Here is a 57,671-nt window from a genome sequence, read left to right as displayed (position 1 = left end):
CTTCGCCCTGGCTTACGCTATAGCTCACGCGATCTACGGCACGGAACTCGGAGCCCACGTCGCCGAAGTGCACCGATAATTTATCTACATTTAATAACGCCATCTCGAACCTCTTACTGCTTCAGTTTGGGATCGAGCGCATCGCGCAGGCCGTCACCCATCAGGTTAAATGCCAGCACCGTCAGCAAGATCGCGACGCCCGGGAAGGTCACGACCCACCAGGCACTTTGTGCGAACTGCAACACGTCGGAGAGCATGGTGCCCCACTCCGGTGTTGGCGGCTGCGCACCCATGCCAAGGAAGCCAAGGGCGGCCATATCGAGAATGGCGTTAGAGAAACCGAGCGACGCCTGAACAATCAGCGGCGCAAGGCAGTTCGGGAAAATGTTAACGAACATCTGGCGCATCGCACCGGCACCGGCGACGCGGGAAGCCGTCACGTAGTCGCGATTCACCTCCACCAGCACGGCGGCGCGGGTGAGTCGGACATAGTGCGGCAACGCCACAAAGGTGAGCGCCAGCGAGGCATTGACTATCGACGGACCAAAAATGGCCACCAGAACCAGTGCCAGCAGCAAGCTCGGCAGAGCCAGCATAATGTCGACAACACGCATGATGATGTTGTCGATCAGACCGCCGAAGTAGCCTGCGACCAGGCCCAGCACGATACCGGCAATCAGCGACAGCACCACCACCAGACAACCGACCAGCAGCGACAGACGCGCGCCAAACATCAGACGCGACAGCGTATCGCGGCCCACATCGTCCGTCCCCAGGATATGCGTCCAGGTGCCGCCATCCTGCCAGACCGGCGGCGCGAGCAGCGCATCACGGAATTGATCTGCCGGGTTGTGCGGTGCCAGGAAATTGGCGAACACGGCGATAATCAGCATGATAAGCACGTAAGCCAGCCCCACAACGGCGCCTTTGTTACGTTTGAAATAGTGCCAGAACTCCTGCAACGGGGTCATCGGCACCGGTGCAGCTACAACTTTATTTTCAGTGACTTGTGACATGATGGCCCCTTACTTCTTATGCCGGATACGCGGGTTCACCACGCCGTAGAGCAGGTCGACCAGCAGGTTGACGAGAATGATCATCGTCGCGACCAGTAATACCCCGCCCTGCACAACCGGATAGTCGCGGCGTTGCAGCGCATCAATCAGCCAGCGGCCAAGGCCCGGCCAGGAAAAGATGGTTTCGGTCAGAATAGCGCCCGCCAGCAATGTGCCGACTTGCAGACCGATAACCGTCACCACCGGCAACATCGCGTTACGCAGGGCATGAACGATGATCACGCGCATACGGGTCAGCCCTTTTGCGCGGGCGGTACGAATGTAATCTTCACCCAGCACTTCCAGCATCGAGGAGCGCGTCATACGCACAATCACCGCCAGTGGGATCGTACCGAGCACAATTGCCGGCAGGATCATATGCGCGAGCGCGTCGATAAAGTTCCCCTGCTCGCCCCAGATAGCGGTATCTATCAGCATAAACCCGGTGAGTGGGTTACTGTCGTCGAGGAACACCATATCGCTGACACGCCCGGAGACCGGCGTCAGGTTGAGTTGCACCGATACCAGCATGATAAGCATCATGCCCCACCAGAAGATAGGCATCGAATAACCGGTCAGCGCGAGGCTCACTGCGGTGTGATCGAAAATGGAACCGCGCTTCACGGCAGCCATAACGCCGACCGGAATGCCCACGGCAACGGCAAAAATCATGGCGCAGATACCGAGTTCAAGCGTCGCTTTAAAACGCGGCACGAACTCGTCCCACACCGGAAGACGGCTCTTAAGAGAGATACCTAAATCACCGTGCAACACGCCCCATACATAATGGACGTACTGTTCCCAGAGCGGCTTGTCGAGCCCAAGCTCGGCCAGCAACTGGGCGTGACGCTCAGGAGAGATACCACGCTCACCCGCCATGATCATCACCGGATCGCCGGGGATCATATGGACAAAGGCAAAGGTGAGAAGGGTGATACCGATAAACGTGGGGATAACCAGCCCCAAACGTCGGAGAATGAACTGCAACATAACCCGGATTCTCAGTAGTGACGCAGCGCCTGGCGACGGTGCATCTGTATTGCTCACAAATGTAAATTCCCTGCACGCAGGGAATACGCTTTACCCCTCTCCCCAGTGGGAAGAGGGGATAAAGCTTCGTGCTTTTTATTCGACAGACACGTTTTCGAAGTGGTGTTTGCCTAATGGGTCAACCACGTAGCCTTTGACTTCTTTACGCACGGGCTCGTAAACGGTGGAGTGCGCCACGATCAGCGCCGGAGCCTGGTCATGCATCACTACCTGAGCCTGTTTGTAGAGTTCAACACGCTTGTTGTGGTCATCGGTGGCGCGCGCCGGTTGAATCAGATCTTCAAACGGTTTGTAGCACCAGCGGGAGTAGTTGGAGCCATCTTTTGCCGCAGCGCAGCTAAACAGGGTAGCGAAGAAGTTATCCGGATCCCCGTTGTCGCCGGTCCAGCCCATCATCACCGCCTGGTGTTCGCCTGCTTTCGCACGCTTCAGGTATTCACCCCACTCGTAAGTGACGATCTTGGCCTGCACGCCGACTTTCGCCCAGTCAGCCTGAATCATCTCCGCCATACGGCGAGCGTTCGGGTTGTACGGACGTTGTACCGGCATTGCCCACAGCTCAACGGTAAAGCCTTTATCCTGACCGGCTTCTTTCAGCAGTTGTTTCGCCTTCTCAGGATCGTAGGTGTAATCTTTAACGTCGTCGTTATAGCCCCACATGGTCGGCGGGATCAGGTTTTTCGCCGCTACGCCCGCGCCCTGGTACACCGCTTTGATGATCGCTTCTTTATTTACCGCGTAAGTCAGCGCCTGACGCACTTTCACGTCATCAAACGGTTTCTTCTCGGTGTTGAAGGACATGTAGCCGACGTTCAGACCCGCCTGCTCCAGCAGGTTGATATTTTTGTCTTCCTTCATGCGCGCGATGTCAGCCGGGTTCGGGTACGGCATAACCTGGCATTCGTTTTTCTGCAGTTTGGCATAACGTACAGAGGCGTCAGGCGTGATGGAGAAGACCAGACGATCGATTTTCGGCTTGGTGCCCCAGAAGCCTTCAAACGCTTTGTACAGAATGCGGGAGTCTTTCTGGTACTGCAGCAGCTGGAACGGACCGGTACCGATCGGATCAAGGTCAACTTTCTCCGGGGTGCCCGCTTTCAGCATGTTGTCTGCGTACTCTTTGGACAGGATGGAAGCGAAGTCCATTGCCAGGTCAGCCAGGAACGGCGACTCCGGACGGGTCAGCACGAACTGCACCGTGTGGTCGTCGACTTTCTTCACTTCGCTAATCAGGTCCGGCAGACCCATGCCTTCGAAGTATTCGTAGCTGCCGCCAGAGACTTTGTGGTACGGGTTTTGCGCGTTTTTCTGACGATCAAAAGAGAACACGACGTCGTCAGCGTTGAATTCACGCGTCGGTTTGAAATCTTTGTTGTTCTGCCACTTCACGCCTTTACGCAGGTGGAAAGTGTAGGTTTTGCCATCGGCGCTGACTTCCCACTTTTCAGACAGACCCGGAATGACTTCAGTGGTGCCGGTTTTAAATTCTACCAGACGATTATAGATCGGCACTGAGCTGGCATCGTAAGTGGTACCAGAGGTGAAAAGCTGTGGGTTGAAGCCTTCAGGCGAACCTTCAGAACAATAAACCAGGGTTTTTGCTTGCACGCTGGCTGCGACGGTCATTGCCACCAGGCTAAGACCGAGCTTCAGCATCCCTGACTTCTTCAAGGAAATACTCATTGATTCTGCTCCAATGTGATATGTGTTGTTACCCATGCATTGGGTATGTCCGACAGGCCTTTATTAGTTTTTTACCCGGTCTGGTCGGTAGTGCCCGAGGGCGTTATGAGAGATGGGGATTCCTTTCACAAGGTTGACTGAGTTGCAGTACAGATTCTCCTTGAAATGCCCCTCATGCCCTACAATCTGTCAACAGAATGTCAAAACGTCAATACAGGTAACCGGGATTTACAACGGCGGTGAGAATCCGCAGACAAAGTTAAAAAAAACTTCAAGCCTCTATTTTCAGCAGAGAAAATTGTGCTACCGCCATGATGGCAGAATAATCACCTTGCTATCAGAAAGTATTCAGTGATTAACATTCATCCAGATTATGAAAAAATTCTTACGGAATGCTGAATATATGAGCGATTAATACCGCGAACGTTAAAACGCACAGCGTAATATGCTGACTCTATCTATAAGCAACGCGAAAAAAGATTCATCTATATATAAAAAAATACAATGGAATATCTCACAAAACAGCGAGCTGGCAGTGAGAAGTGAGGATAAGGGCGATTTCAGGCGGCATTGCCCGGTTTCGTTTGTGTCGGGTCGGTCAGGTTCCCCGGGTTGCGGGATTGTGCGGAGCGGACAGGTAAGACAGAGGCAGAACGCAAAAAACCCAACCTTGCGGTTGGGTTTTTCTGAATTTGGTCGGTGATAGAGGATGACTCGCCACTGCGTGGCTCGCCCTGCGGGCCGTTGCTGAAGCAACGTTCTCTCGCTGCGCTCGGGTCGAACCTCCACCCCCGGAGGTTCTCATCCTCTTTCGGATGCAGAAAGCAAAAAACCCAACCTTGCGGTTGGGTTTTTCTGAATTTGGTCGGTGATAGAGGATTCGAACCTCCGACCCCTTCGTCCCGAACGAAGTGCGCTACCAGGCTGCGCCAATCACCGAATGCGGGGCGCATCTTACTGCCCCCAACATGCTCCGTCAATCCCTTAATGTAAAAAAGCGTACTGACTGGTGATAAAGCCAGCAGAGCGCTTACTTCGCGGGTTGCGCCGGCAGATGACACCAGTTGTTGTTCTCGTTTATCCCGCCGTTTGGCGAGGTGTAACCGAGACATCCCATAATGGTGTCGTACAGTTCAACGTGGCGGCGCGCAGTCTTGTACTCCGCCTGTTGCTTCAGTTGAGCAAACATCTTCGCCTTGTCCGGGTCCTGTAAGTACTTATCCGACATCCACACCATCATCGGCACGCGGAACTGCTCTGGCGGCGCCATTTTACGCGGCGTACCGTGCAGGTGCTCTTTATCGTTAATAGACTCACCGTGATCCGCTGCATAGAAGATAATCGCTTTGCGGTCACGCAGCTTATCGATCACCTTATCGATAAAGTAATCCACATAGGTCACCGAGTTATCATACGAGTTAATCAACTCTTCCTTGCTGCATTTGCCAGAGGCCTGACACTCCGGCGTCCACTGCGCGAAACTGCGCGGATAACGCTGGGTGTAGTTAAAGTGCGACCCTTTGGTATGCAAGATAATCATGTGCTTACCGCTGTTCTTATTGTCCAGCGAGCGTTGCATCTCATCGATGAGCAGCATGTCATCCACGCTTTTGCCGCGGTTGCGCGGCTCCGCGCCAATCTGTTCACGGTAGGCGATGTTATCCGCCATCGTGTTGCTGTAGAACCACATCTCGCTTTGCATCGCGTACAAATCGGTGGTGAAACCCAGTTGCTTGAGCACGGAAAAGACATTTTGCTCTTTCAGCGTACGTTGCGGGTTATCATCCGCGCCGCCTTCACGCACAAACATGCAGCGCAGAGAGAGTTTTGTCGCCGTATCGCACGACTCGCCGCGAAACGTGACAAGATTTTTCTCCTGCGCCAGCTTCGGCGTGGTATTACGGGAATAGCCCAACATTCCCATATGATCCCAGCGCGTGGTCTCACCGATGATAAACACCACCCAGGTGTCGTCGATGTCCTTCGGCGCTACGTAGGTAAATTTTGTCGCCGGGTTCATCAGCGATTTATTGTCTGACGATTCATCCACCTGCGCCCAGGCATACAGCCCCAGCGCGGAGAGCCAGTTAGAGGGTAAATAAGAGTTCGCCACAACGCCGCCATAGCTTGGCATATCGACGCCGGAGATCTTCTCGTCATCTTTTTGCTGCATGTCGAGCAGGCGAATCGGTCCCCAGACCATCAACCCCGCCAGCACCACCAACGTGACGCTGCGAACGCGCTGCCCCGGAGTGTGCAGCTGGCGCAGTAAGGTATAACGGCAGCGGTTGCTCCAGATAAACAGCAGCGGCAGCGCGCTGACCATCACCACCCAGACGACAAGCTGCCAGCCCACCACTTCCTTCGATAAATCGATATCGGTGGTCATCACTGAGGCAATAATGCCATAGCCAATGACCACATTGAGGAAGGTCATATAGAAGCTGGCGCTGGCGGAGAACAGCACCACCAGCGAGGCCAGTACACGCCAGGCGCGACGGCCAAACAACGACAAGACACGCAGTAAGAAAAACGTGACCAGTACCGTACCAACAAGTTCAACAACCGCAGAGAGTCCTTTCAAAACGGTGAAAGCTTGCGCATAGCCGTCAAACCGACGGTAAAAAACTGCGCTATTCATAAACAGACCGATATACAACGCCAGAAAGAAGCTCAGCTTCTGCTGGGTCATCGTCTTGATATAACTCATGCAAACAACCCTGAAAAAAGGGAAAGTAACGCCAGGCAATCGTCGACCAGTAACGAATGCAGGCTAAGAAGTCGCGGCGGAAGTTAACATTGGAAACTTCTAAAGCGCGGTAAGTAGACCATAGCAGGGCGGAAAAGTGTCAGGCATGAGTGCTCGCCGACCACATATTTACAAAAATATCAGGCCGGCGTCAGAAAAATGTCACTGAAAGAGGTTATCAGGAGGTGATGACGTTAAGCTTAACGTCGATGTTGCCGCGGGTTGCGTTTGAGTAGGGGCAAACAATGTGCGCTTTTTGCACCAGCGCTTCGGCTTCCTGATGATCCATGCCCGGAAGATGAATGTCGAGTTGCGCTTCGATACCAAAGCCGGTCGGCAACGGGCCAATGCCCACTTGCCCCTCAATGTAGGCGTCCTGCGGTACTTTCTTTTTCTCTACCGAGGCAACGTGTTTGAGTGCGCCAAGAAAACAGGCGGAGTAGCCCGCCGCAAAGAGTTGCTCCGGATTGGTAACGTCCCCGCCTGCTCCGCCCATCTCTTTCGGCACGCCCAGTTTCACATCCAGCACACCATCAGAAGAGATTGCGCGGCCATCGCGGCCCCCGGTTGCTTTAGCTTTCGCACGATAAACCACTTTTTCTAAAGACATGTAAGACTCCTTCTGTTGGAAGAACCTGACAAGTAAGGATAGTCGCTCTGGCGGGAATTTGCGGTAAGGACAAAAAAACCGCCGTTGCAGCGGCGGTTTTCAGACAGCGCAGGTTATTCAGGCATGGGCCTCTTTGTAGAGGCGGCGTTGCGGTTGGCGAATGGTGGTCGACAGCGCCAGCGACACAATCAGCAGGGCAAAGATAACGCAGAAAGTGACATAAAAGCCGCCAAACAGCGAGGCGATAATCGAACCGCAAATACTGCCAATACCAAAGCCCAGATAAATCACCCCGTAGTTTTTCGCCAGATTGTTCAGGCCGAAGAACTCACTCACCAGCGACGGGAATACGGTAATGGTGCCGCCGAAGTTAAATGCAACACAGGCGATAGCGGCGAAGAACGTGGTGGCATTCAGCGGCGCGAACAGCAGTGCCGCCATTCCCACCAGCGAAATCACCTGGCCGAGAGTAATCACGCGGATACGGGCCATTTTGTCGGACAGGATCCCCAACACCAGGCGGCCGCTCAGGTTGGCAATCGCAATCACCGTCACCGCATTGGCGGCTGTCGCCACATCCAGGCGCACCATGCCCTGCGCAATATCTTTTGCCACGCCAATAACATACAGGCCGCTCATGCAGGCGGTCAGGAACATCACCGCCAGCATCCAGTACTGCGGTTTACGCATTGACTGCGCCAGTGTGAAGTCATGTTCCACAACACCGTTGACGGAGGCGGTTTTCTGCAACGGCGCATCGGTCATCATGGTGGCGCCGAACACAATCATCACCAGCACCATGGCGCCCCAGATCATAAAGGTATTTTCCAGACCCACAGTGGCAAGCAGGTGGCTGTCGATAAATTTGAATCCCAGGCTACCAAGGCCATAAGAGCCAATGGAAAAGGCAGAAATCAGCCCTTTGCGTTCCGGGAACCATTTAACACAGTTGGAGAGCGTTAACAGATAACCCGCGCCATCGGCCAACCCTACCAGCACGCCCGCACTCAGCCAGAGCATCAGCAAGCTGTGAGAGTGCGCCGTCAGAAAGAACCCCACACCAAGCAGGATCCCGGACGCCATCGTGACGCGTTTTACACCAAAACGTTCCTGTAATTTTCCAGCCACAGACGACGAGAGCGCCAGACCCAGGCTCAGCAAACCAAAGGAGAACGCCACCTGGCTTACCGGCTGATCCAGCTTTTCCGCCAGCGAGCTATTGAACAGACTCCAGGTATAAACGGACCCTAACGCAAATTGCGTAATAATGGTGCCGACCAGCGTCAGCCAGCGCGTGCGATTAACAGTTGAAGTATTCATGGCAGTCGTCCTGCAGAAAGAAGAAAGGAATTCACTGCCGACAACCATAACGAAGCGCATTTCATGCCTGGGTGAAAAAGGCATGAAATGCAGTAAGGAGGGAATGAAATGCATCTGTACGGGAATGAACGGCACGCTGAAAATTCACCGTCGACATTCGCTTATGTGAGTTAGTGCATACTATCGACAGAACGCGCGCCGTTATTGTTTCTTAAGTGTAAAATATTTGTTTTAAATACACTTAAAAACGCGCGTTTACGCCCATGCTATAAAGATAATTCTGCCCGAGCGTCTCATTTTCGGACTGCGACATCGACGCATAGGCAGCCAGGTGCCTGCTCAGCAGCATATCTGCGCCGAGGGAGACATCCAGCCAGTTGCCATATTGATTGGCGGGAGTGAGACGGGAAACGCCGGACTGACTCTTCCAGACGTTTTCGCCAACTTGCTGGTTATAGCTGATTTGCGCCCAGGGGCGCAGGTCGCCGAAGCGGCTATCCAGCCGCCATCCCAGCGAGCTGACGCTGGCATGCCACAGCGGATCGCTGAACTGCATGGTGGTCGCGCTATCGCCGAATTCGTTATACATTGAGGTCGTTGAGCCATCGTAATGCCATACCGCCACCGGCCCCGTTGTGACATCACGCGCCAGCGGAAAATTTAACCCCACGCTCATGGTATTGGTGGCGTCCAGCGGTGTGTCATCCGGCAGGTTAAAGGCAATGCCCGGCGAATTCTGCGCGGAGCGGATACGCTCCTCCAGAATGTCGTTGTAGCGCGGCTGACGTTCGCTATCCCAGATATAGTGTTCAGGCGCTGTACTCTGATGCCCGGTAACAGAATATTCTTGCTGCCAGGCGATTGCCGCCGGGCAAAAAAAGAGGCAGACCGGCACTAGCGCAAACAAGAGGCCACTGTTGGTTATTCTCATCAATATGCGACTCCAGAAAAGAGCCGAATCCGGCGTAATAGTTATCGTTTTTGGCGGGTCTATAACCCTTACTTAACTATTGCCTTTTTAACACACTCGTCAAGACAGGCTGACGATTATTTGAATATATCGCGAACGGAGTAACACTATGCAACGTTGTGGTTGGGTCACTCAGGATCCGCTCTATCTTGCTTACCACGATCGGGAGTGGGGAGTTGCGGAAAAGGACGGCAAAAAATTATTTGAAATGATCTGTCTGGAAGGGCAACAGGCCGGGTTGTCGTGGATCACCGTATTGAAAAAACGCGAAAATTACCGCAACGCTTTCCATCAGTTCGACCCTGAGCGCGTGGCCGCAATGACGGCTGAAGATGTGGAAACGCTGCTGCAAAATGCCGGAATTATTCGCCATCGCGGCAAGATTGAAGCGATCATTGGCAACGCCCGCGCCTACCTGTCGATGGCGCAAAACGGCGAATCATTTTCAGACTTTGTCTGGGGGTTTGTCGATCACACACCGCAAATCACAAACGCCGCCGCATTGAGTGAGATCCCCACGTCAACACCCGCGTCAGATGCATTATCAAAGGCGCTAAAAAAACGCGGCTTCAAATTCGTCGGCACCACCATCTGTTACTCGTTTATGCAAGCCTGCGGCCTGGTTAACGATCATATTACCGGCTGTATCTGCCACCCCGGGGGACAGCATGATCCGCGCGTGGCGTAATAAAGACCTGTCGCCGCTGCTGAACTTATGGCTGGAAAGCACCATCTATGCGCATCCGTTTATTGAGGTGCGCTACTGGCACGAGAGCGAAGCGCTGGTGCGCGACGCTTACCTTCCGTCGGCGAAAACCTGGGTATGGGAAAAAAACGGGACACTGGAAGGGTTTATCAGCGTTATGGATGCGCAGTTTATTGGCGCGCTGTTCGTACGCCCAACCGCAATAGGCCAGGGGATTGGTAAAGCGCTGATGGATCATGCCAAACAGCGCTTTCCCTGGCTAAGCCTTGAGGTGTATCAGAAAAACGAACGGGCGGTGAACTTCTACCATGCGCAGGGTTTTCGTATTGAAGACAGCGCATGGCAGGAGGAAACTCGCCACCCGACGTGGATCATGAACTGGCAGGCGGATCAAACGCCGTCAGCGTAAGCTGCGGGCCCTGGTATTTCTCCACCCACGCTAACGCAGTATTACCTGCGCAACCGTTGCCCAGACGCGAGCTGGGCAAATCTTTGGTCAGCACATTCACCGCACCGTTTTTACAGATCCCCCCCGCCGCCGGGTCGAGATCCGGCCATGCGCCTTCATGGATGCAGAGAATGCCAGGCTTAATGCCCTCTGTCACCACGGCCCCTGCCAGCACCTGGCCGCGCCCGTTCCACACGCGCACGACATCGCCTGTCGCAATGCCCCGAGCCTGCGCATCCTGCGGATGCAAGGTCACCGGTTCGCGGCCTGCAACGGCGTACTCCTCACGCAAACGGGTAAAGTTGAGCTGACTGTGCAGGCGATGCGCCGGATGCGCAGATAACACCTGCAACTGCTGCGGTTTGGCGTTACCGTGCCATTCGTCCGGCTCCAGCCACATCGGATGCGGTGGGCAATCCGCATAACCAAAGCTTTGGATGCGTTGCGAGAAGATTTCGATTTTACCGCTCGGCGTTTTCAGCGGATTGGCCTGCGGGTCGCGGCGGAAATCGCCAAAGCGAACGAAGCGCGCGTTCTGCTCACTCTCCGGCATCTCGATCAACTGATTGGCCTGCCAGAACGCATCAAACGGCGGCAGCGTCACGTGCTGGCTGGCTCCGCGCTGTGCAGCAATGTTGTAAAACGTCTCCAGCCATTGCAGGTCGCTTTTCCCTTCCGTAAAACGCTCGCGGCCACCGGCTTCCCAACGCTCGCTCAACTCAGCAAACACCGCCCAATCATCCCGCGCTTCATACTGCGGCGCGACAACCTGTTTCATCGGTACCAGATGCTGGTTGCTGTAATCGCCGGTCATGGTCAGATCGTTGCGTTCAAAAGAGGTGGTGGCGGGCAGTACGATGTCGGCGTGCTTCGCCGCCGCCGTCCAGAAGCATTCGGAAATAACCACCAACTCTGGCTTCTGCCAGGCGCGGATGAGCCGGTTGGTATCCTGATGATGGGTAAAGTTCGCGCCGCCCGCCCACCAGACAAAGCGGATATCCGGAAAGTGGCGATCCATCCCATTGTGCTGGTACGGCGCACCGGGGTTTTCCAGCGCCTCAATAATGCGGGCGACGGGGATTTTATCCACCGCATCAACACCGTCTTTCACCGTACCCTGCATGGATGCCAGCACTGCCGCGCGCCGCGTCGGGTTGCCGCCATTGGCGAAATGGTAAGAGAGGCCAAAACCGCCGCCAGGGGTGCCAATCTGCCCGAGCATGGCGGCCAGGGTGACCAGCATCCAGTGTTTCTGCTCGCCGAACTGCTGGCGTTGCATCCCCCAGCCCGACATCAACATGGTGGTGTTTTCGTGGAAAATGGCTGCCAGTTCGCGGATTTTCACCGCCTCGATGCCACAAATATCCGCCGCCCATTCAGCGGTTTTTGCCACGCCATCGCGCTCACCGGTCAGGTAAGTGGCGAACGTGTCGTAACCTACGGTGCAACGGGAGAGAAAGTCGTCATCCTGCCAGCCATTCTCCGCCAGCGTATGGGCGATACCGAGCATTAAAGCCACGTCCGTACCCATGTGCGGGGCAATCCACTCGCAGCTGTCGCCGAAGAAATCGACGGTTTCTGAGCGCATCGGATCGATACAGATGACCCGCTTGCCGCTTTTGCGCAGCGCGTCAAAGTAAGGGATGCCCTGCTCATCGGTGGCGTTCCAGGCAATCTTCAGCGTATTGAGCGGGTTAGCGCTCCACAGCACCACCACATCGCTGTGTTCGAGGATCAACGGCCAGCTGGTCTGCTGCTGGTACACTTCGTTGCTGCCGACCACGTGCGGCATAATCGCCTGCGCGGCCCCGGTGGAATAATCCCCCAGATGCCCGGTGTAGCCGCCCGCCAGACTCATATACCGCTGCAACAGCGTCGCCGCTTTGTGCAGCACGCCGTTCGAGCGCCAGCCGTAGGAACCGGCAAAAATGGACGCCGGTCCGTAAGTGTCGCGAATGCGTTTATGCTGGCGGTGAATCAGTTCCAGCGCATCGTCCCAGCTCACCCGCACAAACTCATCCTGCCCGCGAACACCCTGCGGGTTTGCGGGCGAGGCCAGAAAACCTTTACGCACCATCGGATAGCGCACGCGCGTTTCGCTATGCACCTGATCCTGGACCACGGTTTGCAGTGAGTTGGGGTGACGGGTTGGCAGTGCGCCACGGGATGCGAGAACCTTTTCGCCGTCGGTGTCGACCAGCATCGGCCCCCAGTGGGCCGCTGTGAGAACAGTTTTGATAGCAGGGTTTGCCAAAGCGCGCTCCTGAATAGCTTGCAGGTGACGGCGGTTGTTCGCCGCTTTGAATGTATCGTTCTTTGCGTTCTATCATCCACGGCGGCGGCGAGATAGCAAAGAATTAAACGTCATGACGCCCTCACTGCAGGTGATAAGCAGCGTGCAGAGATTATCTTAGTGCTTGATTGCCCGCCATTTCGCGCTAAGGTGTGGGCACATATTCACGTTCATGGCGAGGGAAGCAATCATGGCGAAAACGACGCGCGCCACCATCAGCGATGTCGCGAAAGCAGCGAAAACGGGCAAAACCAGCATTTCCCGCTATCTGAACGGTGAAAAACACCTGCTTTCCGCCGATCTGCTGGCGCGAATTGAACAGGCAATCGCCGAGCTGGATTACCGCCCAAGCCTGATGGCGCGCGGACTGAAGCGCGGGCGCACGCGCCTTATCGGTCTGATCATCGCCGATATCACCAATCCCTATTCCGTGCACGTGTTAAGCGGCATCGAAGCAGCGTGCCGCGAAAAGGGGTTCACCCCGCTGGTGTGTAACACCAACAACGAGGTGGATCAGGAACTGCACTATCTCGATCTTCTGCGCAGTTACCAGGTAGAAGGCATTGTGGTCAACGCCGTGGGGATGCGTGAAGAGGGGCTGAATCGCCTGCAACAATCGTCGCTACCGATGGTGTTAATCGATCGCAAAATCCCTGACTTTGCCTGCGATGTGGTCGGGCTGGATAACACGCAAGCCGCCACCACCGCGACCGAGCATCTGATTGAACAGGGTTTTGAAGCGTTGCTGTTTCTGAGCGAACCGCTGGGCACCGTGAACACACGCCGCGAGCGGCTGAGCGCCTTTCGCACCACCCTCGCCCGCTACCCAGGCATGGTGGCGGAAAACGCCGAAACGCCGCTGCATGAAGCCGCGCAAATGGACAATACCCTGCGCCAGTTTCATGCCAGCCACCGGGGAATGCGTAAAGCGATCATCTCCGCCAATGGCGCGCTTACCCTACAGGTTGCCCGCTCGTTGAAGCGCATCGGTCTGAACTGGGGCAGCGATATCGGTCTGCTCGGCTTTGACGAACTGGAGTGGGCCGAGCTGGCGGGCGTGGGTATCACCACCCTCAAACAGCCGACCTGGCAAATCGGTTATGCTGCTGTAGAGCAGGTGGTACGGCGTATTGAGGGCCACAGCGATACGGTGCGCGAACAGGTTTTCTCCGGCGAACTGATCGTTCGCGGCTCCACCTCCCGCTAACAACCTTCGTGATGACGATCATAATTTCGCCATTGTGACCTTTTCTTTGGAACCGGTTCCATCTAGCGTTAAAGGCAGATAACGCCATGTCGATGCCTGGAGCCGGACTATGCCAAGAAAAATTATCGTCGTCACCACCGCCTACGGCCATGACTACCTTCACGCGCAGGGTGGGCAGATTGCCGTCCTGCCAATTATCGCCAATGCCGGTGCCGACGGCGTGGAAATCCGCCGTGAACTGCTGAGCGACGAGGAGCTGGCGCATCTGCCTTCGCTGGCGTTCGCCGTCGAAGTCAACCATCTGCAGGCCTGTTATTCCGTCCCCGAACCGCTGTGCCTGGCGGATGGGTCGCTCAATCCCTGTTTACCCGCGCTGCTGGAAGAAACACGTTTGCTGAACGCGTTGTGGCTGAAAGTCTCGCTCGGTTATTTTCAGGACAGCGCCGTGCTGGCAACGTTGGGCGACTGGCTGGCGAGCAGCGGGGTTGCATTGGTGGTGGAAAACGATCAAACAGCATGCGGTACGCTGGCAGCAATGCAACGCTTTCAGTCTGCCTGCCAGGCGCAGGCTTTACCGGTCACGCTGACCTTTGATACCGGCAACTGGTTGTGGGCAGGAGATGCGCCGGAGCAGGCCGCCCGCCAGCTTGCTCCCGCCGTCAGCTATATCCATGTCAAAGCCGCCGTGGCCGATGGCGAACGTTTCCGTGCCGTGCCGCCGGACCAGGCCGACCCACGCTGGTTAGCCCTGCTTAATGCCTTACCCGCTGATGCGCCGCGCGGTATTGAATTCCCGCTTACCGGGGATTCCCCCCTCGATGTCACCCGTTATTACGTCAATTTATTACGTGAGGAGCCACGCCATGCATAGCCCGTTGGATGTGATCACCATCGGTGAAGCGATGGCGATGTTTGTCGCCACCGAAACCGGCAATCTTGCTGATGCGACGCAGTTTATTAAACGCGCGGCCGGTGCGGAGCTGAATGTCGCGACCGGGCTGGCGCGGCTCGGGTTAAAGGTGAGCTGGGTCAGTCGCGTTGGCGATGACAGCTTTGGCCATTTTATTCTCAACACGCTGCGTAAAGAGGGGATCGATAGCACCGGTGTGACCCTTGATGGGCGCTACGCAACGGGTTTTCAGTTGAAATCTAAAGCTGAAAATGGAACCGATCCCATTGTGGAGTATTTCCGTAAAGGCTCCGCCGCCAGTCATCTGTCGCCAGAGGATTTTCATGCCGCGGCCTTTAGCCAGGCTCGTCATCTGCATCTGAGCGGGGTCGCGGCGGCGTTGTCGGCCACCTCGTATGCATTGCTGGACCATGCCGCGCAGAGCATGAAAGCGCAGGGTAAGAGCATCTCGTTTGATCCCAATCTGCGCCCGGTGCTGTGGCGCAGCGAGGCGGAAATGGTAACGAAGCTGAACCATCTCGCTTTTCAGGCCGACTGGGTGCTGCCAGGGCTGAAAGAGGGCATCGTTCTCACCGGGCAGCGCACCCCTGAAGGTATCGCTGACTTCTACCTGCAACACGGCGTAAAGGCGGTGGTGATCAAGACCGGGGCGGATGGCGCGTGGTTTAAAACCGCCAGCGGCGAACAGGGAGCGATCGCGCCGGTAAAAGTGGAAAACGTGGTGGACACCGTCGGTGCCGGAGATGGCTTCGCTGTGGGCGTGATCAGCGCTCTGCTGGAAGGGAAATCCCTGCCTGATGCCGTACGCCGGGGTAATGCCATCGGCGCGCTGGCAATACAGGTACCGGGAGACAGCGAGGGATTGCCAACGCGTGAACAGCTCAGGGCGTTATAACGTTAGCGCCCGTTTTATCGCAACTTACTACCGCTCTGTACCCTACATACAGACGGCAAGCAACCTCAACCCCAGAGGCAATATTATGAATAATGCGACTAATGCTTCCAAACGCTGGCTGTACATCATGCCGATTGTGTTTATCACCTACAGTCTGGCCTATCTCGATCGGGCGAATTTCAGCTTCGCCTCCGCCGCCGGAATTAATGACGATTTGGGTATCACCAAAGGCGTCTCTTCACTGCTTGGCGCCCTCTTTTTCCTCGGCTATTTCTTTTTCCAGATCCCCGGCGCGGTCTATGCAGAGCGCCGCAGCGTACGCAAACTGATTTTTATCTGCCTGATTTTATGGGGCGGCTGCGCCTCGCTTACCGGGATGGTAAGCAACATTCCGATGCTGGCCGCCATCCGCTTTATTCTCGGCGTGGTGGAAGCGGCGGTAATGCCAGCGATGCTGATTTATATCAGCAACTGGTTTACCAAATCGGAGCGCTCGCGCGCCAATACGTTCCTGATCCTCGGTAACCCGGTGACGGTGCTGTGGATGTCGGTGGTTTCCGGCTATCTGATCCAGTCTTTTGGCTGGCGCGAAATGTTTATTATTGAAGGCATTCCGGCGGTGATCTGGGCTTTTTGCTGGTGGGTGCTGGTGAAAGATAAACCTGCGCAGGCCACCTGGCTTTCCGGGGATGAAAAAGCCGCGCTTCAGGCGCAGCTTGATAAAGAACAGCAAGGCATCAAAGCCGTTCGCAACTACGGTGAAGCGTTCCGTTCCCGCAATGTGGTGCTGCTGTGCCTGCAATATTTTGCCTGGAGTATCGGTGTATACGGTTTTGTGCTGTGGCTGCCATCGATTATTCGCAGCGGCGGTGAAAACCTGGGCATGGTCGAAGTAGGCTGGCTCTCCGCGGTGCCTTATCTGGCGGCGACGCTGGCGATGCTCCTCGCCTCATGGGCATCGGACAAGCTGCAAAACCGTAAGCTGTTCGTCTGGCCATTACTGCTGATTGCCGCCTTTGCCTTTATTGGCTCCTGGGCGGTAGGGGCGAACCATTTCTGGATCTCCTACACCCTGTTGGTTATCGCTGGGGCGGCGATGTATGCCCCTTACGGGCCCTTCTTCGCCATTATTCCGGAGATGCTGCCGCGCAATGTCGCCGGCGGAGCGATGGCGCTCATCAACAGCATGGGTGCGCTGGGCTCCTTCTGCGGCTCGTGGTTCGTGGGTTATCTGAACGGCGCCACTGGCAGCCCGGCCGCTTCGTACATTTTCATGGGGGTAGCGCTTTTCGCCTCTGTGTGGCTTACTTTAATTGTTAAGCCTGCTAACAATACCGTGATTCAGGCAGGCGCATCACCACAAGGGAGAACCGCATGAAGCCGTCCGTCATCCTGTATAAAGCCTTGCCCGATGTTCTGCAACAACGCCTGGAAACGCACTTTGCCGTCACTCGCGTACCGAATCTGAAGCCAGAAACCGTCGCGCAGTTCGCCGACGCGTTCGCCAGTGCGCAAGGCCTGCTGGGTTCCAGTGAAAAAGTGAACCAGGCGCTGCTGGAGAAGATGCCGCAACTGCGGGCAACATCGACCATTTCCGTGGGCTATGACAACGTTGATGTGGATGCGCTGAACGCACGTAACATTGTGCTCATGCACACGCCCACCGTGCTGACGGAAACCGTTGCCGACACCATTATGGCGCTGGTGCTGAGCAGCGCCCGGCGCGTGGTGGAAGTGGCTGAACGCGTAAAAATGGGCGAGTGGACCTCCGGCATCGGTCCTGACTGGTTTGGCGTGGATGTGCACCACAAAACCCTGGGGATTATCGGGATGGGCCGTATTGGCCTGGCACTGGCGCAGCGCGCGCATTTCGGCTTCGGTATGCCGATTCTCTATAATGCCCGCCGCCATCATACGGAAGCGGAAGAACGCTTTCAGGCGCGCTATTGCGACCTGGAAACGGTACTGAAAGAGTCCGACTTTGTCTGCGTGGTACTGCCGCTCACAGAAGAGACGCATCACCTGATTGGCGAGAAGCAGTTCGCGATGATGAAAAAATCCGCCATTTTCATTAACGCAGGCCGTGGGCCGGTCGTTGATGAAGCTGCGCTGGTGGACGCGCTGCACAACGACGAGATCCTGGCCGCTGGTCTGGACGTTTTCGAAAAAGAGCCGTTGCCGAAAGACTCACCGTTACTGTCGCTGCCGAATGTGGTGGCGCTGCCGCACATTGGCTCGGCAACTCACGAGACACGCTACAATATGGCGGCCTGCGCGGTGGATAACCTGATTGACGCGCTGAATGGCAAGGTGGAAAAAAACTGTGTAAACCCGCAGGCGGCGCGTTAACGCCCTGCCGGATGCACAATAAAAAAGAGGCGCTATTGCGCCTCTTTTTTTTGCCTGCCCGGCTTACTGCTGGGTAGCGTTTACGGTCGCGGTCCAGGCCTGAGTAAAGGCCTGATGCTGCGCCGCCAGAGGACCAATCAGCGCATTATACTGGCTGGCCTGCTGGGAGGTCGGGAACTGAATACCGTTGGCGACAAAGCTCACCTGGTTATTCTGCTGGGCAATGAAATCCCCCACCTGCACCAGTTGCTGCGTGAAGATCTGCGCCGCCGGGATCAGCGGTTGCAGCGCGTTAGCCGGGTTGGTCACCACTTTGGTAAACACCTGATCGTAAACCGGCTTCAGATCGTCGGCCTGTTTCAACGCCGCATGTGACGCATCCGCCTGCATTTTTGCGTTTTGCAGTTGCTGGCTCAGCACGCCAAGAGAACCATTGGCCTGACGGAGCGGCTCGCGCTGCGTCATATAATCCTGCGGTACGCGAATGGCGTTAACGCTGTCCACCACCGGGCGCAGACCCGAGTCCATCGCCTGATTGACCTGCTGGGAATAGCCGTAAATGACCGCATAATCGGACACAAACGGGCCAAACTGTTTTTTCTGATCCGCAGTCAGGGCTGGCAGACGTTCGCTGCTCCGCATCGCGGTATTTTGCAGGAAATCGATAAACGCCTTGCGCTGATCGCCTTCTTTGTCGAAACACCCACTCAGGCTAACTACCATTAATAACGCCGCAAGAGGCGCAAACCAGCGAGAGCAGGACTTTCCTGTCGCCATTTCATTACTCCTTTCACCCAAAAAAGCGCACATCGGCACCCGTGTGCCAGTGGCTTACAAGGATAGTCCAGGTCAGCGTCGCAAGATACCCTTTCCTTTCATTCCCGGGAGGAAAAACCCCACCGGATGACGTTTTCATACGCTTTGCAACGCAATCGCCTTCATGCAACTTTTCGCTGACGATTTACAAAAAAAAACTATCTGCATTCAGCATCTGAGGAATCAAGCAATTAAGCGGAAAAAAAGTGCCTGAAGATGCATTTCAGTCGCATCAAAACGCATTTACCGCACGATTAATCACTGCGGCCGCCACACACCAGGATTTTTCCCGACTATCCTTAACGAGATGTATCACGATCCCGCAGTGTGATTTTAAGAGGAGTTCTCAATGGAATATAAAGATCCTATGGTTGAACTGCTGAGTAGTCTGGAACAGATTGTTTTTAAAAAAGAGATAACGCAGGCGGTTATCCTGAGCCAAAAGCCGAATTCCTTTAACGAGTTTGAACAATTACGCCGGGGAACCGGGTTGAAAATTGATGATTTCGCACGTGCAATGGGAGTCAGTGTGGCGATGGTCCAGGAGTGGGAATCCAGACGCGTAAAACCCACCGCTACCGAAATGAAATTGATGCGTCTTATCCATGCAAATCCAACACTAAGCAAACAATTAATTGAATGATTTCAGGATGACACAACCCCCGCCTGGTCGGGGGTTTACGTCCACCTCAACTCCCTTCGCAATACCACCCGGTTTCCCGCCACGTTAACGAATGCGTTAGCGTTAATCCCTGAAGAAACGCCTCATCATGTGATACCACCAGCATCGCGCCGGGAAAGGTCGACAGTGCGGCTTCAATCGCCTGCGTTGAGGTCAAATCGAGATGGTTTGTCGGTTCATCCAACAGTAATAGCTGCGTCGTCTCACGACGCCATAACACGCAGGCCAGCGCCGCTTTCAAACGCTCCCCGCCACTGAGCGCTGCCAGCGGCAGCGTCACTTTATCCGCGCCAAGCTGAAGCTGCGCCAGACGGGTACGCAATGCCCCCTCATCCAGCGGTGTGTCATCGAGGCTCAGGTGTGCCATTACCGATTGCGTGAGATCCAACTGCGACAAATGCTGGTCAAGGTAAGCGGGAACAACCGAAAGCTGGCATTTGCCAGACAACGGAGCCAGTTCGCCCAGGATCAGCTTTAACAGGGTTGATTTGCCGCAGCCATTGGGTCCGCGTACGGCAACACGCATCGGCCCATCCATACGCCAGTTCAGCGGCGGAAGTTCAGCATACGGCAATACCAGATCCTCCATCACCAACACCTGTTTCCCCTCCACGAGATGGCTGCCCGGTAGCGTGAACAGCACCGGCGTTTCTTCCATCACCCGCTCTCGCGCCTGGTTAACCGCGGTGTTGAGCGCATCGTTTTGTTCACGGTGCTGTTTACGCCAACTGCCGGGGCGCTCTTTCGCCGCGTTCTTGTATTTTACCCGCTCAAACGACGCGATATTCAGCGTGTCTACCGTACGTAAGGTCTGTGCCGAACGACGCTGGCTGGCATCATGCTCGCGTTGCTGTCGGCTGCGGGTACGCCGACGCTCAGCGACAGCATGTTCCAACAAGGCCCGGGCCGCTTGCTGCTCGCTCTCCCGCTGGCGTTGGTAATCCGCATAATTTCCGCCATAGCTGCGCAATCCTGCCGGCGACAGCTCCAGAATGCGGGGCATCAATGCCAGCAACTCCCGATCATGGGTGGCGACCAACGCGCCGCCACGTCGCCGGGATAAACACGCGTAAAACCACTCACGCCCGGCTCTGTCGAGATGATTGGTCGGCTCATCAAGCAGCAGATAATCGGCATCAGCCATCAACGCACCGCAGAGCAATGCACGCATACGCTCGCCACCGCTTAGCGTGATGGCATAGCGATCGGGTTCAAACACAGGCAGGCTGGCTTCGGCAAATGCCGCTGTCAGGCGTTCCTGTAGATCCCAAAAGCCGTCCAGACTTTCGAGGTCATCAGGTCGATACTCACCGCTTTCCACCCGCAGACGGGCGGCAAAAACCTCACCATAACCGAGCAGGTCCGCGAGCGTGGTAGTACAAGAAATATCCTGTTGTTGGGCAACAAATGCCAGTGAACCAACACGCTCGATATGCCCGGAAGTCGGTGTTTCCAGACCCGCCAGCATGCGTAATAGCTGCGTTTTACCGGCACCGTTACGGCCTACCAGACCGCACAATGAAGGTTCAAGCGACATATTGAAGGGGCCAAAAAGCGTCTCGCCTGTCGCAAACTGGCAGGTGAGCTGGTGCAGAATAAAAGCAGAGGGCTGCGCACAATGAGCCATAAACACTCCTGAATGAAATCAAAAACTCCCCCGCACATGCCATCGCATGTCGCAAGGATACGGATTCATCAGTTGTGTTTGTTCATTTTCCGGGTGCGCTCCAGTGAGACGAGAAGTTCGTCGGGGCTAAGCATAGCCACACGCCGCCCCCCCCTTCAAGATTAAATTTTCACCACTCGTCTTAAAGGGGCTAATTATTTGCATCTTTTTGCCGATGAGTAATGTGACTTAACTGAAAGTAGCAGGCCGTGCGTGTCATCCTGGCGCTCCGCTTCAGAAAGGGAACGACCAGGCAAAGGGTTGTGCTGCAAGCATTAACCTGTTGGATCGTACAAAGTCATTCATCAGGGAAGAGAGTTACCCCAGGTCGGCGCATTGCGCTGCGGTTGCGGCAATGGCCATTGAAAGAGAATGAATGATGTCCAGATATGTTCTGATTGTTGATGACAGCCGCCTGTCACGAATGATTTCACGACAATATATAACGAACCTGCATAGCGACTGGAAAATCGATGAAGCTGGCACCGGAGAAGAAGCTATCGAACTGGCGTCGGCGAATCACCCCTGGCTAATCCTGCTGGATGTGAATATGCCCGGTATCGGCGGCATTGAAACCGCATCACGCATTCGCAAAACCCACCCTGAAACGCACATTGTTCTGTTAACGGCGAATGTTCAGCACTCGATACAAGCCGCTGCGGAAGAACTTGGCCTCGGTTTTCTGTCAAAACCGCTGAAAGAGCCCCAGCTCCATGAGTTATTGAATAGCCTGGAGACACAGTGATGAGCGAATTGCCGGATATCAGCGAAATCGAATCTGACAGCCTGATGGAGATCTTCAACATTGGCGTCGGTCATGCCGCCGCCGCGATGAGCAATATCGTCAATGAAGAAGTGCGCATGTCTGTCCCTACAATCCGCTTCGCCCCTCGCTCTGAAGCCGCAGATGAGTTGGGTGCAGGAATATCGTTGTTCGGCATCAGCCAGCATTACGAGGGCGCGTACGCCACCGAAGCGATACTGATGTTTCCGGAAGCGGCCAGTTTTGAAATTGTACGCATGATGGTGGGCGACATGATCCCCGCCCATGAGCTGGGGGAGATGGAACGTGAAGCCATGAGCGAGATAGGCAATATCGTGCTCAATGCCTGTGTGGGAACGCTGGCCAACATGTTCCAGAAAGAGCTGCAAGGATCGCTGCCCGTCGTGCGGGTTGGCAGCAGCAAGCAGATCCTCAACCCGAACAAGGACGACAGCGATCCGCTGGTCATGATGTTGCGCATCGATTTTTCACTCGAGCGCCAGCAAATCCAGGGGTATCTGGCGTTTATTCTTGATATGTCTGCGCTGCGTGACTTACGCGAGCAAATCCGGCTTTATATCAGCCGCTTAGAATCCGGCAGTGTTCCAAACGGAATGCAATGATCATGAAAGATAAGTTGTTGTTGGATGCATTTTCAGCCCTCAGCCTCGGTGTGATCATTGTTGATGCGCACTACCGTATAACCCTGTGGAACGCGTGGTTAGAAGCGCACACGGGTTATGCGGCCAGTGACACCACCGGCGAGGATTTTTTTAGTGTATTCCCGGACTTAGAGTATCACCGCGTCGGTGATGCTATCCGTCAGGCAATCAGTCACAATTTATCTTCACTGCTTTCCCAGTCTTTGCACCGTTCACCTTTCCCGCTCTACGCCGAGCCCGCCCGACCCGGCGCGCGCCTGAGTCAGGCCGTCACTATTGTTCCGCTGGGTGATGAAGAGCGCTACTGCCTGATTCAGATTGTTGATGTCAGTGCCGCCGTTCGCCGTGAATCCCTGTTGCGCGATCAGGCGCACGAACTGCTGGCGCAATCCCTGTCTGATGGTCTGACCGGTGTGGGTAACCGGCGCTATTTCGATCTCTGCATTGAGAGAGAGTGGCGGGCCAGCAAACGCAATAACAAGTCGTTATCGCTGCTGTTGATTGATGTCGACTTCTTCAAACTCTACAACGACTGTTATGGTCACCAGCGCGGCGACGAGTGCCTGCAAAAAGTGGCGAATGCCATGCGCTGCGCACTGCAAAACCCGGGCGACATCTTATTCCGCTACGGCGGCGAGGAGTTCTGCGCGCTGTTGCCGGAAACACGCTCAGCCGATGCGGTGGAGATCGCCGAGAAACTGCGCACCAGCGTACAGCAACTGGACTTACCCCACGCTAATGCGCCTGACGGCATAGTGAGCGTCAGCATCGGCGTCGCCAGCCATTGCCAGAAAAACCATGCGGAATATGGCCAGTTGATCCAGAGTGCGGATAACGCGTTGTACGAAGCGAAACGCGCCGGACGTAATACCGTGCGCGTCAAAACCACCTTCAGGAAGTTCTCTCCGTACACCCGCGTAACGGGTGGGGAAATCCCGCCTCACGCCTGAATCAGCAGCATAAAAAAACCCGCCAGAAGCGGGTTTTTTATGACGGTGACCGTTACTGCAGCAGAGAAATATCCGCAACCTGCAGGAACAGTTCGCGCAACTTCGCCAGCAGCGTCAGGCGGTTGATACGCACGTCTTTATCGTCGGCGTTAACCATCACCTGCTCAAAGAACTCATCCACCGGCTCGCGCAGTGCCGCCAGTTCGATCAGCGCTTCCTGATAACGGCCTTCCGCAAAGTACGGTTGCAGTTTATCGCGCAGAACGACCAGGTTACCCGCCAGCTTGATTTCCGCCGCTTCTTTCAGTACCGAAGCGTGAACAGTATCGTTCAGCGTTTCATCGGACTTCGCCAGAATGTTGGAAACACGCTTGTTGGCAGCGGCCAGCGCGGCAGCTTCCTCCAGCGTACGGAAGTGAGACACCGCTTTCATGCGCGCATCGAAGTCCGCCGGTTTGGTCGGACGACGCGCCAGCACCGCCTGGATGGTATCAACGCTGTAACCTTCGTCCTGATACCAGGCACGGAAACGGCCCAGCATAAAGTCGATCACATCATCGACCACGTTGGCGTTGGTCAGCTTGTCGCCATACAGACGCACCGCTTCTTCGGTCAGGGTTTGCAGATCCAGATTCAGGTTCTTCTCGACGAGAATACGCAGCACGCCCAGTGCAGCACGGCGCAGTGCGAACGGGTCTTTGTCGCCTTTCGGATGCTGCCCGATACCAAAGATACCCGCCAGGGTGTCCATCTTATCGGCGATCGCCAGCGCACAGGCAATCGGGTTGGACGGCAGTTCATCACCGGCAAAACGCGGCTGGTACTGCTCGTTCAGCGCAACGGCAACATCTTCCGCTTCGCCGTCGTGACGTGCATAGTGCATGCCCATCACGCCCTGGGTGTCCGTAAACTCAAACACCATGTTGGTCATCAGGTCACATTTGGAGAGCAGGCCCGCGCGGGTGGCATGATTCACATCCGCGCCCGTCTGTGCGGCAATCCAGCCCGCCAGCGCCTGAATGCGATCGGTCTTGTCGCGCAGCGTACCCAGTTGCTGCTGGAACAGCACGGTTTGCAGACGCGGCAGATGATCTTCCAGACGTTTTTTGCGGTCGGTATTGAAGAAGAACTCAGCATCCGCCAGACGCGGACGCACCACTTTCTCGTTACCGGAGATAATCTGCTGCGGATCTTTCGACTCAATGTTGGCCACAAAGATAAAGTTAGGCAGCAGTTTGCCGTCGTTACCATAGACCGGGAAGTACTTCTGGTCACCCTTCATGGTGTAAACCAGCGCTTCCGCCGGAACGGCGAGGAATTTCTCTTCAAATTTCGCGGTCAGTACCACTGGCCACTCAACCAGCGAAGTGACTTCTTCCAGCAGGCTGTCGCTCAGATCGGCATTACCGCCGATTTTACGCGCTGCGTCTTCGGCATCCGCTTTGATTTTGGCTTTACGCGCCGCGTAGTCAGCAACGACTTTGCCACGCTCCAGCAGGATTTGCGGATACTGATCGGCGTTATCGATGGTGAACTCCGGCTCACCCATAAAGCGGTGGCCACGGATCACGCGATCGGAGGAAATGCCCAGAATCGTCGCAGGCACCACGGTGTCGCCCAGCAGCAGAGTCACGGTATGTACCGGACGCACGAAGTGAACGTCAGACGCACCCCAGCGCATCAGTTTCGGGATCGGCAGTTTGCCAAGGGAGGTCGCCACCATATTCGGCAGCAGCGTTTCCACGCTTTCACCCTTAACATGCGCGCGATAGAGCAACCATTCGCCTTTGTCGGTGCTCAGACGCTCGGCCTGATCAACCGTGATGCCACAACCGCGCGCCCAGCCTTCGGCGGCTTTGCTCGGTTTACCTTCAGCATCAAACGCTTGTGCAATCGCCGGGCCGCGTTTTTCGACTTCGCGATCCGGCTGCGACGCAGCCAGTTTCGCCACTTTCAGCGCCAGACGGCGCGGCGCGGCAAACCACTGGACATCACCGTGCGCAACACCCGCCGCATCCAGCTCCGCAGTAAAGTTGGCAGCGAAGGACTCGGCCAGGCTGCGCAGTGCTTTTGGTGGCAGCTCTTCGGTGCCGATTTCCACCAGGAAAGTTTTTTCAGACATGGCCGCCTCTTATTTGTTTCTGTTGCACATCGGGAAGCCAAGGGCTTCACGGGAAGCGTAATACGCTTCAGCGACTGCTTTGGTCAGCGTGCGGATGCGCAAAATGTAGCGCTGACGTTCCGTCACGGAGATGGCTTTACGCGCATCCAGCAGGTTGAAGCTATGGGCGGCTTTCAGAATGCGCTCGTAAGCAGGCAGCGGCAGCGGGTTTTCCAGTGCCAGCAGTTGCTGTGCTTCTTTTTCATACTGCTCAAAGCAGGTGAACAGGAAGTCGACATCCGCATATTCGAAGTTGTAAGTGGACTGCTCCACTTCGTTCTGATGGAACACGTCGCCGTAGGTGGTTTTACCCAGCGGGCCGTCGCTCCAGACCAGGTCGTAAACGCTGTCTACGCCCTGAATGTACATCGCCAGACGTTCCAGACCGTAGGTAATTTCGCCGGTCACCGGTTTGCACTCAAGACCGCCAACCTGCTGGAAGTAAGTGAACTGTGTCACTTCCATGCCGTTGAGCCACACTTCCCAGCCGAGTCCCCAGGCGCCCAGCGTCGGGTTTTCCCAGTTATCTTCCACGAAACGAATATCGTGAATGGTCGGGTCCATACCCAGCTCTTTCAACGACCCGAGATACAGCTCCTGGATGTTGTCCGGAGAGGGTTTAATCACCACCTGGAACTGGTAATAGTGCTGTAAGCGGTTCGGGTTTTCGCCGTAGCGCCCGTCAGTCGGACGGCGGGAAGGCTGCACATACGCGGTGGCCATAGGTTCAGGCCCTAATGCGCGCAGACAGGTCATCGGATGGGAGGTGCCGGCGCCGACTTCCATGTCCAGAGGTTGAACAATGGTGCAGCCCTGGCGAGCCCAGTAATCCTGTAAGGTCAGGATCAGGCCCTGAAAGGTCCTGGTATCAAACTTTTGCATATTATTTCGTGCTGGATACGTGTGGATTTAAAGGAAGCGCCCAGTATACCCGCTGGCTGCAAGATATACAGTACGAAACGGACCTGTTTAAGGAAAATTGGGGAAAACGGAGAGGATAAGGCCGTTGCCAGCCTGATTAGCGCATCGAAAGGTGTAAAAATTGGCCTTCCGAATCAAAAGCGCAGACAAATGCTTCACGGCGGGGCGTTACGCCGCGCATCTCATAGCTGCCCTGGAACTGTTCAAAACCGGTCACATCAATCTGCTGCGCGCCGGTGTTGTAGCGATGCGCGGCGTTTTGCCGACACAGTTGCTCCATTTCCAGCGAGTGTAAGGGTCCGGGTTTTGCTTTTTGCGCTTTCTGTACGGGAATATCCTGGGATGCGCTGCATCCAGCTAACAACAGCACAAGTATCAGGGCGAAACGCTTCATCATTTTTATTACCGCCCTGTTCGCAGGCTGTTATTTTTAAAGGTCAGGAAACACAATTTTTGCAAATCTGTGGAAAACTGCACAAGCGCTAACGGGAAAACTCGGAATTATCCAACGCGACAGGCGAAACAACCGCGAGTCAGAGAGTATTTAATGGAACCAGAGGAACAGATGCAGTCGAAAATTTACTGGATAGATAATCTGCGAGGGATAGCCTGTCTGATGGTGGTGCTGATCCATACCACCACCTGGTACATCACCAATCCTGGCAGTGTGACCACTTTCGACTGGGGTGTTGCCAATCTCCTGAACTCGGCTTCTCGTGTTAGCGTACCGCTGTTTTTTATGATCTCCGGCTACCTCTTTTTCGGCGAACGTAGCGCACAGCCGCGTCACTTCTTACGCATCGCTCTCTGCCTGCTGTTTTACAGTGCTATTGCGCTGCTCTATATCGTGCTTTTTACTTCTATTAACAGTGAGTTATCGTTGAAGTATCTGCTGCAAAAGCCGGTGTTTTATCACCTGTGGTTTTTCTTTGCGATTATCGTGATGTATCTCGTTTCACCGCTGATTCAGGTGAAAGCGGTCAGCGGCGGGATGCTGCTGGCGCTGGTGGTGGTGCTGGGTATTGTGGCGAACCCCAATACTGTGGCGCAGAAAGTCGACGGGTTTCGGTGGTTGCCGATCAATCTCTATATCGGCGGCGACACCTTCTACTACATCCTCTACGGTATGCTGGGGCGCGCAATTGGCATGATGCACACGCAACGACGCGCGCTCACTTGGGCTAGTGCGGCCCTGTTCGTCCTGGCGGTGTGGGTGATTTCACGCGGGACGCTACACGAGCTGAAATGGCGCGGGAATTTCGCCGACACCTGGTATCTCTACTGCGGCCCGATGGTGTTTCTGTGTGCTATCGCCCTGTTTACAGTGGTCAAAAATACGCTGAACAACCGCACGTTACCCGGCTTAACGCTCATTTCGCATCATTCTCTGGGGATTTACGGCTTTCATGCGCTGATTATCCACGCGCTACGCACCCGCGGTATCGAGCTGCAACGCTGGCCGCTGCTCGACATTGTGTGGATCTTCACCGCCACGCTACTGGCGAGTCTCGCGCTCTCGATGCTGGTGCAACGCATCGACAGACGCCGTTTGGTTAGTTAAACCCCCCGCGCCCGCGCACGGTGTAACTGGCGCGGGGAGGAGAACCCGGCCGCCAGCGCAGCCTGCTCCGCGCCATGCCCCTGCAATAGCCACTGTTCGGCAATGACCAGCCTGAGTTGCTCCAGATAGTCGCGAACGCTGATCCCCAGATGCTGCTGAAACAGACGCGTTAAATGACGCGGGCTGACATGCGCCCGCCCGGCGATCTCTGCCAGTTGCCACGCCCGCTGCGGCTCAGCCGTCAGCGCATCCTGCGCCCGGTGGATAGCCGGATGCAGGTGGTTGCGGTAACGCAGCCACGGTGAAATCTGCGGATCGTCGCCGGAGCGGCGGAACCAGACCACCATTTCCCGCGCCACCGCCAGCGCCGCTTCCGGCCCGCTTAGCCGGTTAATCAGATGCAACGCCAGATCGATACCCGAGGTAATGCCCGCGCTGGTCCAGATGCTGCGATCTTCGATGAAAATACGGTTTTCTTTGACCTGTGCGGCGGGGGCGACCGCACGCAGACGCGCAATCACATCATGGTGAGTGGTGCACTGAATGCCATTCAACAGCCCGGCTTTTGCCGCCAGCACGGAACCGGAACAGACACACATCAGGGTGATTTTCTGGCTGTGGATCAGCGGTTGTATGCGCATCAGCCAGTGACGCACCAGGTCTGCCTGCGGGGTATCGAAGAAACGCGAGGAGTCGAACACCCCAGGCAGCACCAGCAGGCTTCCTTCCGGCAGCGTCTCCGGCAGTGGCGCAATATTGCCCATCGTCAGGCCGATGGAGGTTGGCACCTCCACTTCCGGCCCGATGTAGTGCAGGCGAAACGCATCGGCCAGCGCAAAGGTCTCCGCCGGGCCAGTCATATCCAGCGCCAGTACACCGGGTAACATTACAAACCAGACATCAGTGGTCATCAGCGTTCCAGTATCTCGTCAACGGTTTTAATGGCGGCAAAGCGGCCTTCCAGCACGGTTTCCGTGCGGTGGCGCAGCGCGTTACAGTCAAGCGTAATGCCTTTATGCGTCATCGGGAAGGTCAGTGTCGCTTCGCTGACGAACGTCACACGATAGCCCAGATCCGACGCCACGCGTGCGGTGGTTTCGCAACACTGCTCGGTGCGGAGCCCACAAATAATCAGATGATTGATATCACGCGTGCGCAGCCAGTAATCCAGGCCGGTATCGGTAAACGCATTATGCACATGTTTGTAGAAGGTGACCGCTGGCTGATGCTGTAAAAACGGCATCGGTGCCACAAAGCCGCTATCGAGAGAAAACGGGCCACTGTCGGACACATGGAAAATATCCACCACCGGGACACCGCGTGCCTGACAACCGTCGATCAGCGCCAGAATGGCTTGCTGAAAAGCAGGGAAATCACTCTCCTGCCAGTAGTCGCGGTGGAAAAAAGATTGCTGAGTGTCGATGTTGATAAGGGCGGTGCGTGACATTTCAGGACTCCTTGCTCAGTGGGTGTAATACCATTCTGGCAAGGAGTTTCCTGTCTGCTAAGACCAAAAAAGGACAACGTCATGTTGATTCAGGCCCACCATCACGGCAGGCGCAGAAGTTACGACATCAATGGCAGCAATTGCTGATAGATGCGCCGGAAGGTCTCCCGCCGTGAGGCGTAGTGGGCATGACGCGCGGCATCCGGCGTATGTTGCTGCTCAATGGGAAGCTGCGGCAGAAGCGTTGCCAGCGGCGTGTGCGGGTTAATGGCGATTTGCGCCAGTTTTGCCGCTCCCAGCGCCGGACCGACATCGCCGCCGGTGCGATAATCAAGCTGCAACCCGCTGATGTTTGCCAGCATTTGCCGCCACCAGGCGCTACGTGCGCCACCGCCGATTAGCGTAATGCTTTGCGGCGCTACGCCGCAGGAGTGCACCACATCCATGCCATCCGCCAGCGCATACCCGACGCCTTCGAGCACCGCGCGGGCCAGTTCACCTTGCCCATGCTGATGAGTCAAACCAAAGAACACGCCTTTCGCCTGCGGGTTATTATGCGGGGTGCGTTCCCCGGAAAGGTAGGGTAAGAACCACAGGTCGCCAGCGTTATCGTCTGCCTGTTCCGCCGCGCTAATCAGCGCCGGAACCGACCCTAACCCCGTCAACTTCGCCGCCCAATCCAGACAGGATGCCGCGCTAAGCATCACCGACATCAGGTGCCAGCGCCCCGGAAGGGCATGGCAAAAACTGTGAACCGCGCTTTCCGGTTTGCTGAGGAAGCCTTCACTCACGGCAAAATAGACGCCGGAGGTGCCGAGCGACAGCATCGCCTGACCGGCATCCGCCATGCCCACCCCCACCGCGCCTGCGGCATTATCACCACCGCCCGCCACGACCGGCACAACCGGCATGGCCCAGCGCCGTGCGACTTCCGGCAGCAGTTCACCGGTTATTTCGCAGCCTTCAAACAACGCGGGCATTTGCGTGCGGGATAAGTGACAGGCGGCGAGCATCTCATCACTCCAGTCACGCTTTGCCACATCCAGCCACATCGTTCCCGCCGCGTCGGACATATCGCTGGCAAATACGCCAGCCATACGCAGGCGCAGGTAATCTTTTGGCAGTAAGACCTTCGCCACCCTGGCAAAGATATCGGGTTCGTGGCGCTGCACCCACAGCAACTTGGGCGCGGTAAAACCCGGCATCATCAGATTGCCGGTAATGGCGCGGGAATTTTTCACCTGCGCTTCCAGTAAGGCGCACTCTTCAGCGCAGCGACCATCGTTCCACAAAATGGCCGGGCGCAGTACACGGTTTTCGCTATCCAGCAGCGTTGCGCCATGCATCTGCCCGGCAAGGCCGATGGCTTTCACCTGCGCCAGCGAATGCGCCGCGCCAAGCGCCTGAATCGCGCTGTCCGTTGCCTGCCACCACTGTTCGGGATCCTGCTCCGACCAAAGAGGATGCGGGCGCGAGACGCTGAGTTTTTCCGTATGAGAAGCCAGCACATCGCCCTGCTCGCTTAACAGAATCGCCTTTACGCCAGAGGTGCCGAGATCGATCCCGATATACATAGTGACCACTCCTTTTGTTCTGCGCCGCGTTGCCTGCGGCGCAGCACCAGTTATTTATCGAACAGGTAGTAATTGACCAGGTTTTCCAGCTGTTCTTGATGACCGCTCTGATGGTGCGGCGTCAGGTTCTGCTGCTCAGCGTACTTCGCCAGTTCCGCCAGGCTAAGCTGCCCCTGCAAAATTTGCTGGCCCAGTTCACCATTCCAGCCCGCATAACGCTTCGCGACGCGTTTATCCAGCTCACCGTCTTCCACCATCCGCGCCGCCACTTTCAACGCCAGCGCCATCGTGTCCATTGCGCCGATATGACCGTAGAAGAGATCGTACTTATCAGTACTCTGACGACGCACTTTGGCATCGAAGTTCAACCCACCGGTGGTGAAACCGCCCGCTTTCAGGATTTCATACATCACCAGCGCGTTCTCTTCGACGCTGTTCGGGAACTGGTCGGTATCCCAGCCCAGTTGCGCATCGCCGCGGTTAGCATCCACAGAGCCAAACAGCCCCAGCGCAATGGCGGTGGCGATTTCATGATGGAAGGAGTGGCCCGCCAGCGTGGCATGGTTAGCTTCGATATTCAGTTTAATCTCTTTCTCCAGACCAAACTGTTTCAGGAAGCCATACACCGTCGCGGCGTCATAATCATACTGATGCTTGGTTGGTTCCTGCGGTTTCGGCTCAATAAGCAGCGTACCGCGGAAACCGATTTTGTGTTTATGCTCGACCACCATCTGCATAAAGCGGCCAATCTGTTCGCGCTCCTGGCGCAGATCGGTATTGAGCAGGGTTTCATACCCTTCACGACCGCCCCACAACACATAGTTTTCGCCGCCGAGCTTGTGGGTCGCATTCATGGCGCTCACCACTTGCGTCGCCGCCCAGCTAAACACCTCAGGGTCCGGGTTAGTCGCCGCCCCTGCGCCATAGCGCGGATTGGTGAAGCAGTTCGCCGTGCCCCACAGCAGTTTCACGCCGCTTTGTTGCTGTTTTTCACCCAGCACATCCACCATTTGCGCGAAATTGTTCAGATATTCCTTCAGCGACGCGCCTTCCGGGGAGACGTCCACATCATGGAAACAGTAGTAAGGCACATTCAGCTTGTGGAAAAACTCAAAGGCAACATCCGCTTTGCGCTTCGCCTGCGCCAGCGCCTCGCCCGGCTGCTGCCACGGGCGGTCAAAAGAGCCAACGCCAAACATATCCGCGCCATTCCAGCAGAAGGTATGCCAGTAGCAGGCAGCAAAACGCAGGTGATCTTCCATACGCTTGCCAAGCACTAACTCATCCGGATTGTAATGACGGAACGCTAAAGGATTGGCTGTTTTCGGTCCTTCATAACGAACGCGATCCAGCTGGTCGAAATAGGTTTGCATAATGAGCTCCATTGACAGATATGCTTCGAGTGTTCAAGTCTGCATTAATACTGGGTCCTCGTGCTGCGTTGCTCAATTACGTTATTTCACACTGCCATTGAGAGAATGCGCAAACGTGCGCTGGCTCGCAAAATAATGTGTGTTACCGCTGCGGTGCGTATTCCCGTTTTTTATGCAAAATCGGTTTTTCTTTTTTTAAAATAAGATCGTGGTCATAAATCAGGAAATAAACCAAAAAACGTAATGCCCGGATAAAAATCTGTAATTGCCAGCCTGAGATTATGCGTTAAGAATTTGCTCGTCCAAAGCAGTGCATGTTTCTTTTATCTCGCTCACCACCCTACAAAAGGTATTACTATTATGAAGATAAAGAACCTTTGCCTTACTCTCTGCGCCTCCCTGCTGCTTGCAAGCGTCGCCGGTCATGCCAAAGAGGTGAAAATCGGCATGGCGATTGACGATCTCCGTCTGGAACGCTGGCAAAAAGATCGCGATATTTTTGTTAAAAAAGCAGAATCGCTCGGCGCCAATGTGTTTGTTCAGTCCGCCAACGGCAATGAAGAAACACAAATGTCGCAAATTGAAAATATGATCAACCGTGGCGTTGATGTGCTGGTCATTATTCCTTACAACGGTCAGGTATTAAGTAATGTCGTGAAAGAAGCCAAGCAGGAAGGAATTAAAGTACTGGCTTACGATCGCATGATTAATAATGCCGATATCGATTTCTATATTTCTTTCGATAATGAAAAAGTGGGGGAATTACAGGCGCAAAGCCTGGTCAATAAAGTCCCTCAGGGGAATTACTTCCTGATGGGCGGTTCGCCGGTGGATAATAACGCCAAGCTGTTCCGCGCCGGGCAGATGAAAGTATTAAAACCCTATATCGATAGCGGGAAAATTAAAATCGTCGGCGATCAGTGGGTCGATGGCTGGCTACCGGAAAATGCGCTGAAAATAATGGAAAACGCATTGACCGCCAATAACAACAAAATAGACGCAGTGGTTGCTTCTAACGATGCGACCGCAGGCGGCGCAATTCAGGCATTAAGCGCACAGGGGCTGGCAGGCAAAGTGGCGATCTCCGGCCAGGATGCCGACCTGGCAGGGGTGAAACGCCTGATTAACGGCAGCCAGACCATGACCGTCTACAAACCGATTACCCAACTTGCCAACACGGCGGCGGAGATCGCCGTCGAACTGGGCAATGGCAAACAACCGAAGGCGGATGCTTCGCTGAATAACGGCCTGAAAGATGTTCCGGCTCGCCTGCTGACCCCCATCGAGGTGACCAAAGACAACATCGACGCGACCGTTATCAAAGACGGTTTCCATCAGAAGAATCAGCTCTGACCACGGTGGCGCGCCGTTTCCGTTGACAGGCGCGCCCTCCGCCATTTCTTTCGGGCGCTGTAATACCAGCGAATGACGTGGAGCAGCCATGCCTTATTTACTCGAAATGAAGAACATCACCAAAGCCTTTGGCGCGGTAAAAGCCATCGATAATGTCAGCCTGCGGCTTAATGCGGGCGAGGTGCTGTCGCTGTGCGGCGAAAATGGGTCGGGCAAATCCACACTCATGAAAGTGCTGTGCGGGATCTATCCGGCGGGAAGCTACGAAGGGGAGATCGTCTTTTCGGGCGAAACCCTGCAGGCCACCCATATTCGCGACACCGAACGCAAAGGCATTGCCATCATCCATCAGGAACTGGCGCTGGTGAAGCATCTGACGGTGCTGGAGAATATCTTTCTCGGTACGGAAATCACCCGTAACGGCGTAATGGACTATGACCTGATGACGCTACGCTGTGAAAAACTGCTCAAACAGGTCAGCCTTGCCATTTCGCCTGATACCCGCGTCGGAGATTTAGGCCTTGGGCAGCAGCAACTGGTGGAAATCGCCAAGGCGCTGAACAAGCAAGTAAGACTGTTGATCCTCGATGAGCCCACCGCTTCGCTCACCGAGCAGGAAACCGCCATCCTGCTGGATATCATTCGCGATCTGCGCAATCACGATATCGCCTGTATCTATATTTCCCACAAGCTCAACGAGGTCAAAGCGATATCGGACGTGATCAGCGTGATTCGCGACGGTAAGCACATCGGCACGCGCGACGCAGCCGGGATGAGTGAGGACGATATCATCACCATGATGGTCGGCCGCGAACTGACCGCGCTGTACCCTAATGAACCTCATGCCACAGGGGATGAGATCCTGCGGGTCGAACACCTCACTGCCTGGCATCCGGTTAACCGCCATATCAAACGCGTTAATGACATCTCCTTTAGCCTGAAGCGTGGCGAAATTCTCGGTATCGCCGGGCTGGTCGGCGCCGGCCGAACCGAAGCGGTGCAGTGCCTGTTTGGCGTCTGGCCAGGGCGCTGGGAAGGCAGCATTTACCTCGACGGTCAGCCAGTGCAGATTTCTAACTGCCAGCAGGCTATTGCTCACGGTATTGCCATGGTGCCGGAAGATCGTAAAAAAGATGGCATTGTGCCGGTGATGGCGGTCGGCAAGAACATTACGCTGGCGGCCTTAAACCAGTTTACCGGCGCGTTAAGCAGCCTGGATGATGCCGCGGAACAAGCCTGCATTTTGCAGTCCTTACAGCGTCTGAAAGTCAAAACCTCCTCGCCAGAGCTGGCGATTGGTCGCCTCAGCGGAGGAAACCAGCAAAAAGCCATTCTTGCCCGCTGTCTGTTGCTCAACCCGCGCATTCTCATCCTTGATGAGCCAACGCGCGGCATCGACATCGGCGCGAAGTACGAAATCTACAAACTGATTAACCAACTGGTGCAGCAGGGGATTGCCGTCATCGTTATCTCATCTGAACTGCCCGAAGTGCTTGGGCTAAGCGATCGGGTGCTGGTGATGCACGAAGGCAAGCTAAAGGCCGATCTTATCAATCGTAATCTGACCCAGGAGCAGGTCATGGAAGCGGCGCTGAGGAGCGAACATCATGTCGAAAAGCAACCCGTCTGAAATCAAGTTATCCAGCGCATCGCCGGGGGTCTTCTCCGGGCTAAAATCCCTTAATTTGCAAGTATTTGTGATGATTGCGGCGATTGTGGTGATCATGCTGTTCTTTACCGGCATGACCGACGGCGCTTACCTGAGCGCACGCAATATCTCTAACCTGCTGCGTCAGACCGCCATTACCGGCATCCTGGCGGTGGGCATGGTGTTTGTGATTATTTCCGCCGAAATCGACCTTTCCGTTGGCTCAATGATGGGCCTGTTGGGGGGCGCAGCGGCGATTTTCGATGTCTGGCTCGGCTGGCCGCTGCCGTTGACCGTGGCGGTCACACTGGTGCTCGGTTTACTGCTGGGTGCGTGGAATGGCTGGTGGGTGGCATACCGCAAAGTCCCGTCGTTCATTGTCACGCTCGCCGGGATGCTGGCATTTCGCGGCGTGCTGATCGGCATCACCAACGGCACCACCGTTTCCCCCACCAGCGCAGCTATGTCGCAAATCGGTCAAAGCTATTTGCCCGATGGCGTCGGCTTTGGTGTCGGCTTACTGGGGCTGGTGGTCTTTGTGCTGTGGCAATGGCGCGGGCGCCTTCGTCGGCAGTCTCTCGGCCTGACGACACCGGCCTCCACCGCCGCCGTTGGCCGTCAGGCCATTATTGCGGTCATTGTGCTTGGCGCCATCTGGTTGTTGAATGACTATCGCGGCGTCCCGACGCCGGTTCTGCTGCTGGCTTTCCTGCTGCTGGCCGGGATGTTTATGGCGACCCGCACCGCCTTTGGCCGACGTATTTACGCCATCGGCGGCAACCTGGAAGCGGCGCGCCTTTCTGGCATCAATGTGGAACGCACCAAACTGGCGGTGTTTGCCATTAACGGTTTGATGGTGGCAATCGCCGGGCTGATCCTGAGCTCGCGCCTCGGTGCTGGCTCACCCTCTGCGGGGAATATCGCCGAACTGGACGCCATCGCCGCCTGCGTGATTGGCGGCACCAGCCTGGCAGGCGGGATCGGCAGCGTAGCGGGTGCAGTAATGGGGGCGTTTATTATGGCCTCGCTGGATAACGGTATGAGCATGATGGACGTACCCACCTTCTGGCAATACATCGTGAAGGGAGCGATATTACTGCTGGCGGTATGGATGGATTCCGCCACCAAACGTCGGGCCTGAGTACGACGAATACAGGGACGATCACACTGCCGGATCTTTTTTATCCGGCAGTGTGCTGAATATGGTAATCAGAACTGACGAATCTTCAGGAAGCGAATCGACATGTTTGAGAAACGCCATCGCATCACGCTGTTATTCAATGCCAACAAAGCCTACGACCGCCAGGTTGTTGAAGGCGTTGGGGAATATTTGCAGGCGTCACAATCGGAGTGGGATATTTTTATTGAGGAAGACTTTCGCGCTCGCATTGAAAACATCAAAGAGTGGCTTGGCGACGGAGTGATCGCCGATTACGACGACCGTGAAATCGAGCGCCTGCTGGCGGATGTCGATGTCCCCATTGTCGGCGTTGGCGGCTCCTATCACATCCCCGAACACTATCCTCCGGTGCACTACATCGCCACCGACAACTTTGCGCTGGTGGAAAGCGCATTCCTGCATCTGAAAGAAAAAGGCGTACACCGCTTCGCCTTTTACGGCCTCCCCGCCTCCAGCGGCAAGCGCTGGGCTGCTGAACGGGAGTACGCGTTTTGCCAGCTGGTGGCGCAGGAAAAATACCGCGGCGTGGTGTACCAGGGGCTGACCACCGCGCCGGAAAACTGGCAGCATGCGCAAAACCGGCTGGCGGACTGGCTGCAAACACTGCCACCGCAAACAGGCATCATCGCAGTGACCGATGCGCGCGCACGCCATGTATTGCAAGTGTGCGACCATTTGCATATTCCGGTGCCGGAAAAGCTGTGCGTCATTGGTATTGATAACGAAGAACTCACCCGCTATCTCTCCCGGGTCGCCCTCTCTTCCGTAGCCCAGGGCACGCGGCAGATGGGGTATCAGGCAGCAAAACTGCTGCACCGCCTGCTGGATAATGAAACCCTGCCGCTGCAACGCCTGCTGGTGCCGCCGGTGCGCGTGGTAGAGCGGCGTTCTACGGATTACCGTTCACTGAACGATCCGGCGGTTATTCAGGCCATGCACTATATCCGCAACCACGCCTGTAAGGGCATTAAAGTGGATCAGGTGCTGGATGCGGTAGGGATTTCGCGTTCGAATCTGGAAAAGCGCTTTAAAGAAGAGGTGGGAGAGACGATTCACGCGGTGATTCATGCGGAGAAGCTGGAAAAAGCCCGCAGCCTGCTGGTGTCGACATCGTTGTCCATCAACGAAATCTCACAGATGTGCGGCTACCCGTCGCTGCAGTATTTCTATTCTGTGTTCCGCAAGGAGTATGACAGCACGCCGAAAGACTATCGCGACCGCTACAGCGAAGTCCTGATTTAGCGCACAAAGAAAAATGCCTTCCGGGTGGAAGGCATTTCGCAGATTACATATGAGAGGCGATTAACTGCTGATTGTCCTGATACATGGCAAACAGGTAGTTATTGTAACTGGCGCCCCGGGTCGAATAACCCTGCAGCTTATGGATCATGTTGGTCGCTGTCACTTCCTGATCCGCTTTACGCAACTGTGCCCGTGACTTACGGAAAGAGGCGTATGCCGAGTGCGTATTCAGGTTGGTGACATAGGCGTCAACAGACTCCTGCACGGACTCAAAGTGAGAGTAACCTTTCACCTTACCCGGACCATTTTTACATGCCCCTTTGGCGCACTTCATACCAAACAGGTTGTTGTTGGTCCGCGCCAGCTTCGAGGTTCCCCAACCGCTTTCCGCTGCCGCCATTGTCGCCACCATGCTGTCCGGGATGATGTCCACACGCTCCAGCAGCACGTTCCACGGAATACGGCGTGTATTCCCGGACCAGCTCACTTTGTAGCGTGCGGTCAGATCCTTCAGACGCGTGCGTTCGGCAGGCGACCACTGACTGTCGTATTGTTTGCTAAGCAACCAGTTACGCTCGGCGGCAATCGCTGAGTTTTTGCTGGTGATATAAGGCATTACCGTCCGGAGAAACGCTTTTTTCCTTGGGGTTCCGGAAGGGTATTTTCGCAAATCAGGAAGTGAACGACTATTTACACTATTGCGAGAATACTCTTGTTTACTGCTTGCCTGTTTTTTTACGCTTGCCTTAGTGACGTGGGCTTTGTGACTCGCTGTTTCTGCTGTGTGTGTCTTTGCCAGCACCCCCCCTGAAAACATCAGGGTGAAAAACATGAGTATCGTCGCCCCAGGTCGTCGCATGGGTATCGATATCATTAAGTCTCCTGGTCGGATATGAACATTCCAACACCTTCTTTTTTGCACAATTTTGAGAGCTGAATCTCAAATCATACCAAAAATAGCCTGCAAGAGCACGTACAGAAATAATCCAATTCCGAAACCATGTCACGGGGAAACTGCACATAAAACGGACAATCTCGCGTAAATGTGGTGTTTATCGCAAATAAACCGGGTTCGATCCCCCTTTCCTCTCCTCCCCCGCAATACGCCTTGCGGGAGGAGTTACCCGTCCGTCCACCGTGGCAAACTGAGTCAAAATCGCTCTGTCAGGGACTGCATATGAAACACGCCGCGCTGTTACTGCTTTTTTTGCCCACGCTCGCCCTCGCCGACTGGACTGCCAGCGGTTTCCCGCCATTCAGCAGCAGTGGTACAGGCGTCTGGCACAGTGAAGCGGCGCTGAAAAAAGGCGCGCAGTCCTTTACCTTGCAGGATGGTCAACAGTGCTGGCAGCCTGCGGACAGCATTAAACTGAATCAGACGCTGTCGCTGATCCCCTGTACCGGTCACGCGCCACAGTGGCGGATCTTCCGCGATGGCGATTACCGGTTACAGATCGATACCCGCTCCGGTACACCCACGTTGATGCTCAATGTGAAAAATGACGCTACGGCGACGCCTGCCACCGCACAGCGTCAATGCCCGGTTCGCAACGACAAACCGCTCACCATTGCGGTAGGCAACACCTTCGCGGAAGGCAGCCAGGTACGGGACTTTTACAGCCAGCGCACCGCTACCGTGCGCGATGGCAAGATCACCCTACAGCCAGCCGCAAACAGCGATGGCTTATTACTGCTGGAGTCAGCAGACACGCAAGGCGCAGCACCCTTTCAGTGGCACAACGCGACCGTCTATTTCGTGCTGACCGACCGCTACGTCAATGGCGATCCAGGCAACGATAACAGCTACGGTCGGCATAAAGATGGCTTGCAGGAAATTGGCACCTTTCACGGCGGCGACCTGAAAGGACTCACAACCAAACTGGATTATCTGCAACAGCTTGGCGTTAACGCGCTGTGGATAAGTTCACCGCTGGAACAGATCCACGGCTGGGTGGGCGGTGGAACCAAAGGGGACTTTCCTCATTATGCCTATCACGGTTATTACACCCAGGACTGGACCCGTCTCGACGCCAATATGGGCACCGAAAACGACCTTCGTACGCTGGTGGATGAAGCGCACAAACGGGGGATCCGCATCCTGTTTGATGTGGTGATGAACCACACTGGCTATGCAACGCTGGCGGATATGCAAACCTTCGGCTTTGGCGCGCTCTATCTGAAGGAGGGTGAACGCGAGAAGATCCTTGGTCAGCACTGGACAGACTGGCGTCCTGCGGCCGGGCAGAGCTGGCACAGCTTTAACGATTACATCAACTTCAGCGATAAAACCGCCTGGCAAAACTGGTGGGGTAAAGCGTGGATCCGCACCGACATTGGCGATTACGACAACCCCGGCTTTGACGATCTGACCATGTCGCTGGCGTTTCTGCCCGATCTGAAAACCGAATCCACCACGCCTTCTGGTCTGCCGGTCTTTTACCGGCACAAACCCGATACCCACGCCCAGGAAATCAGCGGCTTTACGCCACGGGATTACCTCACCCACTGGCTGAGCCAATGGGTGCGTGACTATGGCATTGATGGCTTTCGCGTGGATACCGCCAAACACGTTGAACGGGATGCCTGGCAACAATTAAAAACGCAGGCGACACAGGCGTTAGCGGAGTGGAAGCAGGCCAATCCACAGAAGAAAATCGACGACGCGCCCTTCTGGATGACCGGGGAATCCTGGGGCCACGGCGTGATGCAGAGCGACTATTACCAGCATGGCTTTGATGCGATGATCAACTTCGATTATCAGGAGCAGGCGGCAAGCGCTGTGCCCTGTCTGGCGAATATGGATACGGTCTGGCAGCAGATGGCTGATAAATTGCAGCGTTTCAACGTGCTGAGTTACCTCTCCTCGCACGATACCCGCCTGTTCCGCGAGGGGGGCCAGCAGGCGGCAGAACTTCTGCTGCTCGCTCCGGGCGCGGTGCAAATCTTTTACGGTGATGAATCGGCGCGTCCCTTTGGTCCCACCGGTTCGGACCCGCTGCAAGGCACGCGCTCAGACATGAACTGGCAGGATCTGAACGGCAGCGCCGCACAGAGCCTGCGCCACTGGCAGACGCTGGGCCAGTTCCGGGCACGTCATCCGGCGCTAGGCGTAGGGAAACAGACAACGCTAACGCTGCCGCAGGGTTACGGATTCGTTCGCGAATCGGGCAACGACAAAGTGATGGTGATTTGGGCCGGGCTGGCGCAGCACTGAGTCATAAGGCAAATATCAGCATATAACTCCACATTACAGAACTTAATAAGAATAAAGTATGAAAGAGAGCGTCAGGGTGTGATTTGCACCCTGCCTTACAGAGCGCTATGGTTAGCCACTTTGAACAGCAGCCCGGCAGAACAGTAGCGATGACATTTTCACTTTTCGGCGACAAATTCACCCGCCATGCAGGCATTACGCGCCTGATGGAGGATCTCAACGACGGTTTACGCACACCAGGCGCTATCATGCTCGGCGGCGGCAACCCGGCGCAAATTCCGGCGATGACCGATTACTTCCACAAGCTGCTGGCAGAGATGGTGGAAAACGGCAAAGCGACTGATGCGCTGTGCAATTATGACGGTCCGCAGGGCAAAACCGAGCTGCTAACCGCGCTGGCAGGCATGCTGCGCGAAGAATTAGGTTGGGATATTGAGCCACAGAATATTGCGCTAACAAATGGCAGCCAGAGCGCATTTTTCTACTTATTCAATCTGTTTGCCGGCCGCCGCGCCGATGGAAGCACCAGAAAAGTGTTGTTCCCACTGGCACCGGAGTATATCGGTTACGCGGATTCCGGGCTGGAAGAGGATCTTTTCGTCTCCGCACGGCCCAATATTGAGCTGCTGCCCGAAGGCCAGTTCAAATACCACGTCGATTTCGAACACCTGCACATTGGCGAAGAGACAGGCATGATCTGTGTCTCGCGTCCGACCAACCCGACCGGCAACGTCATTACCGATGAAGAGCTGATGAAACTGGATGCGCTGGCCCATCAGCACAACATTCCACTGGTGATTGATAACGCTTACGGCGTGCCTTTCCCGGGGATCATCTTTAGCGAAGCGCGCCCGTTGTGGAACCCGAATATTATTTTGTGCATGAGCCTGTCGAAGCTGGGCCTGCCTGGCAGCCGCTGCGGCATTATTATCGCCAACGACAAAGTGATTTCGGCAATCCGCAACATGAACGGCATCATCAGTCTGGCGCCAGGCGGTATTGGCCCGGCAATGATGTGCGAAATGATCAAACGCAAAGACCTGCTGCGCCTGTCCGAAGAGGTGATAAAGCCTTTTTACTACCAGCGAGTGCAGGAAACCATCGCCACGCTGCGCCGTTATTTACCTGAAGAGCGCTGCCTGATCCACAAGCCGGAAGGGGCAATATTCCTCTGGCTGTGGTTTAAGGATCTGCCCATCAGCACGGAGCTGCTGTATCAGCGGTTGAAAAAACGCGGTGTCCTGATGGTGCCAGGAGATTACTTCTTCCCGGGGTTGGATAAACCCTGGCCGCATACCCATCAGTGCATGCGCATGAACTATGTGCCGGAACCGTCGCTGATCGAAGAGGGTGTGAGAATTCTCGCCGAAGAAGTTGAAAAAGCCTGGCAGGAAAACTGACGCCGGACAACCGCATAACAAGCCCCCCTGACCGGGGGCTTTTTTACGCGCGTTATCAGGCAACAAACCCGGCTAACTGACCACGCAGGCGGTTTTCCCGCAGCGTTGCCGGGTTGAGGCAGCTTAGCGCACCGGTCGGGCAGGCTTCCACGCAGGCTGGGCCGTTTTCACGGTGCTGGCACAAATCGCACTTCAGCGCCTGCGCCTGGTTATTGATCACGGTGACCTGCATGGCGCCAAACGGGCAGGCGATCATGCAACTCTTACAGCCGATACAGCGGGACTGTTCCACGCACACCGCCCCCTCGACACGACTTATTGCCCCAACCGGGCAAACATTCGCGCAGGGTGCATCTTCGCAGTGATGGCAGGTCACCGCCGTAGAGAACGTACCGGTTTTCACCACGCGAATGCGCGCGGAAAACGTGGCAGGTTTGACGACCGAGCAGTCCTGATTGTCCTCGTGCGACACCACACAGGCCACTTCACAGGTCCGGCAGCCAATGCACTTGCCCGGATCGGCGATAATAAAACGGTTCATTCTCCACTCCGCCTGACGCAAAAAACCAAGGGTGCCAGAAAACGCCGTGGCAGCGCTTTGATCGCGGCAGGGAAAGTCGCCAGATTTGTCATCTGCATGAACATGTCTGGCGCTTTGCCTTAACGGTTTGTTAACGCGCGGGTCAGAACAGCCCTTGTGGCTTGTCGGAGTAGCTCACTAACAGGCATTTGGTTTGCTGGTAGTGCTCCAGCATCATCTTATGGGTTTCACGCCCAATCCCCGACTGCTTGTAACCGCCAAACGCCGCATGCGCGGGATACGCATGATAGCAGTTGGTCCAGACGCGCCCGGCCTGGATGCCGCGCCCCATTCGGTAGGCCAATGACCCGTTACGGCTCCAGACACCCGCGCCGAGGCCATACAGCGTATCGTTGGCCAGCGCCAGGGCTTCATCCTCGGTTTTGAAGGTCGTGACCGCCAGCACCGGGCCGAAAATCTCCTCCTGAAAGACGCGCATCGCGTTCTGACCAAACAGGATCGTCGGTTCCAGGTAGTAACCTGTTTGCAGATCCCCCGCCAGCACTTTACGCCGCCCGCCAGTGAGGATGTCCGCCCCCTCCTGCTGACCGACGGCAATATAATTGAGAATGGTCTCCATCTGCCCTTGTGAAACCTGCGCCCCCATTTGCGTGGTGTTGTCTAACGGGTTACCGCTACGAATGCTTTCCACCCGGCGAATCGCGCGCTCCATAAAACGCTCGTAGATGGATTCCTGCACCAGCGCCCGACTCGGGCAGGTGCACACTTCGCCCTGGTTGAAGGCGAACAGGGCAAACCCTTCCAGGGCTTTATCGAAGTAAGCATCTTCTTCATCCATCACGTCGGCGAAGAAGATATTCGGCGATTTACCGCCCAACTCCAGCGTCACCGGAATAATGTTTTGCGTGGCGTACTGCATAATTTGTCGGCCCACGTCCGTCGAACCGGTAAACGCCACCTTGGCGATGCGTTTTGAAGTGGCGAGATACTCGCCAATCTCACCGCCTGCACCGTTTACCACATTGATGACCCCTGGCGGCAGCAGATCGCCGATAATCTCCATCAGCAATAGTACCGACAGCGGCGTCAGGCGCGCGGGTTTCAGCACAATGCAGTTTCCAGCCGCCAGCGCGGGGGCCATTTTCCAGCACGCCATCAACAGCGGAAAGTTCCACGGAATGATCTGCCCGACTACCCCGAGCGGTTCATGAAAATGGTACGCCACCGTGTCGTTATCAATTTCGCTGATCCCGCCTTCCTGCGCACGTATGCAGCCCGCGAAATAACGGAAATGATCGATTGCCAGCGGCACGTCTGCGCCTTGCGTTTCGCGGATCGGTTTGCCGTTGTCCCAGGTTTCCGCCGTCGCCAGCAGGTCAAGGTTTTGCTCCATGCGATCGGCGATTTTTAGCAATATTGCCGCCCGCGCCTGGACGGACATTGCCCCCCATGCCGCTCTGGCTTTGTGGGCGGCATCCAGTGCGAGGTCGATATCCTGCGGGCCAGAACTGGCAACCTCACACAGTGGTTGCCCGGTCACCGGCGTGAGATTCGGGTAATACTCGCCCGCCACGGGGGCGACCCAATCGCCACCGATAAAGTTGTCATAGCGGGCTTTTAATGCCAGGGGAAAACCGTATTTCCCTGGCTGGATAGAGGGCGTTGAGAGGGAGGTGTTCATCGGCGTCTCCTTGCGACAGTCGTCTTTACAAGGGTAGACGCGACTGGCGAAATATTCGCCAGCCTGCAATAACTTAAAACAAATCTTCAGTCGTTTTCTTTGGTAAACAACGCCTTGTCGCGCAGGATATGATCGTTGCCGCGACGGCGGGTAAAACCAATGCGGTCAAAATATTCGAGGATCTGGATAGCCAGCTTGCGCCCGACGTTAAGCCGGTCGCGGAAATCCGCCGCACTGGTGGTACCGCGCGCCAGATCCAGCTCGCGGATCATCGTGGCAAACGTCACAATCCGATCGTTGCGGTAATAACGATCTTTCACGATCGCCGTAATCAGCCCCTGCTGGGCCGCTTGCCGCAACACGGTGCGCATTACCTGTTCATCGGCCGCAACCTCGCGCGCCACATCCCGCACCCACCAAGGTTCGTCACCAAACAGCGGCGCGGCTTTCTGCCATAGCTGCGCCTGTTCATCGGTAAAACCGGCTTTGTGATCCGGCAGATGCAACCAGCCGTGGTGACTGTGGATATCACCGCTTTCACGCATGCGCTCAATCAGGGTTAACACCAGCGCTTCGTCTTCCATTGGCAGCGCCATACGCCGCAGACGCTCGCGCCCCGGTCCCGGCTCTTCGCGATGCTGCTCGTGATAGGTCGCCAGCGTTTCCAGCAGTTTTCGCTGCCAGCGCGCCGCCACCGGTGCATCGAGCAGATTGTTTCCGGCGCGGAGATATCCCGGCTGGTGCAATAATCTCTCCAGCCCGTCCGGGCTGAGCTGGCGTGCCCAGCCAAAGGCCGTAAGATCGACCGCACCACGTGACAGATGCACCGACAACGCCTGCGCATCATCCGACGCCTGCGCCAGCGCGGTGATCCAGTTCAGGTAGTCCGTTTTACGTTTGCCCCGGCGCGGCGAATTCAACGCCACCACCCGCGCGCCCGCCAGCGTGCTACGCGCGGAGATATCCCGCAGTACCAAGCGATCGTTATCCGCCAGCCACAGCGGGGTATCCAGCACCAGCTCCGCCAGGTCATTCTCCAGCAGCGACACACGGCCAGTAACGTGGCTGGCGGCATGATGGATGTGCACAGGTTGCCACTGCGTCAGCGGCGTATGTGTTTGCAGAGCGACAATCAGCCGCTCCGTGGGCTCGGGAGGTTGCTGCGACAGCAGCCAGTCACCACGGCTCAGCGCCTCTTTTTCCGCATCGCCAGCAATATTCAGGGCGATACGTTGCCCGGCGTGCGCCCGCTCAACGGGCTGATTTTGCGCATGCAGACCGCGAACGCGCATCGGTTTATTCACCCCGGTCAGCCACAGCGTATCGCCGATGCGGACATCGCCGGATAACGCCGTACCGGTCACCACCAGCCCCGCCCCTTTGACGGTAAAAGCGCGATCCAGCGCCAGGCGAAAGCGTTGGTGTTCCGGGTGCGCCCGCTCCGGCAGTTGCAGCAGATGCGCGCGTAATTCATCAATCCCCTGCTGCATCGTCGCCGCCGTGACGAACAGGGTCGCCTGCGGGTAACCGAAAGCGCGTAAGGTGTTTTGCACCTCCTCGCGCACGTCGGCAATGCGCGCCTCATCCACGCGATCGGCTTTTGTCAGCGCCACCGTCAGCGCCGGGTTTCCGGTTAACTGCAAAATCGCCAGATGTTCGCGTGTCTGCGCCATCACCCCATCGTCGCAGGCCACCACCAGCAACGCATGATCAATGCCGCCAACGCCCGCCAGCATATTCGACAAAAATTTTTCATGCCCCGGCACATCGATAAAACCCGGCACGCGCCCGTCCGGCTGCGGCCAGTAGGCATAGCCGAGATCGATGGTCATCCCGCGTTTTTTTTCCTCCGGCAAACGGTCAGCGTTCACACCGGTAATGGCTTCAATCAGGGTGGTTTTGCCGTGGTCCACGTGCCCGGCGGTGGCAATAATCATTTCAGCAACATCTCCAGCAAGCGGGATTCATGTTCAAGACAGCGGCAGTCCAGCCACAGGCGACCATCATAGATACGGCCAATTACCGGCTGCGGCAGCGCCCGCCACTGCATCGCCAGCGCTTCCAGCCGACGGCCGCTACCGTCGCGGGGAGTAAACGTCAGCGCCGCGCCTGGCAACCTGTCCACCGGCAGCGAACCGCTGCCAATCTGCGACTGGCAGACCTCGACCCGCACATCAAACTCATGATAATGCGACGTCAGCGCGGCGCGCAGACGCTGCGCCTGCTCGCGGATCTCCGGTTCCGGGCGTGTTAAATAGCGCAGGGTCGGCAGGTTTTGCCGGAGCTTTTCCGGATGCAGGTAAAGACGCAGCGTGGCTTCCAGCGCGGCCAGCGTCATTTTATCCGCACGCAGGGCGCGTTTCAGCGGATGTTGCTGCAACTGCGCAATCAGCGCTTTTTTCCCGACGATAATCCCGGCCTGCGGGCCGCCCAGCAGTTTATCGCCGGAGAAACTCACCAGACTCACGCCTGCGGCAATCAACGTTTGCGGCATGGGCTCCTGCGGCAGCCCATAAAGGCTTAAATCCACCAGCGAACCGCTGCCAAGATCGACAATCACCGGTAACCCGGACGCCTGCGCCAGCGTGACCAGTTCGCCTTCGCTCACCGCTTTGGTAAACCCGTCGATATGGTAATTGCTGGTGTGTACCTTCATCAGCAGGGCGGTATTGTCATTAATGGCCTGCTGATAATCTTTGGCGTGGGTGCGATTGGTCGTGCCGACTTCGTGCAATACGCAGCCAGCCTGACGCATCACATCCGGAATGCGAAACGCGCCGCCTATCTCCACCAGTTCGCCGCGCGACACCACCACTTCCCGGCCTGCCGCCGTGGCAGCCAGCATCAGCAGCACTGCCGCCGCATTGTTATTCACAATACAGGCATCTTCCGCACCGGTCAGTTGACACAAGAGATCGGCCAGCGCCCGATCGCGATGACCCCGTCCGGCACCGTCGAGATCGTACTCCAGCGTTACCGGTGACCCCATCGCCTGAGCGACCGCATCGATAGCCGCCTGCGACTGTATCGCACGGCCTAAATTGGTATGCAGCACCGTCCCGCTGAGATTAAACACCGGGCGTAACGCGCTGGTTTCGCTGCATTCCAGACGCAGCCGGGTTTCCGCCGCCCAGTTTTCGCACCAGCCGGGTAATGTCTGCGCAGTGCGGATCTGCTCGCGCGCTTCATCCTGTAATTGGCGCAACGCCTGGGCCACGCGGTGGTGACCAAACGTCGCTAACAGAGAAGTGAACGCCTCGTCACGTAACAGGCGATCGGTAGAAGGGATCTGGCTGTAAAGAGTAGTCATGAAAAGGCCTGGCTGTTGGTTGCCCCTCCCGTCAGGGGCGATTTGACGTGAGGGGATTGTACAGCGACTTTGTTCAGGCGGACATCATGGTTATCACGCCTTTGGCGGCGCAGTGCGGGCGAAGCTCTCACGCAGGAACAAGTTTTCCACCAGTTTCACCAGCAGCGGGCGATTAACACACCAGCCGGGCGCAACGTGGCGGAAGTTAATGTAATCAATGGCGCAGGCTATCGCGATGGTTGCCAGATTGAGGCTATCAACACTGAGCGTTCCGTCACGCAAATAGCTTTCCAGCGCATCCAGCCCGCGGTTCACTTTTTCCCGCTGGCGAAGCAGTTCGCTTTCAGACTGCTGCTCAACCGGGCGCGCCAGTTCACGCACCGACACCAGTGCCGCGTCCATAATGCCGTCCGCCAGAGCTTCAAGCTGGCGAATTTTCAGCGCGGCTTTCGCATCCGTCGGCAACATCGCCGGTGCAATCCCCAATAAATCAATGTACTGGGCGATAATCGGCGAGTCATACCACACCTCTCCGCCATCGGTCACCAGCGCCGGGACTTTGCCAAGGGGGTTAAATTGCCCCACGCCGTTAACGGCGTTATACGGTTGCTCGTTGATGAATTCGAACGTGATCCCTTTTTCCAACAGAATCACCGAAATTTTGCGTACAAAAGGGCTGGTGTAGCTGCCAATCAGTTTCATTGCCGGGTCCTTTTTTCGCCAACTAAAAATTAAGTATGCACCAACGGAATCAGACCGTTTCATCAATATGCAAACTTTACCGCCCAGATTAGCATCACAGCCGCAAATGAAAGGGAGTTACACGTCAAGCTGGTTGAAAAAGACACAGTTTGCGATCGATCACACTCAGAAAAGTCCTGGCGAAAATATCTTGTGATCAATATCACAAATAAATAACAAAGTGCCCAAACAAAAATGTGAACAACATCACACTTAATGCCCTGTTCAGCCTGTTTTTTATTCCTTGTTCTTTTTTTACACACGATTTTTGTGACAAAGATCACCATAAAGACCCGGCCTCCCCCTGTATTAATGCGATCAACATCACACAAAAAGGCACCATCTGGACAGTACGCCCATTCGGTGCGAGATTTCGCATCACTGATAACCCAGGTCCGGCTACCTCTGCCGCCACATTAACAAACAAACCTCGGGCTTCCGGCCTGTGCGATAGCAAACATAAGAAGGGGTGTTTTATGTCATCCGATATCAAGATCAAGGTGCAGAGCTTTGGTCGTTTCCTTAGCAATATGGTGATGCCTAACATCGGCGCGTTTATCGCGTGGGGTATCATCACCGCATTGTTTATTCCTACAGGGTGGTTACCAAACGAGACGCTGGCAAAACTCGTTGGTCCAATGATTACTTACCTGCTGCCGCTGCTCATCGGTTTCACCGGTGGTCGTCTGGTTGGCGGCGATCGCGGCGGCGTTGTCGGTGCGATCACCACCATGGGCGTTATCGTCGGCGCAGACATGCCGATGTTCCTTGGCGCAATGATTGCCGGCCCGCTGGGTGGTATCTGCATTAAGAAATTTGACGCGGCCGTAGACGGCAAGATCAAATCCGGTTTTGAAATGCTGGTGAATAACTTCTCCGCTGGCATCATCGGTATGATCCTCGCTATCCTGGCATTCCTCGGCATTGGCCCTGCGGTTGAAGTCCTGTCCAAAGTTCTGGCAGCAGGCGTTAACTTCATGGTTGTGCATGACATGCTGCCGCTGGCGTCTATCTTTGTTGAACCGGCGAAAATCCTGTTCCTCAACAACGCCATCAACCACGGTATCTTCTCACCGCTGGGTATTCAGCAGTCGCATGACATCGGCAAGTCTATCTTCTTCCTGATCGAAGCAAACCCGGGTCCGGGGATGGGCGTTCTGCTGGCGTACATGTTCTTTGGTCGCGGTAGCGCTAAACAGTCTGCTGGCGGTGCGGCTATCATCCACTTCCTGGGTGGTATCCACGAAATTTACTTCCCGTATGTGCTGATGAACCCGCGTCTGCTGCTGGCCGTTATTCTCGGCGGTATGACTGGCGTGTTCACCCTGAGCGTGCTGAACGGCGGTCTGGTGTCTCCGGCTTCTCCGGGTTCCATCCTGGCCGTGCTGGCGATGACGCCAAAAGGCGCGTACTTCGCTAACCTGACAGCCATCTTCGCTGCGCTGATCGTCTCCTTCGTGATCGCCTCCATTCTGCTGAAAACCAGCAAAGTGAAAGAAGAGGACGAAGATATCGAAGCGGCTACCCGTCGTATGCAGGACATGAAAGCCCAGTCTAAAGGCGCATCGCCGCTGGCAGCTGGCGACGTGACCAACGACCTGAGCCATGTGCGTAAAATCATCGTGGCATGTGATGCCGGTATGGGCTCCAGCGCCATGGGCGCAGGCGTACTGCGTAAGAAAGTACAGGATGCCGGCCTCACCAACATTTCGGTGACCAACAGCGCGATTAACAGCCTGCCGTCTGACGTTGATCTGGTGATTACGCACCGCGATCTGACCGAGCGCGCTATGCGCCAGGCACCGCAGGCGCAGCATATCTCCCTGACCAACTTCCTGGACAGCGGCCTGTACACCGGTCTGACTGAACGTCTGGTCGCTGCACAGCGCCACACCGACAACCAGACCAAAGTGAACAGCAGCCTGCAGGACAGCTTCGATGCTTCCAACAGCAATCTGTTCAAGCTGGGCGCAGAGAACATCTTCCTTGGTCGTAAAGCGAGTAACAAAGAAGAAGCCATCCGTTTTGCCGGTGAGCAACTGGTGAAAGGCGGCTACGTTCAGCCGGAATATGTCGATGCAATGCTGGAACGCGAAAAACTGACCCCGACGTATCTGGGTGAATCTATCGCGGTTCCGCACGGCACCGTGGAAGCCAAAGATCGCGTGCTGAAAACGGGTGTGGTGTTCTGCCAGTACCCGGAAGGCGTTCGCTTTGGCGAGGACGAAGAAGACATCGCCCGCCTGGTCATCGGGATTGCGGCACGCAACAACGAGCACATCCAGGTGATCACCAGCCTGACCAACGCACTGGATGACGAGACGGTCATTGAACGTCTGGCGCATACTACCAGCGTTGAAGAAGTGCTGGCGCTGCTCGGTAAATAACAGACCGGCGCTAACCTCTTCCCTCTCCCCTTTGGGGAGAGGGCTAGGGTGAGGAGAAATTTTCGTGGTTCCTCACCCCAGCCCTCTCGGGTAAAAACATTGATGAAGGTTAAGACTATGAAAGCATTGCATTTTGGCGCAGGAAATATCGGACGTGGTTTCATCGGCAAATTACTGGCCGACGCGGGGATTGAACTGACATTCGCCGATGTGAATCAGGTGGTTCTCGACGCCCTTAATGCCCGTCATAGCTATCAGGTGCATGTGGTTGGTGAAAATGAGCAGGTGGATACGGTTTCCGGCGTTAACGCCGTCAGCAGCATCGGTGATGAAGTTGTTGAACTGATCGCTTCCGTGGATCTGGTGACCACCGCTGTTGGCCCGGTCGTTCTGGAACGCATTGCGCCGGCTATCGCCAAAGGGCTGGCGAAACGTAAAGCGCAGGGCATTACCACGCCGCTGAATATCATCGCGTGCGAAAATATGGTGCGCGGCACCACGCAACTGAAAGGCCATGTCATTGCCGCGCTGGCGGATGCAGACAAAGCCTGGGTTGATCAGCACGTCGGCTTCGTCGATTCCGCCGTTGACCGTATCGTTCCGCCTTCTGAATCCGCCACCCACGATCCGCTGGAAGTCACAGTGGAAACGTTCAGTGAGTGGATTGTGGATAAAACCCAGTTTAAAGGCGCGCTGCCGAACATCCCCGGGATGGAATTAACTGATAACCTGATGGCATTTGTTGAACGTAAGCTCTTCACGCTGAATACCGGGCATGCTATAACCGCGTACCTTGGAAAACAGACCGGCCTTCAAACCATTCGCGACGCTATCCTGGATGCCAACATCCGTGCCGTTGTGAAAGGCGCGATGGAAGAGAGCGGCGCGGTGCTGATCAAGCGTTATGGCTTTGATGCCGATAAGCATGCCGCGTACATTCAGAAAATCCTGGGCCGTTTTGAAAACCCCTATCTGAAAGACGATGTTGAGCGCGTAGGACGTCAGCCGCTGCGTAAACTGAGCGCCGGCGATCGCCTGATCAAACCGCTGCTCGGCACGCTGGAGTACAACCTGCCGCACGCGAACCTGGTGAAAGGCATTGCCGCTGCCATGCATTACCGCAGCGAGCAGGATCCTCAGGCGCAAGAGCTGGCTGCGCTTATCGAAGAGAAAGGCCCGCAGGCTGCGCTGGCGCAGATTTCTGGTCTGGACGCCAACAGCCCGGTCGTTAACGAAGCCGTCAACGCCTATAACGCCAAGGCATGATGCCGACTCTGGCGCGGGACTCCCCGCGCCTGTTAACGAAATTGTCAGATATGCAGGCAATAATGGAAAAAACGCAGGCCTTCGAAAACCGTGTACTCGAGCGTCTGAATGCTGGCAAAACCGTGCGAAGTTTCTTGATTGCCGCCGTTGAGCTGCTCAATGAGGCGATCAATATTCTGGTGCTGCAGGTATTCCGCAAAGACGATTATGCGGTGAAATATGCTGTTGAGCCGCTACTTGACGGAGATGGACCGCTGGGCAATTTGTCTGTGCGTTTGAAGCTGATTTACGGTCTTGGGGTGATTTCCCGCCCGGAGTATGAAGACGCGGAACTGCTGATGGCGCTACGCGAGGAGCTGAACCACGACGGCACGGAATACGCCTTTACCGATGATGAAATCCTCGGACCTTTTGGCGAGTTGCACTGCGTTGCCGCCCTGCCGCCAACACCGCTGTTCGACACCAGTGATCCTGACCTTTTTGCAATGCAAAAACAGCGCTACCAGCAGGTGGTGCGTTCCACAATGGTGCTGTCGCTCACCGAGCTGATTTCCCGTATCAGCTTAAAAAAGGCATTCCAGAAGTAAACTCCGTTATAAATGCTGTATCCTTATCTTTTTATCCCCCAACAAAACCGGGCATCATGAAAGAAGTCGAAAAAAACGAAATTAAGCGTCTGAGCGACCGCCTCGACGCTATTCGCCACCAGCAAGCCGATCTCTCGTTAGTTGACGCGGCGGACAAATACGCCGAGCTGGAAAAAGAGAAAACCACGCTGGAAGCGGAAATCCTCCGTCTGCGCGAGCAATACACCCAGAAGCTGAGCAAAGAAGCGCAAAAGCTGATGAAAATGCCGTTCAGCCGGGCCATCACCAAAAAAGAGCAGGCGGATCTCGGCAAGTTGAAAAAAAGCGTCCGTGGCCTGGTGGTCGTACACCCGATGACCGCGCTGGGTCGTGAAATGGGTCTTGAAGCCATGACCGGCTTTGCCAAAAGCGCATTCTGACCTTCCTGTTCACAGCACTTGTTCTCCTCCACCGGGGGCAAGTGCTGTCAAAATTGGCCCTACCAATCTCTCCCTGATTTTCTCTGCGGTTCACAATTCCATAAAATCACGTCACATCCCAATTGCCAGATAGCAACATTTGGATAACCATTCGTTATCACAAACCCTACACACCACCACTGGCAGGACCACTTTTACAAAACATGTGATGCAGAGATAAGCACAGACTTACCGCTCGCCTGTTTTACGGTGGTTCTCAGGAGACCTGCATGAATCTCTGGCAACAGAATTACGACCCGGCCGGTAATATCTGGCTATCCAGTCTGATCGCTTCACTGCCGATCCTGTTTTTCTTTTTCGCGCTCATAAAGCTCAAATTAAAAGGCTATGTTGCTGCGAGCTGGACCGTGGCTATCGCCCTGGCGGTCGCGTTGCTGTTCTACGATATGCCACTGGATCACGCTCTCGCCTCTGTGGTGTATGGTTTCTTCTATGGCCTGTGGCCTATCGCCTGGATCATTATCGCTGCGGTATTTGTCTATAAAATCTCGGTGAAAACCGGGCAGTTCGACATTATCCGCTCGTCGATTCTCTCCATTACCCCGGACCAGCGCCTGCAAATGCTGATTGTCGGTTTCTCATTCGGTGCATTCCTCGAAGGGGCGGCCGGGTTTGGCGCACCGGTGGCAATCACAGCGGCACTGTTGGTCGGGCTCGGTTTTAATCCGCTGTATGCCGCCGGTTTGTGTTTGATCGTCAATACCGCACCGGTCGCTTTCGGCGCAATGGGCATTCCGATTCTGGTTGCCGGACAAGTCACCGGGCTGGACAGTTTTGAAATTGGCCAGATGGTAGGTCGCCAGTTGCCGTTCCTGACCATTATTGTGCTGTTCTGGATCATGGCGATTATGGACGGCTGGCGCGGCGTGAAAGAGACCTGGCCTGCGGTGATTGTGGCCGGGGGTTCGTTTGCCATTGCCCAGTATTTGAGTTCAAACTTTATCGGCCCGGAGCTGCCAGACATTATCTCGTCGCTGGTGTCACTGGTCTGTCTGACACTGTTCCTCAAGCGCTGGAAGCCGGTACGTATTTTCCGCTTTGGCGATATGGGCGCCTCGCAGGTCGATCTCAATCTGCAACGCACCCACTACAGCGGCGGGCAGATCCTGCGTGCCTGGTCGCCCTTCCTGTTTCTGACCGCCACCGTTACGTTGTGGAGCGTTCCACCGTTTAAGGCCATGTTCGCCCCTGGTGGTGCGCTGTATGACTGGGTGTTCACCGTTTCCGTACCGCACCTGGATAAGCTGGTCGCCCGTATGCCGCCGGTGGTGAGCGCAGCCACGCCTTACGCAGCCATCTATAAATTTGACTGGTTCTCAGCGACCGGCACAGCCATTTTGTTTGCCGCTATCCTGTCGATTATCTGGCTGCGCATGAAGCCAAAAGATGCGATCAGCACCTTTACCAGCACGTTGCGCGATCTGGCGTTGCCGATTTACTCCATCGGAATGGTGCTGGCCTTTGCCTTTATTTCCAACTATTCCGGGCTCTCTTCAACGCTGGCATTAGCGCTGGCGCATACCGGCAATGCCTTTACCTTCTTCTCGCCGTTCCTCGGCTGGTTGGGGGTATTCCTTACCGGTTCGGATACCTCGTCGAATGCGTTGTTTGCCGCCTTGCAGGCCACCGCTGCTCAACAGATTGGGGTGTCAGATGTGCTGATGGTGGCGGCAAACACCACCGGCGGCGTCACCGGAAAAATGATTTCACCGCAATCCATCGCCATTGCCTGTGCGGCCGTTGGTCTGGTGGGGAAAGAGTCCGATCTGTTCCGCTTTACCGTTAAACACAGCCTGATTTTCACCTGTATGGTCGGTCTTATTACGACACTTCAGGCCTATGTGCTGACCTGGATGATCCCATGAAAGTGTTACCCAGACGCCTGACGGACGAGGTTGTTGACCGTGTGCGGGCGCTGATTGCAGAGCAGCAACTGGAAGCGGGCATGAAATTGCCCGCTGAGCGCCAGCTTGCCGTACAGCTTGGCGTGTCGCGCAATTCATTGCGTGAAGCACTGTCGCGGCTGGTGAGCGAAGGCGTGTTGCTGAGCCGCCGCGGCGGCGGCACCTTTGTGCGCTGGCAGCACGATGAGTGGTCCGAACAAAACATTGTGCAGCCGTTAAAGACACTGCTGAATGACGATCCGGACTACAGCTTCGATATTCTTGAAGCGCGCCACGCCATCGAAGCCAGCACGGCCTGGCATGCGGCGATGCGTGCGACGGAAGCAGACAAAGAGAAAATCGTCCTGTGCTTTGACGCCACGCAATCCGACGATCCGGACCTGGCGTCACAAGCGGATGTGCGCTTCCACCTTGCCATTGCGGAAGCGTCGCACAATGTGGTGTTGCTCCAGACGATGCGGGGCTTTTTCGATCTGCTGCAATCCTCCGTGAAGCAGAGCCGCCAGCGTATGTACCTGGTTCCCCCCGTTTTTTCGCAGCTTACCGAACAACACCAGGCGGTGATGAACGCCATTCTTGCCGGAGACGCCGAGGGCGCGCGTCAGGCGATGATGGCCCATCTTGGTTTTGTGCACACCACCATTCGCCAGTTCGATGAAGATCAGGCCCGGCAGGCGCGGATCACCCGCCTGCCGGACGAACAGCCTATTCACTCCAGGGAGAAAAAAGCATGATTATTTCCGCAGCCAGCGACTATCGCGCGGCAGCACAGCGCATTCTGCCGCCGTTCCTGTTTCACTATATCGACGGCGGCGCATATGCCGAATATACCCTGCGCCGCAACGTTGAAGATTTATCCCAGGTCGCGCTGCGCCAGCGGGTGCTGAAAAATATGTCAGATCTCAGCCTCGACACCACGCTGTTTAACGAAAAACTCTCAATGCCTGTGGCGCTGGCGCCGGTCGGATTATGCGGTATGTATGCGCGACGTGGCGAAGTACAGGCCGCAGGCGCAGCCGATGCGAAAGGCATTCCTTTTACCTTGTCGACGGTGTCCGTCTGCCCGATTGAAGAAGTTGCGCCCACCCTGAAACGGCCAATGTGGTTCCAGCTCTATGTCCTGCGCGATCGCGGCTTTATGCGTAATGCGCTGGAGCGCGCCAAAGCGGCGGGCTGCTCCACGCTGGTGTTCACCGTCGATATGCCGACGCCAGGCGCACGTTACCGTGATGCGCACTCCGGCATGAGCGGCCCGAATGCCGCGCTGCGCCGTTACTGGCAGGCCGTGACGCACCCGCAATGGGCGTGGGATGTCGGCATGAACGGGCGTCCTCACGATTTGGGCAACATCTCAACTTACCTTGGCAAACCAACCGGCCTGGAAGACTACATTGGCTGGCTGGCAAAAAACTTCGATCCCTCGATTTCATGGAAAGACCTGGAGTGGATCCGCGAATTCTGGGATGGTCCGATGGTGATCAAAGGGATCCTGGATGCAGAAGACGCCCGCGACGCGGTGCGCTTTGGCGCCGATGGCATCGTGGTCTCCAACCACGGCGGCCGCCAGCTCGACGGCGTACTCTCATCCGCTCGTGCGTTACCGGCTATCGCCGATGCGGTCAAAGGGGACATTGCTATTCTCGCCGACAGCGGCATCCGCAACGGTCTGGATGTCGTGCGCATGATTGCGCTCGGTGCTGACACCGTACTGCTGGGCCGCGCGTATCTCTACGCGCTGGCAACGCACGGACGCCAGGGGGTGGCAAATCTGCTGGATTTAATCGAGAAAGAGATGAAAGTGGCGATGACGTTAACCGGCGCGAGATCGATTAGCGAAATCAGCAAAGAGTCGCTGGTACAGGAGCTGAGTCAGTTGCCCGCTGCGCTGGCGCCGCTGGCACATGGGGATGCGGCATA

49 protein-coding genes, 1 tRNA gene and 1 other RNA gene (1 of these 51 running past the window's edge) are annotated in these 57,671 nt (G+C 55.9%); 25 read left to right on the top strand and 26 right to left on the bottom strand.

Annotated features, from left to right (window positions below):
* From dppD to ACQ3G7_RS23730, 10 genes are all read right to left on the bottom strand, one after another.
* On the bottom strand, window positions 1–103 hold the 5' portion of the coding sequence (gene dppD, locus ACQ3G7_RS23775) for a dipeptide ABC transporter ATP-binding protein (RefSeq protein ID WP_263098861.1). It extends 881 nt beyond the left edge of the window; the window shows 103 of its 984 coding nt (coding positions 1–103); its start codon is at window positions 101–103; its stop codon lies beyond the left edge, outside the window.
* Window positions 104–113: 10 nt separating this feature from the next.
* Window positions 114–1,016, bottom strand: coding sequence for a dipeptide ABC transporter permease DppC (dppC, locus tag ACQ3G7_RS23770; RefSeq protein WP_263098860.1), 903 nt, complete (start codon window positions 1,014–1,016; stop codon window positions 114–116).
* 9 nt (window positions 1,017–1,025) lie between these two features.
* Window positions 1,026–2,045: a dipeptide ABC transporter permease DppB gene (dppB, locus tag ACQ3G7_RS23765; RefSeq protein ID WP_263098859.1), complete on the bottom strand. Its 1,020-nt coding sequence runs from the start codon at window positions 2,043–2,045 to the stop codon at window positions 1,026–1,028.
* Window positions 2,046–2,180: 135 nt separating this feature from the next.
* Window positions 2,181–3,788, bottom strand: a complete 1,608-nt coding sequence (gene dppA / locus ACQ3G7_RS23760) for a dipeptide ABC transporter periplasmic-binding protein DppA (RefSeq protein WP_263098858.1) — start codon at window positions 3,786–3,788, stop codon at window positions 2,181–2,183.
* Window positions 3,789–4,481: 693 nt separating this feature from the next.
* A non-coding RNA gene (locus ACQ3G7_RS23755) (RtT sRNA) lies at window positions 4,482–4,614 on the bottom strand.
* Window positions 4,615–4,650: 36 nt separating this feature from the next.
* Window positions 4,651–4,727: transfer RNA gene (locus tag ACQ3G7_RS23750), tRNA-Pro, on the bottom strand.
* A 91-nt stretch (window positions 4,728–4,818) separates the two neighbouring features.
* The gene (eptB, locus tag ACQ3G7_RS23745) at window positions 4,819–6,498 is read right to left on the bottom strand and encodes a kdo(2)-lipid A phosphoethanolamine 7''-transferase (protein WP_430892645.1); all 1,680 of its coding nucleotides are present in this window, start codon (window positions 6,496–6,498) and stop codon (window positions 4,819–4,821) included.
* Between the two features lie 217 nt (window positions 6,499–6,715).
* The gene (locus ACQ3G7_RS23740; RefSeq protein WP_263098856.1) at window positions 6,716–7,147 is read right to left on the bottom strand and encodes an organic hydroperoxide resistance protein; all 432 of its coding nucleotides are present in this window, start codon (window positions 7,145–7,147) and stop codon (window positions 6,716–6,718) included.
* Window positions 7,148–7,264: 117 nt separating this feature from the next.
* Complete coding sequence (locus tag ACQ3G7_RS23735) at window positions 7,265–8,467, bottom strand: L-lactate MFS transporter (RefSeq protein ID WP_263098855.1); 1,203 nt, start codon at window positions 8,465–8,467, stop codon at window positions 7,265–7,267.
* A 241-nt stretch (window positions 8,468–8,708) separates the two neighbouring features.
* Entirely contained in the window at window positions 8,709–9,398 is a 690-nt protein-coding gene (locus tag ACQ3G7_RS23730) for an autotransporter domain-containing protein (protein WP_430892643.1), read from the bottom strand.
* A 148-nt stretch (window positions 9,399–9,546) separates the two neighbouring features.
* Here ACQ3G7_RS23730 and tag point away from each other — a divergent pair, with 148 nt between their 5' ends.
* Together tag and ACQ3G7_RS23720 are read left to right on the top strand one after the other, a co-directional pair.
* Complete coding sequence (gene tag, locus ACQ3G7_RS23725; RefSeq protein ID WP_430892641.1) at window positions 9,547–10,125, top strand: DNA-3-methyladenine glycosylase I; 579 nt, start codon at window positions 9,547–9,549, stop codon at window positions 10,123–10,125.
* Window positions 10,106–10,552, top strand: coding sequence for an N-acetyltransferase (locus tag ACQ3G7_RS23720; RefSeq protein ID WP_263098851.1), 447 nt, complete (start codon window positions 10,106–10,108; stop codon window positions 10,550–10,552). Before tag ends, ACQ3G7_RS23720 begins: the two co-directional genes overlap by 20 nt.
* On the opposite strand, the gene ACQ3G7_RS23715 is transcribed toward ACQ3G7_RS23720, so the two are convergent.
* The gene (locus ACQ3G7_RS23715) at window positions 10,515–12,845 is read right to left on the bottom strand and encodes a molybdopterin guanine dinucleotide-containing S/N-oxide reductase (RefSeq protein WP_430892638.1); all 2,331 of its coding nucleotides are present in this window, start codon (window positions 12,843–12,845) and stop codon (window positions 10,515–10,517) included. The genes ACQ3G7_RS23720 and ACQ3G7_RS23715 overlap by 38 nt on opposite strands.
* Window positions 12,846–13,074: 229 nt before the next feature.
* Here ACQ3G7_RS23715 and ACQ3G7_RS23710 point away from each other — a divergent pair, with 229 nt between their 5' ends.
* The 5 genes from ACQ3G7_RS23710 to ghrB all read left to right on the top strand — a co-directional run bounded on the left by ACQ3G7_RS23710 (window position 13,075) and on the right by ghrB (window position 18,245).
* Window positions 13,075–14,091: a LacI family DNA-binding transcriptional regulator gene (locus tag ACQ3G7_RS23710; RefSeq protein WP_430892636.1), complete on the top strand. Its 1,017-nt coding sequence runs from the start codon at window positions 13,075–13,077 to the stop codon at window positions 14,089–14,091.
* A 109-nt stretch (window positions 14,092–14,200) separates the two neighbouring features.
* The gene (locus ACQ3G7_RS23705; protein WP_430892634.1) at window positions 14,201–14,962 is read left to right on the top strand and encodes a sugar phosphate isomerase/epimerase family protein; all 762 of its coding nucleotides are present in this window, start codon (window positions 14,201–14,203) and stop codon (window positions 14,960–14,962) included.
* Entirely contained in the window at window positions 14,955–15,896 is a 942-nt protein-coding gene (locus ACQ3G7_RS23700; protein WP_430892632.1) for a sugar kinase, read from the top strand. Before ACQ3G7_RS23705 ends, ACQ3G7_RS23700 begins: the two co-directional genes overlap by 8 nt.
* A gap of 85 nt (window positions 15,897–15,981) precedes the next feature.
* Window positions 15,982–17,274 carry an MFS transporter gene (locus ACQ3G7_RS23695; RefSeq protein WP_430892630.1) on the top strand — a complete coding sequence of 431 codons (1,293 nt, stop codon included), beginning with the start codon at window positions 15,982–15,984 and terminating at the stop codon, window positions 17,272–17,274.
* A complete protein-coding gene (ghrB, locus tag ACQ3G7_RS23690; RefSeq protein WP_430892628.1) occupies window positions 17,271–18,245 on the top strand; it encodes a glyoxylate/hydroxypyruvate reductase GhrB in 975 nt (324 codons plus the stop codon). Before ACQ3G7_RS23695 ends, ghrB begins: the two co-directional genes overlap by 4 nt.
* Before the next feature lie 63 nt (window positions 18,246–18,308).
* Here the strand turns inward: ghrB and ACQ3G7_RS23685 are convergent, their stop codons facing one another.
* Window positions 18,309–19,022, bottom strand: a complete 714-nt coding sequence (locus tag ACQ3G7_RS23685; RefSeq protein ID WP_263098844.1) for a DUF3053 domain-containing protein — start codon at window positions 19,020–19,022, stop codon at window positions 18,309–18,311.
* Between the two features lie 388 nt (window positions 19,023–19,410).
* Between ACQ3G7_RS23685 and ACQ3G7_RS23680 the strand changes: the two genes are divergently transcribed.
* A complete protein-coding gene (locus tag ACQ3G7_RS23680; protein ID WP_061492556.1) occupies window positions 19,411–19,704 on the top strand; it encodes an HTH-type transcriptional regulator in 294 nt (97 codons plus the stop codon).
* Between the two features lie 46 nt (window positions 19,705–19,750).
* Here the strand turns inward: ACQ3G7_RS23680 and ACQ3G7_RS23675 are convergent, their stop codons facing one another.
* Window positions 19,751–21,370, bottom strand: a complete 1,620-nt coding sequence (locus ACQ3G7_RS23675) for an ABC-F family ATP-binding cassette domain-containing protein (RefSeq protein ID WP_430892626.1) — start codon at window positions 21,368–21,370, stop codon at window positions 19,751–19,753.
* 415 nt (window positions 21,371–21,785) lie between these two features.
* On the opposite strand from ACQ3G7_RS23675, the gene ACQ3G7_RS23670 reads away from it, so the two are divergent.
* The 3 genes from ACQ3G7_RS23670 to ACQ3G7_RS23660 are packed head-to-tail and all read left to right on the top strand — an operon-like array spanning window position 21,786 to window position 23,784.
* Entirely contained in the window at window positions 21,786–22,154 is a 369-nt protein-coding gene (locus tag ACQ3G7_RS23670) for a response regulator (RefSeq protein ID WP_263098842.1), read from the top strand.
* Complete coding sequence (locus ACQ3G7_RS23665) at window positions 22,154–22,795, top strand: chemotaxis protein CheC (RefSeq protein ID WP_263098841.1); 642 nt, start codon at window positions 22,154–22,156, stop codon at window positions 22,793–22,795. The genes ACQ3G7_RS23670 and ACQ3G7_RS23665 overlap by 1 nt, the downstream gene beginning before the upstream one ends.
* A 2-nt stretch (window positions 22,796–22,797) precedes the next feature.
* Window positions 22,798–23,784 carry a diguanylate cyclase gene (locus ACQ3G7_RS23660; protein WP_430892623.1) on the top strand — a complete coding sequence of 329 codons (987 nt, stop codon included), beginning with the start codon at window positions 22,798–22,800 and terminating at the stop codon, window positions 23,782–23,784.
* Between the two features lie 52 nt (window positions 23,785–23,836).
* On the opposite strand, the gene glyS is transcribed toward ACQ3G7_RS23660, so the two are convergent.
* The 3 genes from glyS to ACQ3G7_RS23645 form a co-directional block, all read right to left on the bottom strand.
* Window positions 23,837–25,906: a glycine--tRNA ligase subunit beta gene (glyS, locus tag ACQ3G7_RS23655; RefSeq protein WP_430892621.1), complete on the bottom strand. Its 2,070-nt coding sequence runs from the start codon at window positions 25,904–25,906 to the stop codon at window positions 23,837–23,839.
* Between the two features lie 9 nt (window positions 25,907–25,915).
* Complete coding sequence (gene glyQ / locus ACQ3G7_RS23650) at window positions 25,916–26,827, bottom strand: glycine--tRNA ligase subunit alpha (RefSeq protein WP_061492551.1); 912 nt, start codon at window positions 26,825–26,827, stop codon at window positions 25,916–25,918.
* Between the two features lie 136 nt (window positions 26,828–26,963).
* Window positions 26,964–27,263, bottom strand: coding sequence for a YsaB family lipoprotein (locus tag ACQ3G7_RS23645; RefSeq protein ID WP_430892619.1), 300 nt, complete (start codon window positions 27,261–27,263; stop codon window positions 26,964–26,966).
* Window positions 27,264–27,431: 168 nt separating this feature from the next.
* Between ACQ3G7_RS23645 and ACQ3G7_RS23640 the strand changes: the two genes are divergently transcribed.
* On the top strand, window positions 27,432–28,427 hold the full coding sequence (locus tag ACQ3G7_RS23640) for an acyltransferase (protein WP_430892617.1): 996 nt from the start codon (window positions 27,432–27,434) through the stop codon (window positions 28,425–28,427).
* On the opposite strand, the gene ACQ3G7_RS23635 is transcribed toward ACQ3G7_RS23640, so the two are convergent.
* The 4 genes from ACQ3G7_RS23635 to xylA form a co-directional block, all read right to left on the bottom strand.
* Window positions 28,424–29,338: a GlxA family transcriptional regulator gene (locus ACQ3G7_RS23635; protein ID WP_430892615.1), complete on the bottom strand. Its 915-nt coding sequence runs from the start codon at window positions 29,336–29,338 to the stop codon at window positions 28,424–28,426. The two genes, ACQ3G7_RS23640 and ACQ3G7_RS23635, sit on opposite strands and share 4 nt — an antisense overlap.
* On the bottom strand, window positions 29,338–29,874 hold the full coding sequence (locus ACQ3G7_RS23630) for an isochorismatase family protein (RefSeq protein ID WP_430892613.1): 537 nt from the start codon (window positions 29,872–29,874) through the stop codon (window positions 29,338–29,340). Before ACQ3G7_RS23630 ends, ACQ3G7_RS23635 begins: the two co-directional genes overlap by 1 nt.
* A gap of 119 nt (window positions 29,875–29,993) precedes the next feature.
* Window positions 29,994–31,448: a xylulokinase gene (gene xylB, locus ACQ3G7_RS23625; RefSeq protein WP_430892611.1), complete on the bottom strand. Its 1,455-nt coding sequence runs from the start codon at window positions 31,446–31,448 to the stop codon at window positions 29,994–29,996.
* Between the two features lie 50 nt (window positions 31,449–31,498).
* The gene (gene xylA, locus ACQ3G7_RS23620; protein ID WP_430892609.1) at window positions 31,499–32,821 is read right to left on the bottom strand and encodes a xylose isomerase; all 1,323 of its coding nucleotides are present in this window, start codon (window positions 32,819–32,821) and stop codon (window positions 31,499–31,501) included.
* A 360-nt stretch (window positions 32,822–33,181) separates the two neighbouring features.
* On the opposite strand from xylA, the gene xylF reads away from it, so the two are divergent.
* From xylF to xylR, 4 genes are all read left to right on the top strand, one after another.
* Entirely contained in the window at window positions 33,182–34,174 is a 993-nt protein-coding gene (xylF, locus tag ACQ3G7_RS23615) for a D-xylose ABC transporter substrate-binding protein (protein ID WP_430892607.1), read from the top strand.
* Between the two features lie 88 nt (window positions 34,175–34,262).
* A complete protein-coding gene (locus ACQ3G7_RS23610) occupies window positions 34,263–35,804 on the top strand; it encodes a xylose ABC transporter ATP-binding protein (RefSeq protein WP_263098831.1) in 1,542 nt (513 codons plus the stop codon).
* Entirely contained in the window at window positions 35,782–36,963 is a 1,182-nt protein-coding gene (xylH, locus tag ACQ3G7_RS23605) for a xylose ABC transporter permease XylH (protein ID WP_263098830.1), read from the top strand. Before ACQ3G7_RS23610 ends, xylH begins: the two co-directional genes overlap by 23 nt.
* Before the next feature lie 102 nt (window positions 36,964–37,065).
* A complete protein-coding gene (gene xylR, locus ACQ3G7_RS23600; protein ID WP_061492541.1) occupies window positions 37,066–38,244 on the top strand; it encodes a D-xylose utilization transcriptional activator XylR in 1,179 nt (392 codons plus the stop codon).
* Window positions 38,245–38,287: 43 nt separating this feature from the next.
* Here xylR and ACQ3G7_RS23595 read toward each other — a convergent pair whose 3' ends face one another.
* The gene (locus ACQ3G7_RS23595) at window positions 38,288–39,118 is read right to left on the bottom strand and encodes a protein bax (protein WP_263098828.1); all 831 of its coding nucleotides are present in this window, start codon (window positions 39,116–39,118) and stop codon (window positions 38,288–38,290) included.
* Between the two features lie 303 nt (window positions 39,119–39,421).
* Here ACQ3G7_RS23595 and ACQ3G7_RS23590 point away from each other — a divergent pair, with 303 nt between their 5' ends.
* Together ACQ3G7_RS23590 and avtA are read left to right on the top strand one after the other, a co-directional pair.
* Window positions 39,422–41,458, top strand: a complete 2,037-nt coding sequence (locus tag ACQ3G7_RS23590; RefSeq protein ID WP_430892604.1) for an alpha-amylase — start codon at window positions 39,422–39,424, stop codon at window positions 41,456–41,458.
* A gap of 149 nt (window positions 41,459–41,607) precedes the next feature.
* Window positions 41,608–42,858 (top strand): valine--pyruvate transaminase, encoded by a 1,251-nt coding sequence (gene avtA, locus ACQ3G7_RS23585; protein ID WP_430892602.1) that lies wholly within the window; start codon window positions 41,608–41,610, stop codon window positions 42,856–42,858.
* A gap of 55 nt (window positions 42,859–42,913) precedes the next feature.
* Here avtA and ACQ3G7_RS23580 read toward each other — a convergent pair whose 3' ends face one another.
* From ACQ3G7_RS23580 to ACQ3G7_RS23560, 5 genes are all read right to left on the bottom strand, one after another.
* The gene (locus tag ACQ3G7_RS23580) at window positions 42,914–43,399 is read right to left on the bottom strand and encodes a 4Fe-4S dicluster domain-containing protein (protein ID WP_263098825.1); all 486 of its coding nucleotides are present in this window, start codon (window positions 43,397–43,399) and stop codon (window positions 42,914–42,916) included.
* Window positions 43,400–43,541: 142 nt separating this feature from the next.
* Window positions 43,542–45,080, bottom strand: a complete 1,539-nt coding sequence (gene exaC, locus ACQ3G7_RS23575; protein WP_430892600.1) for an acetaldehyde dehydrogenase ExaC — start codon at window positions 45,078–45,080, stop codon at window positions 43,542–43,544.
* An 86-nt stretch (window positions 45,081–45,166) separates the two neighbouring features.
* Window positions 45,167–47,017, bottom strand: coding sequence for a selenocysteine-specific translation elongation factor (selB, locus tag ACQ3G7_RS23570; protein ID WP_430892598.1), 1,851 nt, complete (start codon window positions 47,015–47,017; stop codon window positions 45,167–45,169).
* Window positions 47,014–48,390, bottom strand: a complete 1,377-nt coding sequence (gene selA, locus ACQ3G7_RS23565; RefSeq protein WP_430892596.1) for an L-seryl-tRNA(Sec) selenium transferase — start codon at window positions 48,388–48,390, stop codon at window positions 47,014–47,016. The genes selB and selA overlap by 4 nt, the downstream gene beginning before the upstream one ends.
* 93 nt (window positions 48,391–48,483) lie before the next feature.
* Window positions 48,484–49,092 (bottom strand): glutathione S-transferase, encoded by a 609-nt coding sequence (locus tag ACQ3G7_RS23560; protein WP_430892594.1) that lies wholly within the window; start codon window positions 49,090–49,092, stop codon window positions 48,484–48,486.
* A 515-nt stretch (window positions 49,093–49,607) separates the two neighbouring features.
* Between ACQ3G7_RS23560 and ACQ3G7_RS23555 the strand changes: the two genes are divergently transcribed.
* The 7 genes from ACQ3G7_RS23555 to lldD all read left to right on the top strand — a co-directional run.
* Complete coding sequence (locus ACQ3G7_RS23555) at window positions 49,608–51,518, top strand: PTS mannitol transporter subunit IICBA (protein ID WP_430892592.1); 1,911 nt, start codon at window positions 49,608–49,610, stop codon at window positions 51,516–51,518.
* 117 nt (window positions 51,519–51,635) lie between these two features.
* Window positions 51,636–52,784, top strand: coding sequence for a mannitol-1-phosphate 5-dehydrogenase (gene mtlD, locus ACQ3G7_RS23550; protein ID WP_496353904.1), 1,149 nt, complete (start codon window positions 51,636–51,638; stop codon window positions 52,782–52,784).
* Window positions 52,784–53,371, top strand: a complete 588-nt coding sequence (mtlR, locus tag ACQ3G7_RS23545) for a mannitol operon repressor MtlR (protein ID WP_263101008.1) — start codon at window positions 52,784–52,786, stop codon at window positions 53,369–53,371. The genes mtlD and mtlR overlap by 1 nt, the downstream gene beginning before the upstream one ends.
* 56 nt (window positions 53,372–53,427) lie before the next feature.
* Complete coding sequence (locus ACQ3G7_RS23540) at window positions 53,428–53,790, top strand: YibL family ribosome-associated protein (RefSeq protein WP_263098818.1); 363 nt, start codon at window positions 53,428–53,430, stop codon at window positions 53,788–53,790.
* Between the two features lie 269 nt (window positions 53,791–54,059).
* Window positions 54,060–55,715 carry an L-lactate permease gene (gene lldP / locus ACQ3G7_RS23535; RefSeq protein ID WP_263098817.1) on the top strand — a complete coding sequence of 552 codons (1,656 nt, stop codon included), beginning with the start codon at window positions 54,060–54,062 and terminating at the stop codon, window positions 55,713–55,715.
* Complete coding sequence (lldR, locus tag ACQ3G7_RS23530) at window positions 55,712–56,488, top strand: transcriptional regulator LldR (protein ID WP_430892588.1); 777 nt, start codon at window positions 55,712–55,714, stop codon at window positions 56,486–56,488. The genes lldP and lldR overlap by 4 nt, the downstream gene beginning before the upstream one ends.
* On the top strand, window positions 56,485–57,671 hold a 1,187-nt coding region (gene lldD, locus ACQ3G7_RS23525), incomplete at its 3' end, for an FMN-dependent L-lactate dehydrogenase LldD (protein ID WP_430892586.1). The genes lldR and lldD, both read left to right, overlap by 4 nt.

This window comes from Kosakonia sp. N21, from assembly GCF_050587465.1.
GTDB lineage: Bacteria > Pseudomonadota > Gammaproteobacteria > Enterobacterales > Enterobacteriaceae.
Note: the sequence above shows the minus strand (reverse complement) of the source record. Positions and strands in the feature narration are given on the sequence as shown.

What these genes read in the sequence shown, in the direction of transcription:
- dppC (WP_263098860.1), bottom strand. Translation starts at nt 1,016, where the DNA reads ATGTCACAAGTCACTGAAAATAAAGTTGTAGCTGCACCGGTGCCGATG.
- dppB (WP_263098859.1), bottom strand. Translation starts at nt 2,045, where the DNA reads ATGTTGCAGTTCATTCTCCGACGTTTGGGGCTGGTTATCCCCACGTTT.
- dppA (WP_263098858.1), bottom strand. Translation starts at nt 3,788, where the DNA reads ATGAGTATTTCCTTGAAGAAGTCAGGGATGCTGAAGCTCGGTCTTAGC.
- eptB (WP_430892645.1), bottom strand. Translation starts at nt 6,498, where the DNA reads ATGAGTTATATCAAGACGATGACCCAGCAGAAGCTGAGCTTCTTTCTG.
- ACQ3G7_RS23740 (WP_263098856.1), bottom strand. Translation starts at nt 7,147, where the DNA reads ATGTCTTTAGAAAAAGTGGTTTATCGTGCGAAAGCTAAAGCAACCGGG.
- ACQ3G7_RS23735 (WP_263098855.1), bottom strand. Translation starts at nt 8,467, where the DNA reads ATGAATACTTCAACTGTTAATCGCACGCGCTGGCTGACGCTGGTCGGC.
- ACQ3G7_RS23730 (WP_430892643.1), bottom strand. Translation starts at nt 9,398, where the DNA reads ATGAGAATAACCAACAGTGGCCTCTTGTTTGCGCTAGTGCCGGTCTGC.
- tag (WP_430892641.1), top strand. Translation starts at nt 9,547, where the DNA reads ATGCAACGTTGTGGTTGGGTCACTCAGGATCCGCTCTATCTTGCTTAC.
- ACQ3G7_RS23720 (WP_263098851.1), top strand. Translation starts at nt 10,106, where the DNA reads ATGATCCGCGCGTGGCGTAATAAAGACCTGTCGCCGCTGCTGAACTTA.
- ACQ3G7_RS23710 (WP_430892636.1), top strand. Translation starts at nt 13,075, where the DNA reads ATGGCGAAAACGACGCGCGCCACCATCAGCGATGTCGCGAAAGCAGCG.
- ACQ3G7_RS23705 (WP_430892634.1), top strand. Translation starts at nt 14,201, where the DNA reads ATGCCAAGAAAAATTATCGTCGTCACCACCGCCTACGGCCATGACTAC.
- ACQ3G7_RS23700 (WP_430892632.1), top strand. Translation starts at nt 14,955, where the DNA reads ATGCATAGCCCGTTGGATGTGATCACCATCGGTGAAGCGATGGCGATG.
- ACQ3G7_RS23695 (WP_430892630.1), top strand. Translation starts at nt 15,982, where the DNA reads ATGAATAATGCGACTAATGCTTCCAAACGCTGGCTGTACATCATGCCG.
- ghrB (WP_430892628.1), top strand. Translation starts at nt 17,271, where the DNA reads ATGAAGCCGTCCGTCATCCTGTATAAAGCCTTGCCCGATGTTCTGCAA.
- ACQ3G7_RS23685 (WP_263098844.1), bottom strand. Translation starts at nt 19,022, where the DNA reads ATGGCGACAGGAAAGTCCTGCTCTCGCTGGTTTGCGCCTCTTGCGGCG.
- ACQ3G7_RS23680 (WP_061492556.1), top strand. Translation starts at nt 19,411, where the DNA reads ATGGAATATAAAGATCCTATGGTTGAACTGCTGAGTAGTCTGGAACAG.
- ACQ3G7_RS23675 (WP_430892626.1), bottom strand. Translation starts at nt 21,370, where the DNA reads ATGGCTCATTGTGCGCAGCCCTCTGCTTTTATTCTGCACCAGCTCACC.
- ACQ3G7_RS23670 (WP_263098842.1), top strand. Translation starts at nt 21,786, where the DNA reads ATGATGTCCAGATATGTTCTGATTGTTGATGACAGCCGCCTGTCACGA.
- ACQ3G7_RS23665 (WP_263098841.1), top strand. Translation starts at nt 22,154, where the DNA reads ATGAGCGAATTGCCGGATATCAGCGAAATCGAATCTGACAGCCTGATG.
- ACQ3G7_RS23660 (WP_430892623.1), top strand. Translation starts at nt 22,798, where the DNA reads ATGAAAGATAAGTTGTTGTTGGATGCATTTTCAGCCCTCAGCCTCGGT.
- glyS (WP_430892621.1), bottom strand. Translation starts at nt 25,906, where the DNA reads ATGTCTGAAAAAACTTTCCTGGTGGAAATCGGCACCGAAGAGCTGCCA.
- glyQ (WP_061492551.1), bottom strand. Translation starts at nt 26,827, where the DNA reads ATGCAAAAGTTTGATACCAGGACCTTTCAGGGCCTGATCCTGACCTTA.
- ACQ3G7_RS23645 (WP_430892619.1), bottom strand. Translation starts at nt 27,263, where the DNA reads ATGATGAAGCGTTTCGCCCTGATACTTGTGCTGTTGTTAGCTGGATGC.
- ACQ3G7_RS23640 (WP_430892617.1), top strand. Translation starts at nt 27,432, where the DNA reads ATGCAGTCGAAAATTTACTGGATAGATAATCTGCGAGGGATAGCCTGT.
- ACQ3G7_RS23635 (WP_430892615.1), bottom strand. Translation starts at nt 29,338, where the DNA reads ATGACCACTGATGTCTGGTTTGTAATGTTACCCGGTGTACTGGCGCTG.
- ACQ3G7_RS23630 (WP_430892613.1), bottom strand. Translation starts at nt 29,874, where the DNA reads ATGTCACGCACCGCCCTTATCAACATCGACACTCAGCAATCTTTTTTC.
- xylB (WP_430892611.1), bottom strand. Translation starts at nt 31,448, where the DNA reads ATGTATATCGGGATCGATCTCGGCACCTCTGGCGTAAAGGCGATTCTG.
- xylA (WP_430892609.1), bottom strand. Translation starts at nt 32,821, where the DNA reads ATGCAAACCTATTTCGACCAGCTGGATCGCGTTCGTTATGAAGGACCG.
- xylF (WP_430892607.1), top strand. Translation starts at nt 33,182, where the DNA reads ATGAAGATAAAGAACCTTTGCCTTACTCTCTGCGCCTCCCTGCTGCTT.
- ACQ3G7_RS23610 (WP_263098831.1), top strand. Translation starts at nt 34,263, where the DNA reads ATGCCTTATTTACTCGAAATGAAGAACATCACCAAAGCCTTTGGCGCG.
- xylH (WP_263098830.1), top strand. Translation starts at nt 35,782, where the DNA reads ATGTCGAAAAGCAACCCGTCTGAAATCAAGTTATCCAGCGCATCGCCG.
- xylR (WP_061492541.1), top strand. Translation starts at nt 37,066, where the DNA reads ATGTTTGAGAAACGCCATCGCATCACGCTGTTATTCAATGCCAACAAA.
- ACQ3G7_RS23595 (WP_263098828.1), bottom strand. Translation starts at nt 39,118, where the DNA reads ATGATATCGATACCCATGCGACGACCTGGGGCGACGATACTCATGTTT.
- ACQ3G7_RS23590 (WP_430892604.1), top strand. Translation starts at nt 39,422, where the DNA reads ATGAAACACGCCGCGCTGTTACTGCTTTTTTTGCCCACGCTCGCCCTC.
- avtA (WP_430892602.1), top strand. Translation starts at nt 41,608, where the DNA reads ATGACATTTTCACTTTTCGGCGACAAATTCACCCGCCATGCAGGCATT.
- ACQ3G7_RS23580 (WP_263098825.1), bottom strand. Translation starts at nt 43,399, where the DNA reads ATGAACCGTTTTATTATCGCCGATCCGGGCAAGTGCATTGGCTGCCGG.
- exaC (WP_430892600.1), bottom strand. Translation starts at nt 45,080, where the DNA reads ATGAACACCTCCCTCTCAACGCCCTCTATCCAGCCAGGGAAATACGGT.
- selB (WP_430892598.1), bottom strand. Translation starts at nt 47,017, where the DNA reads ATGATTATTGCCACCGCCGGGCACGTGGACCACGGCAAAACCACCCTG.
- selA (WP_430892596.1), bottom strand. Translation starts at nt 48,390, where the DNA reads ATGACTACTCTTTACAGCCAGATCCCTTCTACCGATCGCCTGTTACGT.
- ACQ3G7_RS23560 (WP_430892594.1), bottom strand. Translation starts at nt 49,092, where the DNA reads ATGAAACTGATTGGCAGCTACACCAGCCCTTTTGTACGCAAAATTTCG.
- ACQ3G7_RS23555 (WP_430892592.1), top strand. Translation starts at nt 49,608, where the DNA reads ATGTCATCCGATATCAAGATCAAGGTGCAGAGCTTTGGTCGTTTCCTT.
- mtlD (WP_496353904.1), top strand. Translation starts at nt 51,636, where the DNA reads ATGAAAGCATTGCATTTTGGCGCAGGAAATATCGGACGTGGTTTCATC.
- mtlR (WP_263101008.1), top strand. Translation starts at nt 52,784, where the DNA reads ATGCCGACTCTGGCGCGGGACTCCCCGCGCCTGTTAACGAAATTGTCA.
- ACQ3G7_RS23540 (WP_263098818.1), top strand. Translation starts at nt 53,428, where the DNA reads ATGAAAGAAGTCGAAAAAAACGAAATTAAGCGTCTGAGCGACCGCCTC.
- lldP (WP_263098817.1), top strand. Translation starts at nt 54,060, where the DNA reads ATGAATCTCTGGCAACAGAATTACGACCCGGCCGGTAATATCTGGCTA.
- lldR (WP_430892588.1), top strand. Translation starts at nt 55,712, where the DNA reads ATGAAAGTGTTACCCAGACGCCTGACGGACGAGGTTGTTGACCGTGTG.